The sequence below is a fragment of the Williamsia sp. 1135 genome, from assembly GCF_002095395.1.
Lineage (GTDB): Bacteria > Actinomycetota > Actinomycetes > Mycobacteriales > Mycobacteriaceae > Williamsia.
Map to the genome: position 1 here is coordinate 1 of NZ_MJEI01000064.1, position 43,384 is coordinate 43,384.

Here is a 43,384-nt window from a genome sequence, read left to right on the forward strand (position 1 = left end):
CCTCGTCTGTCCAGACGACGCGGGCCGCCTGCCGGGCGGTGCGAGTTCGCCTTGCTCACCGCCTCCAGGCGGGTTCCGTCGACCGGGCCGATATCGCCGCCGAGCGTGCCAAAGATGCCGTCGACCGTGCCGCTATCGCCGTCTTTGCTGCACGTTCGCCGACAAGAAGGGCACGTTCGGCGTGGTGGGGGTCTTGATCACACGGCGTGTGGATAGACCGTCAGCATGTGGGCGCCGAACCACGAGCTGAACGTGATCACGACGAGAGATGCGATCACCTGTGTAGACATCGAACGCTTGGCCAACCCGATCGCGATCGGGATGAGCAGGACGAAGGCGGGTAGCAGCAGGCGCGGCCGGCTCATCATCAGGCCACTCGATGCCACGATCGACACCACTACCAGTGCGCCGTACACCGACACCGGCCACGGGACGCGTTCGACGAAACTGAACAGCGCCAACCCGATGGTCAGCACGATGATCCATGCCGTCGCAACGGGCGCGATCTCGGACGAGTTGACCAGCGCGTAGTTGACGAACTCCCAAGCGGCTTTGCCGTAGTCGACTCCGGTGTTCCAGCCCTCGGTCTGGATCCGGAACCAGCCCAGGGGCTCGCCGGTCTTGTGCCACACAACTGCCAGATATCCCAGATAGCCGAGCGGGCTGAGGACGATCGCTGTCCACGCCCGCCATCCGTCGCGACGATGCAGCAGCGCCGCGAGTATCACCACGGCGATCAGCACGCCGGCCGTCGGGCGAGACAGTCCGGACAGCAACGCGCACACGCCCGCCAGTAGCCATCGGTGCTCGAGCACTCCGACCAGTGCCCATGCCGCCAGCGCGCAGAACAGGGCCTCGGTGTACGCCATGGACAGCACGATGCCCATGGGCGCCGCAGCGAACAGCACCGCCAGCAACAGGCCGGCCCGTCGTGGGTCGGCACGCCCGGTCGGCGGTTTCGGTTCGGAGGCATCCGATTCTTCAGCGAACCAGCCGCTGATACGGGCAGGCATCCACCGCGGCCGTGTGGCGCGGTCCTGCATCTGCGTACAGCAGAGCGCACCGATGCGGGCCACGCCCACGGCCGCCAGTGACCCGAGCACCACGTTGACGGTCAGCGCCGCTCCGAACGGGCTGAAACCGGGGATCTTGTCGACGGCACCGGCGAGCAATGGGTAGCCGGGGAAGAATGCGTACGGGGTGTCGGAGTCGCGCATGCCCTGGGCGTCGGTCTGGGTCAGCGGAACCCCGCCGTACCCGTGTTCGGCGATGGCCAGCATCCACTTGCCGTCCCACGCCGACAGGGCGGACCCGAGACTGCCGCCGCGCAATTGGGTGAACCGCTCCAGAGCGAGCATTCCGATCAATCGGATCACGAGGAACACTGCGATCGGTTCGATCCAATCGCGCCGTTGGTACAGCCGATCGCTGATGGTGTCGATCGTCGCTCGGCGCAGCACGTGAGCGATCCTAGTGCCACCTCGTACCGGACCGCGGACACCTCGGTGCACGAGAAAATGCAGGTCGCTATCCTTGCACGGGGCGGACGACGGTACGTACCGTTGCCCGCTCGCTGATTTCAAAGAAGCTCGACACAAGCGAGAGAAGGGAAACTGCGTGGCTCTGGTCGTGCAGAAGTACGGCGGTTCGTCCGTAGGCGACGCCGAACGCATCCGCAGGGTGGCCGAGCGCATTGTCGCGACGCGCAAGGCGGGCAACGACGTGGTCGTTGTCGTCTCCGCGATGGGCGACACCACCGATGAACTCCTCGATTTGGCAGAGCAGGTGTGCCCCTCACCACCTCCGCGCGAGATGGACATGCTCCTCACCTCCGGTGAGCGCATCTCCAATGCGCTGGTCGCGATGGCCATCAGTTCCCTCGGGGCGCAGGCCCAGTCCTTCACCGGGTCGCAGGCGGGGGTGATCACCACCAGCAGCCACGGCAAGGCGAAGATCATCGACGTCACGCCCGGGCGCGTGCGGTCGGCTCTCGACGAGGGCAAGATCGTGCTGGTCGCCGGGTTCCAGGGCGTCTCGCAGGACACGAAGGACGTCACGACCCTGGGTCGCGGTGGTTCCGACACCACCGCCGTCGCCCTGGCCGCCGCGCTCAAGGCCGACGTCTGCGAGATCTACACCGACGTCGACGGCATCTACACCGCTGATCCGCGCATCGTGCCGAACGCCAAGCATCTTGCGACGGTGTCGTTCGAGGAGATGCTCGAGATGGCCGCGTGTGGCGCCAAGGTGCTGATGCTGCGCTGCGTCGAGTACGCCCGCCGCTACAACGTTCCTGTTCATGTGCGCTCGTCGTACTCAAACAAGCCGGGCACCATGGTGTCCGGATCGATGGAGGACATTCCCGTGGAAGAAGCAATCCTCACCGGAGTTGCCCACGACCGCAGCGAGGCAAAGGTCACCGTTGTCGGCCTCGACGACAAGCCAGGCTTCGCCGGCCGGGTGTTCCGTGCCGTCGCCGACGCCGAGATCAACATCGACATGGTGTTGCAGAACGTCTCCAAGGTCGAGACCGGTAAGACCGACATCACCTTCACGTGCCCGAAGGAGGTCGGCCCGCTGGCGGTCGAGAAGCTGACCTCCATCAAGGATGAGCTCGGTTTCAGCTCGATCCTCTATGACGATCACATCGGCAAGGTCTCGCTGGTGGGTGCCGGGATGAAGTCGCACCCGGGCGTCACCGCGACCTTTTGTGAGGCACTCTCGAATGCCGGGGTCAACATCGAACTGATCTCCACCTCCGAGATCCGGATTTCGGTGCTGTGCCGCGACACCGAACTGGATGACGCCGTGCGCGCGCTGCACGAGGCCTTCGATCTCGGTAGCGATGAAGAAGCCACTGTCTACGGCGGAACGGGGCGATAGCGATGGGTGTCAAAGTAGGTGTTGTCGGCGCGACCGGTCAGGTCGGCGCCGTCATGCGACAACTGTTGGAGGAGCGGAACTTTCCCGCCGACGAGATCAGGTTCTTCGCGTCGTCGCGCTCGGCGGGCAAGAAGTTGCCGTGGTGTGGTGGAGAGATCGTCGTCGAGGATGCCTCGACCGCGGATCCCACCGGTCTCGACATCGCATTGTTCTCCGCCGGTGCGACCATGTCCCGCGAGCAGGCCCCGCGTTTCGCGGCGGCCGGTGTCACGGTGATCGACAACTCGTCGGCGTGGCGCAAGGATCCCGATGTGCCGCTGGTGGTTTCGGAGGTCAACGGCGAGGAGGCGAAGAGCCCCAAGAAGGGCATCATCGCGAACCCCAACTGCACCACCATGGCTGCGATGCCGGTCCTCAAGCCGCTGCATGATGCTGCCGGTCTGCAGCGTCTGATCATCTCGTCGTACCAGGCGGTGTCGGGCAGTGGCCTGGCCGGTGTCGAGGAGCTGGTGACTCAACTGCGAGCCGGTATCGACGACGCAGAGAAGCTGGTGCACGACGGTTCGGCCGTGACCCTGCCCGAGCCCGTGAAATACGTTGCGCCTATTGCGTTCAACGTGCTTCCGCTGGCCGGTTCGATCGTCGACGACGGCTCGGGTGAGACCGATGAGGATCAGAAGTTGCGCAACGAGTCGCGCAAGATCCTCGGACTGCCCGATCTCCTGGTGAGCGGGACCTGCGTGCGGGTGCCGGTGTTCACCGGTCACTCGCTCTCGATCAACGCCGAGTTCGAGCGGCCGTTGTCGGTCGAGGAGGCCACGAAGATCCTGGGCGACGCCCCGGGCGTCACCGTGACCGAGGTCCCCACGCCGCTCGAAGCGGCAGGCAAGGACAACTCCCTGGTCGGGCGCATCCGGCAGGACCCGGGCGCACCTGAGGGCCGCGGTCTGGCGCTGTTCGTCTCCGGGGACAACCTCCGAAAGGGCGCAGCGCTCAACACCATTCAGATTGCCGAGCTGCTGGTTTAGCTCGGCAGCGAGTTGTCTCCCATCTCGGTCGACGAGATCGTCGCCGCGCGGGTTCGGATCAGTTCGCTGATCCGGCCCACGCCGGTCTTGCACGCCGACATCCCGACACCGTCCGGACCGGTCACCGTCGCCCTCAAGCTCGAGTATCTCCAGCGCGGCGGATCGTTCAAGATCCGCGGCAGTCTGAACGCGATCCTGCACGCCCAGGAAGGTGGCAGGCTCACCGACTCCGGCGTCGTCATCGCGTCAGGCGGTAACGCCGCCATCGGTGCCGCGACGGCCTGCAGGATGCTCGGCCTGAGGTGCAGCGTCGTGGTGCCGACCACTGCCCCGGGGGTGAAGGTTGCGCGCCTGAACGTCCTCGGCGCCGACGTCCACCAAGTCGGCGACCGGTTCGCGCTCAGTGCCGAAGCGGCCGCGGTGATGGCGGAACAGACCGGGGCACTGCAGCTTCACGCCTACGACCTCCCCGACATCGTCGCAGGGGCCGGCACCATCGGACTCGAACTCCGCGAACAGCTCGACTCCCCGCTGGATGTCTTCGTGGCCGTCGGGGGCGGAGGTCTCGTCGGCGGTCTGGTCGCTGCGCTGGCACCGGAACACGAAGTCACCGGAGTCGAGCCCGTCGGCGCCTCCGCGCTGCACCAGGCCCTTGCCGCGGGCAGTCCGGTTCCCGTGGACCTCGACAGCATCGCCTCGGACTCTCTCGGGGCCACCCAGCTGGGTGAAATCTGCTGGGACACCATCTCTGCCTTGCCCATTGGCAGTATCACCGTCACCGATGACGAATTGATCGCGGCACGGAACCTGCTGTGGGACGAATTCCGCATCGTCGTCGAACACGGGACAGCAGCGGCATTGGCGCCACTCCTGTCCGGTGCGGTGGAGCCCGATCCGGGCCGGCTGCCCTGCGTGATTCTCTGCGGCGCCAACACGTCTGTTACTCCCTGAAAACCGGCAAATAGCAGTCCGCCGAGGGTGAATAGCCCTCGGAGGCTCGTTATTTGTCAGTTTTCAGGGCGCATCGTGTTTGTATGTCTGGATGAAATGGGTCCGGGGGATTGCGGCAGGTCTGGCACTGGTGGCGTTGATGGCGACGGTGAATCCGGCTTCGGCCGCACCCGTCGGCCCCGATGTGGGCCCGCCCGGGACCTCGCTGATCCACGGTGACCTGGCGTCCACCGACTCGACGCCGCACCCCGGACCGGGTCCGGCGGGAAAGCTCACCGCTTCGTCGTTTCCCGCAGGCGCCTGCGCGGCGACGTTCATAGGCAGCGACTCGCTGCCGGTCGCGTTGTGCACCGGCTACGTCGGCGCCAACCCGGTCAATGTCGCGGTCCCCACCGTTCAACTCTTCGACCCCGCCACCGCACAGCCGGTTGCGTCCCTCCAGCTGACCAAAGGCGGGCTGCTCGGTGGGGTGTACGGCTACCTCGACAATCGCAACCGCGTCGTGGTCGCCGACGGGTCGGGCTCGATCCTGAAGGTTGCTCACCGCAAGAACCCCGACGGCCGCTGGCAGCTCTACATCGACCAGCGCATCGACGTCCGTGGGCACATCCCGACCGGTGATGCGATCACCGGTCTTGCGCCGGATTACCAGGGCCGCATCTGGTTCGCGACGACGAACGGCGTGATCGGGACCGTCGACCCGGCCGGTGTCATCGGGTCGGCGCAGCTACCCGCAGGTGAGAAACTGACCAACGGCCTGAGCATCAGGCCGGGTGGCGCATCGATTCTGACCAGCCGCGCACTGTACGAGATGACAGCCGACGCGACCGGTACCCCCACGACCGTCTGGCGGCAGGCGTACGACGCGGGCGATGCCCGACGCCCGGGCCAGCTCGCGCCCGGATCCGGGACGACCCCTACTTATTTCGGCCCCGGCGGCGACGAGTGGGTGGCCATCGTGGACAACGCGGACCGCCCGAACCTGGTCGTCTACCGCAGCAGCGACGGCACGCAGGTCTGCTCGACCCCAGCGTTCGGCACGTCCGGGCAGGGCACTGAGAACTCCCCGATGGCGTGGGGCAACTCGATCGTCATCCCGAGCACGTACGGGTTCGGGTACCCACCGTTCGCGACGTCGGGCCCGAGCGATCCACCGGCCGCGGCCTTCACCGGCGGAATGACCCGCATCGACGTCTCGCCGGCCGGATGCCACCGGGTCTGGGAGAGCAACGATCGGGTGGCGACCCTGCCCAAGCTGTCCCGCGCCGACGGCTTGATCTACGCACTCGCGTACGGCCCGCTGCCCGCCGGCGGAGGTATTCAGCAGGTCGGACCGGTCTACTTCACGGCCGTCGACTTCGAGACCGGTCACCGCAAGGCGTTCAAGCAGGTCGGTACTGCGCCGCTGGACGAGCCACTGCAGCTCACCGGCACCATTGGTGCCAGTGGAGCTCTCTGGCAGGCCACCGTCGGGCGCATGCTGAAGATAACGCCGTAAGGCATGCCGCTACCGTGCAGTCATGGCCATGGAACCGAGAAGAATGCAGGTATCGGACAGCATCGACATCGCCGCCACCGCCCAGGCGTTGTACTCGATGGTCAGTGACCCGACCCGGATGGGAGAGTGGAGTCCCGAGAACCTCGGCGCGACCGTCGTCAATCCAAGGCCTGACGGTGAGGCCTTCGTCGGAATGGTGTTCGAGGGCACCAACCGCCGAGGGCGGGCACGGTGGATCACCCGATGCACGGTGACCGCCGCCGACGTCGCGGAGAGATTTGCCTTCCGCGTCCACGCGATCGGACGTAAGGCGCCGAAGATCAACGGTGCCAACGCATCGTGGGAATACCGGTTCGAGGCGAATGATTCCGGCGGCACCACGGTGACGGAAACCTGGATCGAAGACCGCCGCCGGTGGCCTCGCGCGGTCGTAGAGATCTTCGATCGCGTCGTCACATCTGGGAAGACCTTTCCCGAGTTCCAGGAGAAGAACATCGCGCGGACCTTGCAGGCTCTGAAGTCGGCGGCCGAAGCGTCCTGACAGCGCCCACGCACCGGCTGGGTGGGGTCCGAACGGACCGAGTGCAACAATCGGGGGTGTGACGCAGGACCCAGAAGAGCAGCCGACCGATCCGCAGCCCGACCGCCCGAACCTCGAGAAGTCGAGCGCCGGGCCCTCGGACTCGTTTTACGTGCCGCCAGATCTGTCTGGAATGCCGACACTCGCTGAGCTCGACGCCCTCGACATGGCCGAATTGGCCGCCGGGCGGAAGTCGAAGGACAAAGACCACGCCAACTTCGACGAGCCGGCCCCGCCACCTGCGTCTCTGCATCATGCGAGGCTGCTATGGATCGGCGCCGCCGTCGCCGCGCTGGTCAGCGTCGTCTACGGGTTCGCCAATCTCGGCGCGATCAGCGATCTGCTGAACGAGCGTCTGCAGCTCGGTGTCGCCCAGGATCCCAACAACGCGGCTCCCGCCGATCGCATCGATTCCCTGTCCGGACTCTTCCCGCCGGCCTTGCTGATCACCACGCTAGTGATGCTCGCGATCCAGTACCCGCTACTCGTCGCGACGTCGCGGCGCCGTAGCCGCGGCGCCCGCAACCTCTACGTCACGATGGTCGTGGTGACGCTGCTCTGCATCCCGATGGGGATGGACCTGCTCTTCGACTACCCATCGGTCCCTGGTGCCCTGCGGATCGTCGGTTGGGTCCAGTTCGCGTTGCTCTTGTTGTCGGCACTGTTCACGCTGCGCCGCAGTGTCGACCGTTGGTTGCCGCCGTCCGAGCGGATGAAACCCAGTCACCTGATCAGGCCGGGTAATCGCCTCAAGTAAGGGGTTCTTCAGCCGGATCGGGTCGGATCTTGTACCGCGGCAGCGGCTTCGACGATGATTTCCCGCATCGCGAGTTCAGCCGCTTCGGGATCTCGGAGTCTGATCGCCCGTGCCACATCGTCGTGCAGCGCGATCGCCGCCGGGTTGGGGCGGGTCGGCATCATGCCGTGATGGGTCCGTCCGGCGAGCACCTCGCCCACCACATCGCTGAGAGCGCGGAACATCTCATTGCCGCTCGCCTCGAGCAGGGTGCGGTGAAAGATTTTGTCGGCCAAGAGGTACTGCGTGAGATCGCCGGACCGTCCGTGCACAACCATGTCCGAGACCGCCGCCGCGAGAATGCGGCATTGGTGTTCATCGGCACGATCGGCCGCCAAGGCGGCTGCGACGGGTTCGAATCCGCGACGTAGTTCCGAGAGGGTCAGTAAGAAGTCGGTACGTTCGCCGGCGTCCAGTCGCCAGCGGATGAGCCGTGGATCGAAGACGTTCCAGCGGTCTCGTGGTTGAACGGTGATGCCGACGCGTCGACGTGAGGCGACCAGTCCCATGGATTCGAGGACGCGGATGGCCTCTCGGGCGACCGTGCGCGAGACCCCGTACTCGACGCCGACGCTGTCGAGGGTCAACACCGCACCGGCCGCGTGCTCACCGGACACGATCCTGGTCCCGATTCCGGTCAGAACACTGCCATGGAGTTCGCCGACAGCTGCATCCGAAGCCACAATAATTATCTTCTCATTCGGAGGCGCTGCGAGTAAACAACTGCCTTAAAGAGGGCGGGGGTTGCAAAAGTATGATCTTTGAAGCAATATGTGTGACCGGTAGCACAGATGGGCAAGGAGAAGCTATGGGATCGCCACTGGTCGTGATGGGTGTGTCCGGTTCGGGTAAGTCAACGGTCGGGGCCGCAATCGCCCAGCGCCTTCGGGTCCCGTTCGCGGATGCGGACGACTTTCATCCAGCGGAGAACATCGCCAAGATGTCCTCTGGTCAGGCGCTCGACGACACCGATCGATATCCCTGGTTGGACACGATCGGTGAATGGCTCGCCGATCACTCCCAGGGCGGCGTCATGAGTTGCTCGGCCCTCAAGCGCAAATATCGAGATCAACTGCGGGCGCATTGCCCCGACGTCCGCTTCGTGCACCTGGACGGCACCCACGACGTCATCACCAGGCGGCAGGCCAGCAGGCCGGGGCACTTCATGCCACCGTCGCTGCTCGCGTCGCAGTTCGAGACCCTCGAGGCGCTCGGCGACGACGAACGCGGCGTGGTCATCGACATCGATCAATCCATCGACGACATCGTCGAGAACTTCGTCGCCACAACCACAACCGAGGAGAACTGATGTCCGCACAATCGGTGGTCTTGCTGGCCGCCGACACCGAACTACCGGAGCCTGTCGCGGCCGGTTGGCAACTGATCGTGGCAGCGCTGGCCGGTATCGCGGTCATCGTCGTCCTCATCACGATCGCAAAAGTTCACCCCTTCCTGGCGCTGGTCTTCGGCGGTCTGACGGTGGGTGTGGTTGCCGGGGAGGCGATCCCGACTGTCCTCGAATCCTTCACCGACGGCTTCGGATCCACGGCAGCGGGTGTCGGCATCCTGATCGCGCTGGGCGCGATGTTCGCCAAATTGCTCGCCGATTCCGGCGGCGCCGACGAGATCGTCGACACCATCGTCGGCCACGCCTCGCCGCGTATGTTGCCCTGGGCGATGGCCCTGGTCGGCGCCATCATCGGTTTGCCGATGTTCTTCGAGATCGGCCTCGTTCTGCTCATGCCGGTCATCTACCTGGTGGCCCGACGCTCGGGTCTGTCGCTGATCACGGTCGGCATCCCTGCCCTTGCCGGCCTTTCTGCCATGCATGGCTTCGTGCCACCACATCCGGGGCCGCTGGTGGCGATCGACGCGCTCGGTGCTGACCTGGGCACCACGCTCGCACTCGGTGTCGTGGTGGCGGTACCGACGATCATCGTCGCCGGCCCCCTGTTCGGGAAGCTCGCAGGCAAATGGGTCGTACTTCCGGTGCCGACCACTTTCGACGCCGACCCCGCCGATGGTGAGACCACCAAACGGCCGTCCTTCGCGATCACGCTCTTCAGCGTTCTGCTCCCGGTTGTGTTGATGCTGGGCAAGGCCATTGCCGAGATCTTCATCGAGAACGATGACCAGATCGTGCGCCAGATCCTCGACGTCTTGGGTACGCCTGTCATCGCCCTCCTGATCGCGGTGGTGGTCGCGATGTTCACGCTTGGCCGTGGGTCAGGGATGGACCGCGACACCATCGCGAAGTGCACCGGTGCAGCCCTCCCGGCCATAGCCGGGATCCTGCTCATCGTTGCTGCGGGTGGTGGCTTCAAACAGGTGCTGGTCGACAGCGGGATCGGCACGCTCCTGGCCGACTGGGCGAGCGACGCGAACGTGTCGGTGCTCCTGCTCGGCTGGGTTCTCGCGGCACTCATCCGGCTCGCGACAGGCTCGGCGACGATTGCGACGATCACCGCGTCCTCGCTGATGCTCGGACTGATCGACGGTCTCAGCAGCGGTGAGATCTCCCTGCTGGTGCTGGCGATCGGAGCCGGCTCGGTGTTCTTCTCCCACGTCAACGACGCCGGCTTCTGGCTGGTGAAGGAGTACTTCGGTATGAGCGTCGGGCAGACGATCAAGACCTGGTCGATCATGGAGACGGTGTTGTCCGTGAGCGGTCTGATCGTGGTGCTGCTGCTCGGGTTGGTGATCTAACGACCGTCGATCGTGCCGTTATGAACGTCGATCGTGCCCTACTGAACGTCGATCGTGCCGTCGACGGGCAGTAGGGCACGTTCGGTCGTGCCACTCTCGTCAGGAGTGCGTTCAGTTTGAACACCCTCAGTGCACCCTTCGCCGTCGCGTGCTCAGGCGCCGGCACTACGTCGTGGCTACCGTTGGTTCGTCTGTCTCGTCGATCGCATTGAGGTAGTGGGTGGCCAGTTCGCCGAGGCCGGCTATGCCTTCGGCGATTTGGCGGGTCAGGAGGTTGGGGTCCTCGCCGATTCTGCCGCGCAAGTTGCCGGTACGCCACAGTGTGGCCATGCCATGGGACATCGACCAGCCGGCCACTACGACGCCGGTGATGTCGTCGGTAGGCGACGCTGCCAGGCTGGTTCGAGCGCTGTCGTAGAGGACCGCGAAGGCGGCGTCGCGGGCCTCGACAAGTGCTGGGTCTGCATCGCTGTACAAGTCTGGTCGGAACATCACCTCGTAGTACCCGGGGTGTGTGAGGGCGAACATGACGTAGGCCATGCCGCCGGTGACGAAGCCCTCAGGCCCGACCGCCACCGGCTCGATCGCGTCAACGGCCAGCCGAAAGCCCGCTGCGGCAATCGCGGTGAACAATCCAGACTTATCGCCGAACTGGTATGCCAAGGCCGCATGCGTCACGCCTGCGCGCCGCGCGACCTCCCGCACGCTGACCGCGGCAGCGCCAACCCGCTCGACCTCTGCGACGGCTGCTGCGATCGCTGCCTCTCGCAGGTTGCCGTGGTGATAGGACCGGGGACCGACCGTCATGGCGTGAGCGTAACGCAGGAACTAACCATTGATAAGTTTGGCCGCTTGCGGCAAACTATCCACTGGTAAGTTTTCGAGGACCGGGACGGATCACATGGCACAGGACTTTGATGTCGTGGTCGTAGGAGCGCGCTGCGCCGGCTCGCCGCTGGCGGTGATGCTCGCCCGTCGCGGGCTGAGTGTCTGTGTCGTGGACAAGGCGGAATTTCCGTCAGAGACGCCCCCTACCCACGTCATTCAGCCATGCGGGGTGTCCATCCTCGACCGCATCGGGGTCCTCGACGCTGCGCTCGCCGCCGGTGGCGTGTTGATCGACCAGATCTCGCTGGTGAACGACGACGTTCGTGTCAACGGAACACTCGATCCCGGGGTGTTTCCGCAGCCGGGTTTGTGCGTGCGAAGGCTGACGCTCGACGCGTTGCTCGTTTCTGCGGCCGTCGCGGCTGGTGTGGACGTGCGAACTGGCGTGAAGGTGACGAGTCTGATCACCGTCGGGGGTCGTGTGGTCGGCGTCGAGACCGCGCATGGGCCGATCCGGGGCCATGTGGTGGTTGGTGCCGACGGTCGGCAGTCCAAAGTTGCTGCCACCGTTGGGGCGCAGGAATATCTGAGCACTCCGGGTCTCCGGACTCCGGCGTGGGCCTATTTTGAGGGGGTGCCAGACCGGTCGGGTCGGTTGCGGCTGGGCCGCATTGGTGAATGTGCATTCCTTGCCAGTCCGACGGACTCAGATCTTTACATGGTGTGCATTGCCACCGGCAGTGGGTTCGGCAAGGATCGTGCATCGGCGTTCTCTGCCGCACTCGACCACTGGCCCGAGCTCGCCGGCCTCCTGGTTGGGGCGAATCGGGTTGGACCCATTCGGGTGATGACCAACTGGCACGGCTACTTTCGTCAAGCGGCAGGACCCGGATGGGTCCTGCTCGGTGATGCCGGACACTTCAAGGACTTCTCGCTGGCGCAGGGCATCTCCGACGCTCTGCGGCAAGCCGTGCGCCTCGCAGACATGATGCCCGACGACCTGTCCGATCACGAGGCACTCGACGCGGCAACGCGCAAGTGGTGGAATTGGCGCGACGGCGACGCGCACGCGATGTACTGGTTCGCAACAGACTCAGGCGCTCCCGGACCGCCTACGCCGTTGGGCCACCGAGGTGCTTCGGCACATCTCCGCGGATCCGTTGTCTACGATTACGTTGTTGCAGACTCTCAACCACGAGGTCCACCCGAGAACGCTCCTGACTCCACAGCGCATTGCCCTCGCCATGATCCGCGGGCTCCGGAAACATCCTGTTCTGACCACCAAGGAAGTTGGCACCACGCTCCGGAATGAAATCCTTCGTGCCCGGGGACAGCAAGGGCACGCTCGACGGCAACAAGGGCACGCTCGACGGTTATGAATGCCCGGTCGGCGCAGGCCTAGGGTGCGGCGGTACGGGCGTTCGGGTCGAAACCGCCCGGGATCTCGTAGATGTCGCCATCGAACCCGGCGCGGAACAACCGGCCGTCCGAGAACCCTGCGCCGCCGCGGCCGTAGGTGACCACACTCGAGCCCGGGAGCCCGGAGGCCAACGCGCAGAACTGGTTCGGTCCGGTGACCCGAAGGATCTCACCACTGATGTCGGTCGGCACGATAGGACGGTTGCGGGAATCGAGCGTCAAACCGTCGGCGGCAGCGATGACGTCGCCGCCCCCGAAGGTCACCAGCGACTGGGGGGCTCCGGGGTTTCGCAACGGGATGCGACTCACGCCGGGATTGACGAAGGTGCGGGACACGTAGAGGTAGGAGTCGTCGTTGCCCAGGACAGCACCGTTGGCACTGGGTAGGCTCGCCCAATCCGCCTGCACCGCGCCGTTCGGGAACACTCGGCCTATCAGCGATCCGAAATCGTTGGTGGCGTAGGTGACCCCGTTCGCGGCCACCGCCAGACCGTTCGCGGCGCTGAGCCCGCCGACGAACGGAGTCAGACGCCTGGTCGCCGGATTGAACTTCGCGATCGACGCCGCGCGTATCGCGTCGCCGACCAGGACCCGAGGATCCGCGCCGTAACCGACCAGCAGCGTGCCGTCTGGAGTCCAGGCCAGGGCGCCGCCTCCGTTACCGCCGGGGACGGTCGCGACCGGTATCGCCCTGGCTCCCGGGCGGTCGACCCGGTAGAGACGGCCGGTGACGATGTCGGTCGTGTAGAGCCTGCCGGCCGGATCGACGGTCACGCCTTCGAGGGCCGCCCCGGGGATGCGCGCGACGAGTACGGGGGCCTGCCCGGCTCCGGGGCAGATGCCCGCGGCATTCGCCGCCGGGATGCTGACCAAGGACACGGTGACCGCGACCAGCGCACTGACCATCGCGAGACGGAGAACCGATCGCACGGATGACTTCGACATGGTTGCCTCCAGGCTGAGCTGAGAGTCCAAGACTATGTGAGGGCGGTCACCGACGACCTGCCTGTCGGTTTTGTCGCGATTCACGCGTCTCTTTTCTGGACTGATTCCAGAAAAGAGCGTACGTTTGTGTCATGACTCCGGAACACGATCACCACGACGTGCGGCAACAGCTGCGCGCGGTGGGGCTCCGGGTCACTGTGCCGAGGCTGGCCGTGCTCGGTGTCCTGGAACTGCACCCGCACTCGACGGCTGACTTCGTGGCTGCCAGGATCCGTGGGCAGCTGGGCGGCGTGTCGACCCAGACCGTCTACGACGTCCTGCGGGTGTGTTCGGAGCACGGCCTGCTGCGCCGGATCGAACCCGCCGGTTCGCCGGTCCGATACGAGAACCGAACAGGCGACAATCACCACCACCTGGTCTGCCGAAACTGTGGTGACATCAGGGATGTCGACTGCGCGAAGGGGGCGGCTCCCTGCCTGACGCCGGACGTCGACCACGGTTTCGTCATCGACGAGGCGGAAGTCACCTACTGGGGACTGTGCTCGGTCTGCCACGCGGCTGCCCAGCACTGACAGCACTCTTCAAGCAATTCCGGTCGCAACATTTCACTCGTCCGACGAACACCCTTCGTCGGACTCGAACAGGAGGCAGGCAATGACCCCGAAAACCACGACGAACTCCGGGATCCCCGTTGTGAGTGACAACGAGTCGCTGACCGCCGGTACCCAGGGGCCGATTCTGCTGCACGATCACTACCTGATCGAGAAGCTCGCGCAATTCAACCGCGAGCGGGTGCCGGAGCGGGTCGTCCACGCCAAAGGTGGTGGCGCATACGGCGAACTGGCGATCACCGGCGACGTGTCGAAGTACACGAAGGCCAAGTTCCTGCAGCCGGGAAAGACCACGGAGTCGCTGGTGCGGTTCTCGACGGTCGCCGGCGAGCAGGGGAGCCCCGACACCTGGCGCGATCCTCGCGGGTTCTCGATGAAGTTCTACACAGAGGACGGCAACTACGACCTCGTCGGCAACAACACGCCGATCTTCTTCATCAAGGACCCGATCAAGTTCCCCGACTTCATCCGGAGCCAAAAGCGGCTTCCCGGTTCAGGTTTGCGCGACCACAACATGCAGTGGGACTTCTGGACGCTGCGTCCGGAGACGGCGCATCAAGTGACCTGGCTGATGGGGGATCGCGGTATCCCCAGGAGCTGGCGGCACATGGACGGGTTCGGCTCGCACACCTACCAGTGGGTGAACGAAGCGGGAGAACGGTTCTGGGTGAAGTACCACTTCAAGACAGACCAGGGCATCGAGTTCCTCACCCAGGCGAAGGCCGACGAACTCGCGGGCACCGACCCGGACTACCACCGGCAAGATCTCTACGAGGCGATCGAGCGGGGCGAGTTCCCCACCTGGACCCTGAAAATTCAGGTCATGCCCGTCGACGAGGCGGAAGGGTACCGGTTCAATCCCTTTGATCTGACCAAGGTCTGGTCGCAGCAGGACTATCCGCTGATCGAGGTCGGCAAGTGGACGCTGAACCGCAACCCGGCCAACTTCTTCTCCGACATCGAGCTCGCCGCCTTCGAACCATCGAACGTGGTACCCGGCATCGGGTTCTCCCCGGACAAGATGCTGCTCGGACGTGTCTTCAGCTACGCGGATGCGCATCGTTACCGGATCGGCGCCAACTATTCGCACCTACCGGTGAATTCGGCCAAAGCGGCCGTCGTCAACACCTATTCCAAGGAAGGTGCGATGGCGTACAACTTCAGCGCACCCGACGTGCCGGTGTATGCGCCGAACTCCTTCGGTGGACCGCATGCGGACCCGAACGCCGCGGGCGACGAAGGTCTCTGGGAGTTCGACGGGCAGGCGGTGCGGGCCGGTTACATCGACCATCCCGAAGACGGCGATTTCACTCAGGCCGGCACCCTGTATCGCGAGGTGCTCGACGACGATGCGCGAGAACGACTGGTGGGCAACATAGTCGGACACGTACTGGGTGGTGTCACCGAGCCGGTCCTGTCCAGGGTGTTCCAGTACTGGAGCAATGTCGACCCGGAACTGGGCAAGAAGGTCGAAGAAGGTGTGCGCGCCGGGGCATGAATCGTGCCGCCGCAGCGTTGAAACACACAGCAACAGAGCAAGGAGAGGATCCCTATGACAAACCCCATCACCAGCACCTTGAACAAGGACCAGCAGGGCGTCGCCGGAAAGGCGTTGCAGGACACCGTTGTCGATCTGATCGACCTGTCCCTCATCGCCAAGCAGGCGCATTGGAACGTGGTCGGCCAGCAGTTCCGGTCGGTCCACCTGGAGCTCGATGAGCTCGTCACCGCGGCGCGTGACTTCACCGACGCCGCAGCCGAGCGGGCCACGGCGATCGGTGTGAGCCCCGACGGTCGCTCCGAGACGGTTGCAAAGACCGCAGGCACCAAGGGTTTCGGTGCAGGCTGGACGAAAGACGTCGACGTGGTGACGGCAATCGTCGCCAACATCAAGACCGTGGTCGACGGACTGCGCCAGCGCATCGAGGCGACCGAGAAGGCCGACCCTGTCACACAGGATCTGTTGATCTCGATCGCAGCACGTCTGGAGCAGCTGCACTGGATGTGGCAGGCGCAGGTCGCATGACCTGACCTCGAAGACCGACAGGTGTCATCCCCCCCGGTGATGCCTGTTGTCGAGAGCCCCTTGCGGCCCAGCCCGATGGCCGCAGGGGGCTTTCGTGTATCCGTGTGCGGTTCGTGGACTCGCATGCACGGTGAGGCTCGTCGACGTACATTCTTGTCGTGGTAAATCCGCAGGACTCACATCCCGAGTTGCCCTCGGACCCCGACGTCGGGTCCACCCGGCCTCTGCACCTACGCCCGGGTGCACTGGCGTGGATCTTCGCCGGAGGCGTCATCGGTACCAGCGCTCGGTACCTGCTCGAGAAGGCCTACCCCTTCCACGCTCCCGAGTGGCCGTGGGCGACTTTCGTGATCAATCTGATCGGCGCATTCATGCTGGGAGTCGCGCTGGAAGGTCTGGCCCGCCTCGGTGACGACACCGGATGGCGCCGGCGAACCCGCCTGCTGTTCGGAACCGGATTCTGCGGCACGTTCACCACCTACAGTGCGTTTGCGCTGGAGACGTCGTTGATCCTTCGTGAAGGAGATGTCGCGACTGCGGCGGGCTATACGGTCGCAACAGTGGTCGCGGGCGCGCTGCTGGCCTGGGCGGGCATCTCGGTGGCCGCGGCCATCCATACGCGAGCGGCGGCAGACCGGTGATCGTCTGGGTGGCGCTGGCAGGCGCGTTCGGTGCGGTTGTGCGTTTCGTGATCGATTCCGAGTGCAAGCGGCGCCTGCCGTCGCCGTTCCCCTGGGGCACCGCGATCATCAACGTCACCGGATCCCTGATCATCGGTCTCATCGCGGGGATCGTCGTCTTCCACGCCGGCGCGTCAGAGTTACAGGCCATCGTCGGTACCGGATTCTGCGGCGGCTACACCACTTTCAGCACGGCCAGTTTCGAGACGGTACGTCTGATCCAGCAGGGTCGCTCAGGCCTGGCCGTGGGCTATGCCGCCGGATCCCTGGTGATCTCTGTGGCCGCCTGCGCCGCCGGCCTGGCGCTCGTCTACGCCGTGTGAGCGACGACTGCGTCAATAAGCCTGCTGCTGACCGAGCTGTTGCTGAATACGTTGATTGAGACGCTGCAGGCCCATGGACGACAGTCCCGGGATCTGGCTCTCCAACGTGCGCACCAGGTTGTGGTCGTTGATGACCTTCTCACTCGACTGGATCAAGACCGTGCCCGAGCCGGTGAAGTCGAATTGCTGTTCCTCACCACTCGCGGCCCCCATCATCGCAGCGCCGGCCGCCATGAAGCCGGTGATCCAGCTCTGGTCGTAGTGGTGGCTGGGTGACGGGCAATCTGCCCATCCGACAAGGGCTTCGGGATCCACGCGCAGCGGGGGTTCGGCGAACATGACCGGTCCGTTCGACGAGGCGAGGAACTTGCCGGTGCCGATGAGCGTCAGGTAACCGGGCACGATCGACTGATTCAGCTGCAGCCCTGGTTCGAAGGCGAGGAGATTGGCCGCCCGCACCGTGAGGTTGCCGTCCTCGAGGTCGTAGGAGTTGATGTCGTAGCCACGGTCGCCGATGATCAGAGTGCCTTGACCCTGGGCGATGATGTAGTCGCCCATGTACAGCGGGGCGCTGATCGTGCCGGCGAGCTGCTGCATCATCGCTGTCTGCATACCCTGGATCAGCGCTTGGAACTGCATCTGCCCGTAGTACGCGATCATCGCGCCCTTGGACATGATCCACGGCTTGGTCAGCTGCATGTAGTAGGCGTAGGTGTTGCCGGGGATGTTGTCGTCGCCCTGCAACATGGACGGATTCAAGATGTCGCTCATGGCTTTCCCCTACAGCTTCTCTTCGGAGGCTTGCACGAATACGGTTCCCTGACCTTGGCATTGCAGCTGCATCGCCTCGCCGGCGCCGCGGCCGACAGCATCGCGCCAGCCCGCCGTCGACTTCAACTGGGTTTGCACATTGCCGAACGTGCCGACGAATGCCTGCGGATCGACGATCACCGGGTATTGGCCGCCGACCTGGATCTCCAGTACTTCTCCGTGCGCGAGGAGCACCACCGACCCCGTGCCCTGCAGTTGGGTGGTGAACATGCCGTCCCCGGTCAGAGCGCCGGTGGCCGCGCCCCGCAAGGCTCCCATCAGACCGCCGCCGCGTCCTCCGCCGCCTCCGCCCCCGCCCTGAGACGTCATCGAGACGATCGATGCCTGTAGCCCTGCGGTGTACCCAAGTGTGCGTGAGGCGTCTGCGGTCACCGTGCCTCCCTGTGGCATGTCGATGACATGTACTGCGAGACCGGCGAATCCGTAATGGACCTCTCCGTTGCCCTGCGCCATCATGGTGGCCTCGTGTTCGCCGCGCATCATGCGCCCGGCCATGCCGGCGATCGCGCCCATGCCACCCATCCCCGGCATACCGCCGCCCCCGGCGCCTGGGATCTGATGGGGTGAGAAATGGACCTGTCCGGTGTAGAAGAGCATCGCGCCCTTGCGCGCCACCACACCACCGGCATGTCCGACGTTGACCTTCACGACCTTCGAGTTGATCTTCTGGAATACCATGCCACTCACCGTTCCGCGGGTTGGATCGACACGACGCCCTGGCCCTGCCAGCGCAGGGAAAATGCCTCGCCACCGTCTTGGCCGATCATCGAACGCCAGCTGACGTCGGTCACAAACGATTGCTGCAGTTGGCCTTTGGCGGAAACGAAAGCGTCCGGATCCACGACGAGGGGCAGATTGGGATTGACCTCGAGGTGAATCAGCGGCCCGCCCGCCGACAGGAGGGCGACCTGTCCGGTTCCGGTCACGGTGGTGGTGAAGAGCCCTTGTCCGCTGGACATCCCGCCCAGTCCGGAGAACTGGACATTCGTTTGGAGATTGCCTGCCATCGCGAGCAGCTGCCGCGATTCCACCTGGATGGTCTCGTTGTTGAGCTGCAGCACGGTTGTGTACTGAGCCTGGATGGCGAGGTGCACGATCCCGTTTCCGGTGCACTCCATCAGTTTCAGTGACTCGCCGGTGGCCTTCTGTTTCAGGCCGGCAACCAGGCCTGATCCGCCACCGAATCCGGCCGACTTGAACTCGACCTGACCCTGGTAGGAAACCATCGATCCGCTGACCGCCTTGATCGAGGAGTTGTTGAGCCGCGCCTCCACGATGCGCTTGGTCAATCCTAGTAACTCGGCCATCTCACCGATTTCCTTCCAGAGGTCATCCCTGCATCTGCGATACCGGAGTTATCGTAGGCACCCCGGCCCCAGCTGAACAGCGCAATAGACAGTTCAAATGACCGTGCGAGACGCAGGTCGGAGCCGAGCTCGACCATTTCGCGGAGACGAAGCGGAGCGGAGCTCGACCATCGCTGTGAAGACGTAGCGGAGCGGAGCTCGACCATTTCTGTAACGTGTGTCAGGTGGATGACGTTGCGTGGGGTGCGGTTGGTGCGGGGATCTTCGTCGTGGCGTTGGTGATCAGCGTCGGGCTGTACGTCTGGTACCGCCAGCAGGAGACGGTCCGACTGGACCGTGACGTCGATCTGGCAAAGAAGTTGCGGGCGGTCGCGGCTGAGGATCCGGTGCGCGGTGCGGCTGTCGACGAGTTCGAGACCGCCATCTACGAGCGCCTGTTCTACGTCTCCACGGTGGGCCCGCGGGCCAGGGGTGCGGCGTGGGCCCTGCTGGGCGCCGTTCTCGGGGCCTCCGGATCGCTCTGGGTGGCCGACGGTTCCGCGATTGTCCAGAAGTCCGTCCATTACGGTTTCGCCGCGCTGGCAATCGGTTTCACCCTGACGTTCCTGGTGTTCCTGGCGCTGACGATCTACGCGGCCACCAGCTTGCCGAGGATCTCGTTCGAGGATTCCTATCAGGCCGAAGCTGACGCCGACTGATCTGGCCTCAACTGGCCGCGGTACCGAACCGGGTGCGGAAGGCGGTCGGTGTGATGCCGACGATCGCCGCGAAGTGATGGCGCAGTAGCATCGCCGAACTGAAACCGACCTGGCGGGCGACCTCTTCGATTCCGAGATCGGTGGTCTCGAGCAGACTTTGGGCGGCGAGCACACGTTGCTCGGTCAGCCAGCGCAGGGGACTGGTGCCCACCTCGTCGGCGAACCGGCGGGCAAACGTTCGGGAGGACATGTGAGCCCGGGTCGCCAGGTCGGCGATGGCGATGTCTGCGCTCAGGTTCTGCAGCATCCAGCCGAGGACCTCGCCGAAACCATCTGTGTCACACACGGGGACGGGCGCTTTGACGAATTGTCGTTGGCCGCCCTCGCGCTGCGGGGGTACCACCATCCGGCGCGCGATCTTGTTCGCGATGGTGGGTCCGTGTTCTTTCCGGACCAGGTGCAGGCTGGCATCGATCCCGGCGGCGGTGCCTGCGCTGGTGATGATGTTGCCCTCTTCCACATAGAGGACGTCGGTGTTGACCTGCACGTGCGGGAACAGCTCGGACATCTCCTTGCCGTATCGCCAGTGGGTGCTGGCCGATAGGCCGTCGAGCAGGCCGGCCGCGGCGACCACGAAGGACCCGGTGCACACCGACAGGATGTACGCGCCTCGCGCGTCGGCGGCCCGCAGGACGTCGAGGACCTCTTCGTTGAAGTCGGCGCGCACCTGGCCGGCGGGGATGGCGATGAGGTCGGCGTCGGCGCACGCGTCGAGTCCGTACTGGGGGATCACCTGGGCCCCGGTGGTGAAGTTCAGCGGTGTGCCCGGATTGACGGCGCAGACCCGGAGATCGAAGCGCGGTACTCCTTCGTCGGTCCTATCGACGCCGAACACCTCGCAAATGACGCCGTACTCGAAGGCGGCGACCGGTTCTTGCAGGATGACGGCGACGGAGCGAAGCATGCCAGCCATTATGGCAGAAAATTTGTGAAGACTGTCAAAATGGCCAGTGGTGGCGAAAATTGTTCGGGCGCATAGTTTCAGGCATAAAATTTTTGTACATCTTGGTCCCGGCATTCATCGGCATTTTCATGGTCTTCAAGGAGAACGCAAAGAAAACCGCCCACCTGCCGCGAGCTCCCTTCGGCGCCGACGCGGAGGACGGGCTCGAGGAATGGCGGAGGTGGGCGGAAATCGAGGAACTGGACCGTCAGCGGAAGGCCTGAGTGCAGGTCAGGCGACCCGGAACTCCGTGACGCCGTGCCGCTTCATGTCGTCGAGGATCGGCTTGATGTTCGTTCCGGTCTCCGGCCCGATGCAGCCGATGAAGTAGTAGGCGTTGACCATCCCGATGAGCTTGTCTCCGACAACGACCGGACTGCCCGAGTCGCCTTCGACGACGCAGATCTGGCTGTAGTGGGCGAAACCGTCAGAGAACCAGGTGATACCGCAGGTGTTGGCGGTAGTGCGTCCCTCTTTGCAGCTGATCTCGGGGAACTGCGGTGCCTGCGTACGGAGGCTGCGAATCGTGACGCCGCCGATCTTCTGGACCGGGTTCACCTTGTTCGCGTCGAATCGGATGATCGCGTAGTCGAGATCGGCGTTCTTGTAGGTGACCTCACCGACGGGGCCGGCACTCTGGGCCGCCTCCGCGAAGACCTGGGTGCCGGCGGGGCCGCAGTGACCGGCGGTCAGACCGACGAGTGCGTTGTTCTGGTCGCGACCGATCGTCGTGAGGGTGCACGCCGAGGCTTCTCCGTTGCGTTCCGGCAAGAGAATTCCGGATCCACCGCCGAGGTTGACCTTCGCGGGCGCGGCGGATGCGGTGGACACCCCCAGGGCTGTCAGTGCCAGTACAGCGCACAGAGCTGCAAAGAAGGTGCCGGTCTTCTTGATCATCAATTCCTCACGGTGGAACTCGGGTGGTGACATGAGGAACCTACCAGGGAGAGTGCGCGCATCAGTCATCGTCGGAGCCGCACGCAGCAGCTCCGACGATGACCTCCCAGCCTAGTGATGAGTCGGGATTTTGCGCGCTGAGAACACTTTTCGGCTCAGGCCGGTGGGCGGCTCACGCATTGGGCGAGATACAGATTTTCACCCAAGGTCGTCATCAGCTGGAGCTGCGTTTGCAGGTAGTCGACGTGCTCTTCCTCGTCTGCCAGGATCTTCTCGAGCAAGTTGGCGCTCGTGGTGTCCTGTTTCTCACGACACATGACGATGCCCGGCTTGAGGCGGGCGACGACGTCGATCTCGATCTGCAGATCACTCTCGAACTGCTCGCGGAGAGTTTGCCCGACCTTCAGCGAGAACAACCGCTGATAGTTGGGCAAGCCGTCGAGGAGCAGTATGCCATCGGTGATCGCCTCCGCGTGGTTCATCTCCTCGAAAGACTCTGCGCGGGTGTGCGCCGCGACTTCGGTGAAGCCCCAGCTGTCCTGCATCTTGGAGTGCAGAAAATACTGGTTGATCGCCGTCAATTCGCTGGTCAACTGCTCGTTGAGCAGCTTGAGAACTTCCGGATCGCCTTGCATGGTTTCTCCTCACGTCAATGACACCTGACGTCACTCATCGGGAGGGCTGTTCCTGATGGGGCTGTGGACATCACGTGTGAAATCAATTTATCTCGGTACGATGCAGTTCGGGTGACATCCACCGGCACCGACGAGCAGGGATTGAATATTGTCCGAGCATTCGCGCATCCTGGCCTCTGATTTCTCGCTGCCCAGCGGGGAGGGAATCGTCGAGCGACTGTCCGAGAACAACGACTCTCTGGCCCGGCTCGGCGCCCGCCACCTGGTGGTCTACCGCGGCCTGGACGATCCTCGTCGGGTGTTCGCGACCCTCGGGCTGCACGATCGCGGCTCGATAGAGAAGCTGGTTCGCAATCCGGCGGTGTTCGATTGGTTCGACGCGGCGAACGTGGACGAGATTCCCCCGCTGTTTGTCGGCGAGGTGGTGGAGAAAATCGATCTGGCGTCGGCGGAGTCCGATCACTCGGGCATCCTGGTCGCCGCGATCGCTCCGGTGGAGAGCGTGCCCGCTCTACTCGGCGCGGTACGGAAGAGTCTGCGGAGGTTCATCTCCGCCGGCGTTCGCAGGGTCTGGATCTACCAGGCTCTCGACGACCGCCAAGAAGTGATGATCTTGCAAGAACTCGACACCGAGGAAAATGCGGTTGCGTGGGTGGAGCATCCCGACGCGGCCGCCGAGTGGATGTCGGGGGCCGGTGTCGGGGTGTATCCGCCGTTGTTCGTAGGGAAGCTACAGCGGATCATGGACCTGCAGCCGCAGACCTAGTCCGGGACCCCTCATGTACGTCTGCCTGTGTCAAGGAGTCACCAGCCACGTCGTCGAACAGTCGGTGGCCGATGGCGCCCGGACCTCGAAGGAGGTGGCCATCGCGTGTGGTGCGGGCGCGGATTGCGGTCGATGCCGCAAGACGGTCCGGGCCATCATCGAGGCCCACTTCGCGAACAGTCCCGCCGGATGACGGCGGCCAGGAATGACGTGGCGGCCGCGCCACACTAGTGTCAGCGGGTATGGCGTATTTTGTGACGGGGGCCACAGGTTTCATCGGTCGAAATCTGCTCGGCGAACTACTGAACAATCGCGACGGCGAAATCTTCGTGCTGGTGCGCAGAGGTTCGCGACGCAAGATCGAACGACTCATCCGACAGTGGGATACCGACCGGGTCACCCCGGTCGTCGGGGACCTGCAGGCGGACAGCCTCGGAGTCGACCCGGCGTGGATCGCCGACCATCGCGGCGACATCGACCACTTCTTCCACCTCGCGGCGATCTACGACATGACCGCATCCGGCGAGGCCAACGAGATGCCGAACGTCGGGGGCACCCGGGCGGCACTCTCTCTCGCCGAGGCCCTCGACGCGGGGTGCTTCCATCAGGTCTCCTCCGTCGCGGCGGCAGGTGAATTCCGTGGCCGGTTCGACGAGTCGATGTTCGACGAGGGCCAGGAACTGCTCTCGGCGTACCACCGCACCAAGTTCGAATCCGAACGCATCGTCCGTGACGAGGCCACCGTTCCCTGGCGCGTCTACCGGCCGGCGATCGTCCTCGGACACTCGGAAACCGGCGCGATGGACAAGATCGACGGGCCGTACTACTTCTTCCCGTTGTTCAAGCGGATGCGTGACGCGCTGCCGGGGGCCCTACCGCTACTCGGTGTCGACCTGGGGGACACCAATGTGGTCCCGGTCGACTATGTCGCACGGGCGATGGATCACCTGGCGCATCTGCCCGGCCGAGACGGTGAAGCCTTCCACCTGGTGAATCCGAAGCCGCAGAACACCATCGGGATGGTCAACACGTTTGCCGCAGCCGCGGGCGCACCCAAGTTCGCGGTACCCGTCGACCGGTCCGTGACCGACCTGGTGCCGACGTATCTCCTGCCCCGCGCGCTGCAACCGAGCTCCCTACTCGGCACCGTCGTGCGGTCGGGCCCGGCGCAGTTCGCGCTCCGGCAGACCATCGGGAGGCTAGGAATACCACCCGAAGTCCTTGCGCACGTGTCATTCCCGGGAACCTTCTCCTCGTATGCGACGGAGGAGGCGTTGGCCGGATCCGGCATCTCTGTACCCGAACTGGACACGTACGCGGCCAACCTGTGGACCTACTGGGAACAGTTCCTCGACGACTCGATCAAATCCGATCGCAATGTCGTGAAGGAGCTGTCGGGCAAAACGGTGGTGATCACCGGTGCCTCGTCCGGTATCGGCCTGGTGACGGCCGTCAAGGTCGCGAAAGCCGGCGGCATCCCGATCCTGGTGGCGCGCGGACTCGACAAACTCGAGGCGACCAAGAATCTGATCGAGGGGCAGGGCGGCACCGCCTACGCATACGGCTGCGACCTGTCTGACCTCGACGCCATCGACGCGCTGACCAAGCAACTCGGCGACGACTTCGACCACATCGACTTCATCGTCAACAATGCCGGCCGGTCGATTCGCCGGTCGTTGAAGCTGTCGGAAGACCGGTTCCACGATTTCGAACGGACCATGCAGCTCAACTACTTCGGTGCGATCCGGCTCGTGATCGGTCTGTTGCCGACGATGCGTGCACAGGGCGGTGGCCACATCGTCAACGTCTCATCCATCGGGGTGCAGACCAATCCGCCACGGTTCAGTGCCTACGTGGCGTCGAAGGCGGCGCTGGACTCGTGGTCGAACGTGGTGTCGTCGGAGTTGGTCGGCGACGGGATCTCCTTCACCGGGATCCACATGCCACTGGTGCGGACACCGATGATCGCCCCCACCAAGCTCTACGACAGATTCCCGACCATCAGTCCGGGCCAGGCCGCCGACAAGGTGATCACGGCACTGGTCGACCGACCGCACGAGATCAACACTGCCCTGGGCAATCTCGGGTCCGTCGCGCACACCGTGACGCCCAAGCTGGCGTTTCGGATCCTGCATTTGGCCTATCAGGTGTTCCCGGACTCCGCCGCTGCGCGCGGCGATCAGGGCCGCAGCGAGTCCGAGCAGATCCTGCTCGCTCGCGTCCTCAAGGGCGTGCACTGGTAGGCCGGAGCTGGTCGCGGGCCACTCAGCGATCGGCGGGACGGTAGGCGGTCACCACCACGGCGCCGCCGAGCCCGATGTTTTGTTGTAGCGCGATCTTCGCCCCGTCGACCTGACGTTTGTCGGCGGTGCCGCGGAGTTGCCAGGTCAACTCGCTCGCCTGCGCCAGGCCGGTGGCTCCGAGGGGATGGCCTTTCGAGATCAGACCACCGGACGGGTTCACGACCCAGCTGCCCCCGTAGGTCGTCTCCCCGCCGTCGATCAGCTTTCCACCGTCGCCCTCACCGCACAGGCCCAGCGCCTCGTAGGTGAGCAGCTCGTTCACGGAGAAGCAGTCGTGCAGCTCGATGACGTCGACGTCGGTCGGCTCGATCTCCGCCTGCTCGTACACCTTTCGGGCTGCGTGACGGGTCATGTCGGCGCCGACGATGGTGATCGCACTCTTGTCGGTGAAGGTGGTCTCGAGGTCGGTGACCATGGCCTGTCCGACGATCTCGACGGACTGCGCAGCCAGACCGTGCTCGTCGACAAAACGCTCGCTCGCGAGGACCACCGCGCCGGAGCCGTCGGAGGTCGGTGAGCACTGGAGCCTGGTCAGCTCGATCGGCTCGTAGATCATCTTCGCGGCCTTGATCTCGTCGAGCGAGTACTCGTCCTGGAACTGGGCGTACGGGTTGTTGATCGAGTGCCGGTGGTTCTTCTCGCCGATCTTGGCGAAGTGCTCCGCGGTGGTCCCGTAACGCTGCATGTGTTCGAGGCCTGCGGCACCGAACATCCACGGCGCAGCCGGGAATGCGAACTCGAACAATTCCGACTCCGCGGCGATGTGGCGCATCAGCGGCTGTTCGCGATCTTGGGCGCCGCCGGCCAACGAGCCCGGCTGCATCTTCTCGAATCCCAACGCCAGCACACAATCTGCCAGTCCGCCGCGAATCGATCGAGCTGCCAGATAGAGCGCCGTCGAGCCAGTGGAACAGTTGTTGTTCACGTTCGTGATCGGGATACCCGTCATGCCGAGCTCGTAGATGGCACGTTGACCACAGGTCGAATCGCCGTAGACGTACCCGACGTGCGCCTCTTCGATCTGGTCGAAGGTGATCCCGGCATCCTCGAGCGCTCGGGTGCCCGATTCCTTGGCCATGGCCGGATAGTCCCAGCCCTCCTTGCGACCAGGCTTCTCGAACTTGGTCATCCCGACACCGATCACAAAGACACGATTTCCGCTCATCGTGTCAGCGTCCCACATACGGATCGACGGGATGTGCGGATCAGCGGTAGGGGCGAAAGAACTCCCGGAGTTCCTGTGCGTACAGCTCGGGCTCCTCGAACGGCGCGAAATGCTCGCCTTCACCAAAGACGAAACGATCCACGCGGCGAGGCCCGCCGGTGAGTCGTTCAGTCCGATTGCAGCGGTCTGTGGTTTGGTGCGGTGTATCGCAGCGTAGGCGCCCTCGGACTGTCCCCAGGCCACGCGCCGTCGACCCTGTTCTGTTCGGATGGGGTGAGCCGTTGGCAGGCGGTCGGCGTGAGCGTTTTCAAGGTCGGATTCGAGGTCTGGATCTCCGGCGGCTGCACCGACGACTTCGACGTGTGCGTCCGACGCATGCTCGCTGAGCTGCGCGAGATCTCCTCCGGCGATTGATTTTTCGCTTCACAGATGCACCCGTTTCGGTCAAATGCTCCAGCTGCATGCAACCGGAGCGTTTGACTGAACGGGTGGATTTGCAGTTACTTTCGGCCAGGGCGGCTGAATTGTCAGAGGCCCGTGGCATAGTCGACAGTATGTTCGAAGAGCGGGTGGAAGCAGCGTTCCGGGGCCTGGGGGTGTCGACCCCAAGTCTGCTGCGTCCGCGCGAACTCACCACATCGATGCAGCAACTCGCTCACGTGAAAGGTCTTGCCGCCTGGTCTGAATATGCGACCGCGGCCGAGATTCATCGGCAGTTGGCCCAGCCCACGGCCGAGGTCGACGTGCGCCAACTAGACGGATGGGCACATTGCTCGGCGCGTGTCGGAGCTGCGCTGGGAGTCACGCCGGGTTGGGCCGACAACGTGATCCGCCGGGGCCTGGCCTTGCGCGACCGACTGCCGCAGGTGAACGAGGCACTGCGAGCAGGCCGGGTCGCACCCCATCACGTCGGCGATATCGTCTCGCGCACCGAACTGGTCGACGGCATGCCGTGGTCGGCGTCGGTGGACGCGGAGATCGCAGAGATGTTGTGGCGCGACGGTGCCTGGTCCGCAGACCGGATGCGCAACATGGTCGACCAGATCGTGTTCCGCCACGACCCCGAGGGGGTCCGGGAACGCCGGTCCCGGGCCAGAGACGGCCGGAACTTCAAGCGGTACGCGACCGCCGACGGGATGGCTGATGTGGTGGCGTCGATGACCGCCGAGAACGCCCTGCTCTTGGAGAAGCGGGTGCAGCAGTTGGCCACTCAGGTCTGCGCGAACGACCCCCGCACCACACCCCAGCGTCTGTCGGATGCGATGTTCTGCGCCACCATGGACGTCGACTTCCTCTGCCAGTGCGGAGATTCCGAAGGTTGTGAGTTCGCGCGTCCGCACGACGGTGACAGTGACGGTGACAGTGACGGTGACAGCGATGGCGGCACACAGTTCGTGGTTCACGTCGTGATGGACCAAGCGACCGTCGAAGGGCGCGCCAACAACGCCGCACTGATGGACGGTCATGGAGTGATCTCCGGTGACCACGCCCGCGAGATCGCCCGCAGACCCGACGCCCGCCTGGCTCCGCTCGGTGGCGAACTGGCGAAGGACGTCCTCGATCAGCCGTCATCGGTGCCCGACTCCGCCGCCGATGACCTGCATACGCCTCGGGCGAAAGAACTGAGCCCCGAGGAGCTGCTCGAGGAGATCAAGCGCCTGGTCAAAGCCAAAGAAGACGCCAAACGTCCACCGGCGAAAGAATCAGACGTCCGCGCAGACGAAAATGGCGCTCGGGCAGAGGAATCCTCGTCTGCTGACGTTGACGATTCGATTGATGACGAGGGTCGCGCCGAACACGAAGAGGACCACGACCACGATCGTGCGGACAACGATCGTCTTCCGCAGCCCGAGGGAGAGGCCGACTCGACCCATCCGGCGCACGGTGCCCAAGCTCCGGAGGATGTGCCGCCCGACAACAGTTCCGAAGCAGCGGAATCTGGGCACACCGACACGGCCAAGGCCAGTAATACTGCCGAACCCGAGGATCCCGTCGACGCACACACCGAGCATCCGAGAACTGAATCGACAGAGCCGGAAGACAAAAACTCACCGCCGAACACACCGGAGCCGGAGCCTACCGCGCCAGAAGCAGAACCCGGATCTGAGCGCCCGAACCGGGCCGAACGTCGCCGGCGGCGCAAACGGAAAACCCAGACAGCGCTGCCGACGTCTCAACCGGGCAACGCCTACCGGTTGTCCGCTGCCCTCAACAGGTTTGTCCGGATCCGTGATGCCTACTGCACCTTCCCCGGCTGCCGAAGGCCCGCTTGGAAATCGGAAGTCGACCACACCGACGAATACGACCACGACAACCCCGACGCGGGGGGACAAACCAGCGCCGAAGGCACCAAGTGCCTGTGCAAGTTTCATCACCTGCTCAAGACATTCGGCAACTGGATCGACTTCCAGGTCACCGACGAAAACGGACGCACCCGCATCGTCTTCATCAGCCCCGAAGGAGTTCGATTCCACGGACCGGCATGGTCAGGAGAAGACCTCTTTCCTGCGCTGTTGGACATGACGTGGCGCGACCCTGGACCTCCCCGGGGAGCGCCGCCCGACATGCCAACGCGCGGGCGAACCCGACTGGCGGATAAATACGCCCGCCGCCGCGCAGAACGGAACCGCAACCGTCGACGGATCGAAACGCCGACACCGCCGCCGCCTCCGGAACAGTTCGTCGAACACGACGGCCCGCCGCCACCGTTCTAGGTCGTCGGCCAATGGACGAGCACGTCGTCGCGAAAACGTTTGAGGTCGAGAATCTTCTGCTCAGTGGAAACATCGCCGCCGCTGTAGAGGAGCCACGGCATCGTCAGGATGTGGGTGATCCCGGCGGCCTCGGCGTACCGGTAGTGGTCGGTGGTGAAGGCGTCGGTGAGGGGCGCGATGATGGAGAAGTCGGTGCTCGTCCTTCCGTATTGCTCTCGGAGTTCGCGCAGGCGGACCGTTGTGGTGATCGCCTCGTCCGTGGTCATGAGGTCGCCGATCCAGCCATCGTGCTGGGCGGCCCGGTGGAACGCGCGGTCGGACAGTCCACCGATCAGAATAGGGATTCGTGGTGGTCTAGGAGACATCTCCACTCGCGGGACGCTGTAGCTCTCGCCGTTGAACTCGGTCCAGCCCGGAGTCCACAGGGACTTCATCAGTTCGACCATCTCGTCGGTCCGCCGGCCGCGGCCCTCGAAACGCGCGCCCATCAGCTCGAACTCATCTCGACTCCAGCCCACCCCGAGGCCGAGTTCCACCCGGCCACCGCTGAGTACCGACGCCGTCCCAATGGCCTTCGCTGCGGTGAAGGGATCGCGCAACGCGGCGACGTACACCGTGTTCACGAATCGGAGCCGCCGGGTGCACTGGGCGAGGCTGCCGATCAAGACCCACGGATCAGGCCAGTCGGTGAACCGATCCCAGCGTCGCGCTCCGTCCTCGGTGTAGGGGTACGGCGTTGCCATCTCTTCGAAGTCGACGACGTGGTCGGGAATGCCCAACCCGTGATAGCCGAGTTCATCTGCTGCGCGGGCGATTTCGATGACCTCTGCGGTGGGAAGAAACGCAGTGCTGATGTAGAACTTCACAAAGTGGACAGTAGTCCATTTTTCGGCCCGAGCAGATGTCCCCACTGACCCACTGTCGAGGCGTCAGAATCCGAGGTCTCGCCCGATCAGATCTTTCATGATCTCCGTGGTTCCACCGAAGATCGTCTGGATACGTACGTCGACGTAGGCCCTGGCCACTGCGTATTCATTCATGTAGCCGTAGCCGCCGTGTAGTTGCAGGCAGTTGTCGATGACCTTCTTGCCCAGCTCGGTACACCACCACTTCGCCTTGGCTGCGTCGACCGCGGTCAGCTCGCCGGCCACCACCCCCGCGAGGCAGCGGTCCACGAACTGCTCGGCGATGTCGAGTTCGGTGGACATCTCGGCGATGGTGAAACGGTTGGCCTGAAAAGAACCGATGGGCTGACCGAATGCCTTGCGGTCCTTGGCGTACTGAAGTGTCTCCTCGTAGATGGCCCGGGCGCCGGCAATGGCCCCGATGGCGATCGAGAGGCGTTCCGACGGAAGGTTCTGCATCAGGTGGTAGAAACCCCGGTTCTCGGTTCCCAGCAGATTTGTTGCAGGAACGCGGACGTCGGTGAAGTGCAGTTCGGCGGTGTCCTGGGCCTTCTGTCCCATCTTGTCGAGCTTGCGGCCACGCTCGAAGCCGGGCATGTCGCGTTCGACCACCAGCAACGAGAATGCTTTGTGCTTGGCGGCCGGGTCGGGGTCGGTGCGACAGACCACGATGACGAGGTCGGAGTTGATGCCGGCGGAGATGAAGGTCTTGGAACCGTTGAGAATCCAGTCGTCGCCGTCACGCTTCGCTGAGGTCTTGATCCCGGAGAGGTCGCTGCCCGCCCCGGGCTCACTCATCGCGATCGCCCCGATGATCTCGCCGGAGGCGAATCCGGGGAGCCATCGTTGCTTCTGTTCATCGGTGCCCAGTGATACGAGGTATGGGGCGACGATGTCGTTCTGGAGGCTGAAAGACGGTGATGCGGAACCGAACTTGGTCAACTCCTCGACGATGACGGCGTTGAAGCGGAAGTCGTCTACTCCGCCGCCGCCGTATTCCTCGGGGATGTTGAAACCGATCAGCCCGACCTCCCCGCCCTTCTTGTACACCTCGCGATCAACCTGTCCCTCGCGTTCCCAGGCGTCGGCGTAGGGCTTGATCTCGCGTTCGATGAAGTCTCGCGCCGTGGCGCGGAGTTGTTCGTGCTCGGTCTCGAAAACAAGTCTCTTCATCGAAGCTCTCCCGTGCCGGTGCGGTTGCGGCCGCGGTCCGGCCAAAACCTGAGATCAGATTCACTTTACAGGTAGACTTCCGTCTTGGAATGAAAAATTAAGTTTGTTCCATTGTGGGTAGAGTCCTGATGTGGCCGCTCGATTGGTCGGCCCGAAGCGATGGGGATGGTCACGCAGTGCAGACAGAAACGAAGATGAAGCTGCAGGCAGCCGCGGCAGCAGTCGTGGAGAAATACCCGAGCTCGCCACATGCGTTGGCGCAGCCACCGGCCGGTTCTGACCTCAAGCCGGTGATGGGCGACTTCGGTGCTCCCGGGATCGGCCACACGCTGGCCGGTCTCGCCGACCCACTTCGGGTCGCGAGGGACCGATACTCCGAGTTCGGGCCGGTGTCCTGGTCCGGGTCGCTCGGGATGAGGATAGTGAATCTGGTGGGCCCCGAGGCCCTGCAGCAGGTCTGGTCCAATCGCGACAAGGCCTTCTCCAGTGAAGAGGGCTGGGAACCGATGATCGGCCCGTTCTTCCGTCGCGGAGTGATGCTCATGGATTTCGAAGAGCACCTGCACCACCGCCGGATCCTGCAGCAGGCCTTCACCCGGCCGCGGCTCGTCGCGTATCTCGACATGATGACGTCGCGGATCGTGACGACCATGGATACCTGGGAGCCGGCGCCGGACTTCCCGGTCTACACGCGGAGCAAAGAAATGCTCCTGGCGATCGCGACCGAGGTCTTCGTCGGCGCCCAACTGGGGCCGGAGGCGTCCAAGCTGGAGCATGCCTTCGAAGATGCCGTCAAAGGTGGACAGGCGATCGTCCGGGCCAACATGCCCGGTGGCACCTGGTCGAAGGGTTTGAAAGGGCGGCGGATTCTGCAGGAGTACTTCCGTTCCGAGCTGCCGGCCCGTCGTGCAGGGAACGGTGACGACCTCTTCAGCGTGCTGTGTCACAGCGAAAGCGAGGACGGGCACACCTTTTCCGACGAGGACATCGTCAACCACATGATCTTCGCGATGATGGCGGCGCACGACACCAGCACGCTCGCCGTGTCGATGCTCACCTACTACCTGGGAATGAATCCGGAGTGGCAGGACCGGCTCCGCGCCGAGTCGTTGGCGCTGGGCAAACCGACGCTCGAGTACGGCGACCTCGATTCGCTGCCGAGTCTCGATCTGGCCTTCAAAGAAGCCCTGCGATTGAATGCCCCGGTCGGCATGCTGTTCCGAAAGACGGTGAAAGACACCGATGTGATGGGTCACTTCATCCCTGCAGGGACATTGGTCTCGATCAATCCCTACGCCACCATGAGGATCGCCGACTTCTGGCATGACCCCGACGTGTTCGATCCCGAGCGATTCACCCCCGATCGGGCTGAGGACAAATCTCATCGGTTCGCTTGGGCGCCGTTCGGCGGTGGCGCGCACAAGTGCATCGGGCTGTACTTCGGTGGCATGACGGTGAAAGCCACCATGCACCAGCTCCTTCAGCGTTTCGAGTGGAGTGTGCCCGAAGACTATGTGATGCCGCTGGTCTGGGGCACCGGGCCGACGCCTGCGGACGGCCTGCCGATCACCCTGCGCCGGAGGACCACCGATCGGGTGACGTCATGAGGAGCCACCGATGAGGGCGATCGCGAACCGGGAAGTCTGTGAGGGCCACGGGATCTGCGAGTCCATCGCGCCTGATGTGTTCCAGGTCGACGACGACGGAGAGGTGTCGGTGTTGGCCGACAACCCTCCCGAATCCGAAGCCAACGCGGTGCGTCTCGCCGTCGAGAGTTGCCCCGTTGCGGCGTTGCTCGTCGAGGACTGACACCACAAACGCTCAGCCCAGGTGCTGCAACAACGCCCGGGCTGCCGCGACCACCGTCAGGCGATCATGGGTGATCGCATACGTGAACTCGCGGTCCGGCCCGTTCTCGGGTCCCGGATCGAAAGCGATCAAAGCGGCGAAGAAGTGTCTGCCCAAGACGATCACCGTCCACTCGCGGGTGAGTGGATGGTCATTCGGTATCGCTGTGCCCCGCACGCCGGGCGCGGGTTCGGTCGGCATGTCCACGGCAACCACGGCGACAAGGGAGTTCGACGCGGCCAGCTCGCCGTATCGTCGCTGATCGGCGCCGGTGAAGTGAACTGCCTGTTGAAAACTCGCCAAAATCGTCAGGGGCTCCCCTGACGCGAGTGCCTGCTCCTCGAAATAACGCGAATAGCGCACAAGAACGGGACGGGTCGCCGTACGGGGTGGGTCGGCGTCGAGCAGATCTGATGGTTTCGCCGGAATGTGCAATGGGTTCCCGCTGAGATGCACCCTGCGGCCGGCAGGCACCGGTGGCCAACGCGTCGGTGGTAGTTCGGCGGGCATGCCGAGTAGCCATCCCTGCCCGAGCGTCGCGCCGAGATCGACGGCGCGCTGCAGGTGGGCCTCGGTCTCGATACCTTCGGCAAGGATTACCGCGCCGGTGGCCTCGGCGTAGGCAGACACGGCCATGATGATGTGTAACTGCTCGTGACTGGGTGAACCGGCGATGAGGGTCCCATCCAGTTTGACCACGTCCGGGGCGATGAGAGACAACAGCGTCAGGGAATCGGCATTACGCCCCACATCGTCGAGAGCAATGCCCAGCCCACGCCGTCGGGCATCGGCGACCACGTTCAGCAATTGCGCCGGGTCGGAGAGAAGTGCCCGCTCAGTCAACTCCAGTACCACCCGTAGACCGCTCGTCGAGGTGTCGAAAATGTTCCCCGACTCCGGCGGCCGCTCGATGAGCGCGTCGGGTTCGACGTTGACGAAGATCGTCATCCCGTCGTCGAGGTAGCCCAGAGCGGTCACGGTGTCGAGCGCGGCATTCCGGCATGCCCGATCGACCTCGGAGACGCGACCGAGTTCCCGGGACCGTTCGATGACGAGGGACGGATCGACCCCCGGAGCGTGCGGCCACCGGGCCAGTGCCTCGGCTCCGACCACCGAATCGGTCCGCAGATCGACGATGGGCTGGTACACCGGGCGAACCTGCAGTACCGAGGCCGTTGACCGCAGAACGCGTTCGACCAGGATCTCTTGCGTGAGATCCTGGCGCGGCGAGCCAGAGCGCTGCACGGGGTCGTCCCCACGATTTCCCACGAACACCGGCTTTCCGGTAAGTCGCTCTCGAACGAAATGATTGACAAATCATCGACGCGCTGGTCCACAGGATAGTCCGCGCACGCCGCGAGGGAGCGTAAACGGTGCGCTGGCCGCGGCTGCCACCGGGGCGAGAGGTGCACACTGGAGAGCAACCCATCGACAGGAGACACCCATGAGCAACAACGGACCGTTCGGATTCGACCCCGACGATCTCGACCGTATCGCCCGCGAGGCCAGTGAGGGCTTTCGCGACATGCTGGGTCAGGTGGCCAAGGGAATGGGCCAATCGGGAGGTGGGGGCAACCCGCTCGCGGCGATGTTCGGTGAGACGATGTTCCGGGGCGCGACCCAGCAGACCAGGCAACCGGCGCCGACGCGTGAGACGGCAGGGGAGACCGGTGACGGCGTGTGGGCCATCTACACCGTCGACGATGATGGGACTGCCCGCATCGACCAGGTCTTTTCCACCGAACTCGACGCCCTGCGCGCGCACAAGGACAACGTCGACGTGCGCCGCCGAGTTCGTTTCTTGCCTTACGGTGTCTCGGTCGGAGTGCTCGACGACGGCGAGTCGTGAGCTAGCCGTCAGCTCGACCCGGCGGCCTTCCTGTCTTTCCGGAACGCCGTCACGACGCCCACGGCGCCGACGATCAGCAGGACGATCCCGAGTGGTTGGCCGCGGAACCAGAAGAACTCTGTGTCCCGGAAGAACAGCAATAACACGATGCCGGCGATCATCGCGGCAACATCAGCGGCCAGGCTGATGGTCAGAGTGCGTGTGAACATGTCTTCAGCATGACGGGCATACCCTGCCGTGGCGTCCACCGAAGTGATGATTGGCGAGTCGTCGAAAGGGATGGGTCCGGGGCTTTAGATCCAGCCGTGTTTGCGCGCTTTGAGCGCCGCCTCGTACCGGTTGGACGCGCCCAGCTTCGCCATCGCCGAGGACAGGTAATTGCGGGCTGTTCCGGGGGACAGGTGCGCGCGTTTCGCGATCTCGTCCACCGAGGCACCGTCGATGGCGAACTCCAGGACGTCGGCCTCTCGGGCGGTGAGGATGGTGTCGCCCGCACTGATCGCCTCGGCGGCCAACTGTGGGTCGACGTGGCGGCCACCGCTGTGGACGGTGCGGATCACCTCGGCCAGGGTCGCCGCTGATGCCGTCTTCGGAAGGAAGCCGCGCACTCCGGCGGTCAGTGCTCTCTTCAGATAGCCCGGTCGGCCGTGACTGGTGACGATCAGGATCCCTGCGCCCGGGGTGAGTGACAGGATCTCGATGGCGGTGTCGATGCCGTCCAGACCAGGCATCTGTAGGTCGATGACCGCGACCGCCACCGCCTCGTCGTCGGCGATGCGGGCGCGCCAAGCGGTGAGAAGGTCCTCGCCGGAGTCGACGTGAGTGACGACCTCGAGGTCGTCCTCGAGGTCGAGCAGCGCGGCCATCGCAGAGCGGATGAGGGTTTCGTCATCGGCCAGGAGTACTGGAATCATCTTTCTCCCATAGTATTTCGAGTTTGAAACCGTCGCCGGTGACAGCGGTGTCGAGACGTGCGCCGACCGCGGTGAGTCGCTCGGCGAGCCCGACGAGCCCCGAACGTTCATCGGTGGCCAACGATGCATCGGGGGCGCCGTTGTTGCGCAACGACATTCCGCCGTCGCCGAGGGTGAGTGTCGCGGACGTCGCGGCGGAGTGTTTGACGATATTCGTGGTGCCCTCACGAACCACCCACGCGGCGACCTCGTGGAACGCCGCAGGCACTCTTGCCGGGTCGCCCTCGACGACGAGGTCACAGCCGGCCGCCGCCAACAGCGAACGGGCGCCCGCGACCTCGGACCCGAGGTCTATGCCGCGATAGCCCCGCACGAGCTCCCGCATCTGGTCCATCGATTCCACGGCGAGCGCCTTGACCTCGTCGATCTCCGCGGTCGCGCGCTCGGCTGCCCCCGCTCGGGAAAGCGTTGCCGCCAGTTCGCTTTTCACCGCGATCGCCGAGAAGCTGCGCCCCACCACGTCGTGGAGGTCGCGGGCGAAACGCAGTCGTTCCTCGGCCACTTGCAGCCTGGCCTCGACGGTCTTGGTGCGTTCCAGCTCGTCGACCACCTTCAGTCCCCACAGCGTGAGCAGGGTGGTCAGGACGATGAAGCCTCCGGTGAAGAAGATGACCGCGGTCAGCTGCAGCCCCGCGGTCGCCGTCGATCCGAATCCGCAGCCGGTCGCGATGCTGATGGCCGCCAGCACCCACCATTTGCGGCGCACGAACGACACCACCGACAAGGTCGCCAGCAGAGTGATGTAGGTGCCGGTCGTCCGTGCCGCATCGACCGTGGCGTCGTCGGTTGCGCGATTCGCGACGATCGCACAGATCGTCCACGCGACGATTGGCACCCCGATGCCGATCGGTAATGCCCAGCGCTGCAGTGTTTTCGGTGTCCAGGAGGACAGTTCGGGCTGAGCCTGGATGGCCACGATGGCGGTGATGCCGGCCACGGCGATCGTTGCCGCCGACCACCGAACGTCGATGGCGGCGATCGCCGCAACGACCGCCACCACGGCAATGGCCCCCTGGAGCGTGAGCAGCGTGTACAACCGGAACTTGTCCGGCGCAGACAGCTCGCGCCACCAGGAGGCCACCGAGACCACTGGGTTCACCTGCGGTCGTCCCACCGGAAGCTTGTCGCGATCACGGCGAACGTCAGCACGGTCCATAGACCCAGTGTCGCAAGAGGCTGCCCCATCTCCGTGAAGGTACCCGCGAAGTCCGTCGCAGCGGTGCCCTCGTCGGCCGTGGCGAGCTTGCCTGAGGCGCCGAGGGAGATGAGATCGGACAAGGCGGCGAACGGCGTCCAGTCGACGATTCCTGCCATCCGGTCGGGCAACACGTCGCGAATGGAGGTGAGACCGACGAACGCGAGGATCATGACCGGCATCGACGTGATCTGCGCTGCCTCGGCGTTCTTGGTGACGGCGCTCGTCGCCAGGCCCAGTAGCGAGAAGACGATGATGCCTGCGACCAGCGCGATCACCAGGGCTGCCGCGTTGATCGGTGCCGGCGAACCCGCACCGTAGATCACGCCGGCGACAACGGCGCCGCCGATGACGGTGAGCAGCGCGCTGGGTACCGCCGGGGCAGCCTGGATCTGCCAGTCCGAGGCCTCACCTGTGCGCAGGCGTTTGAGCACCCCTTCACCGCGGCGGGTGGTGATCAGCGACAGGACCGAGTAGTACTGCACGAACAGAAATGCCATCAGCGCGAACATCTCCAGCCCGGTGGTCGCGACCTCGGTGGTGGTCCCAGAGTTGTTGCGTGCCAGGAAGAACGTGATCAGCGGAAGCGCGACCGGGAACACCGTACCCATGATCACGAGCGTCTTGTTTCGACGGAACTGGCGGTACTCGGCCTTGGACAGGGCGGTCAGGGGACGTCGGCCGAAGCCGACACCGGCGGTGGTGGGTGGGCTCATGGTGGTCATCGTGATGCTCCGATCATGTCGGGGGTGGATGCCGATGTGTCGGCAGGGTCGTCGGCGATGTCGAGGAACACCGACTCGAGTGAGGCTGCGCGCGCTTCGAGACCGTTCAGCTGTAGTCGGTGCGCGCCGGCCCAGGCCAGCAGCTCGGACAGATGGGCCTGGAGGTCGTGGGTATAGATCGTCACTCGCGACTGCGCGTCGATGCCCGCGCCCTGAAGCGGTGGCAAGGGCAATCCCGGGTGATCGAACACGATGCGCGCCGGGTGCTGGTCGACGATCTCGCGCAGCGAACCGCGGCGGGCGATCTGCCCCTTGAGCATGATCGCGATGGTGTCGGCGAGGGCCTCGGCCTCGTCGAGGTAATGGGTGGTCAGGACCATCGTGACGCCGGCGGCTTTGAGGCCGGCGAGCAGACGCCACGTGGCGCGGCGACTCTCTGGGTCGAGCCCGGTGGTGGGTTCATCGAGGAAGAGCAGCCGCGGCTGCCCGAGCAGGGCGCAGGCCAAATCGACCCGTCGCCTCTCGCCGCCGGACAACGATCCGACCCGGACGTCCGCCCGGTCTGTGAGATTGACCTGTTCGAGTACTGCTTCGGCGGTCGTGGGGTTGCTGCAGGTGCCGCGCCACATCTCGAGAGTCTCACTGATGGTCAGCTCGGCAGGCAGGCCGCCGGACTGCAGCATGATGCCGACCTGCGGGCGGACCAGCTTGCGGTCCTTACGAGGGTCGAGGCCGAAGACGTCCACGTCACCCTCGGTGGGTGCTTCGAGACCTTCTAGAAGGTCGAACGTCGAGGTCTTGCCTGCGCCGTTGGTGCCGAGCAAGGCGAACACCTCGCCTTCCCCGACGTCGAGATCGATGCCCTTGACCGCTTCGAATGCGGAGTCGCCCTGGCCGTAGACCCGGCGGAGGCCGCGTGCGGTGATCACGTTGCTCATCGCGAACCCCACTTCCGGCTGCCGACGGCCCAGCGGATCGCAAAGTTCACGACGATCGCTGCTGCCGCGATCGCCATGAAGATGACGGGCGGCGTGACGATGGCGAGGACGATGGCGAGTAGGACGAAGGTGCACGCGATGACGGCGAGTTCGCGGCCTCGAGTCGGGGCCGGACCGAAGCGCATCGAATCCGACAGGAGATTGCCTAGTGGTGAGTCGTTCTGTGTTGTGGTCATGGCAATAACCCTGGTCGAGTTCAGCCGCAGGCAGTAGTGCGCGCAATCATCGATAAGGCCTGGTTGTTGCACTACTGAGCCATGACAAAAGTCATCGCGCGTGAAGGTCGCTCCAGGCTTTACTCGAGTGTAAGTATCGTTCTCTATACTGAGAAAGTCGTTCTTTTTTCAGGAACTGGCGAAACCGGTCGCGCAGAATCGCCACACCTCTTCAGAACTGATCGGCTGTGCTGCTCTGGCTTCATCTTGGCCGCTTGACTGGGCGATGAACATGACCGCCTGCATGGTCATCGATGCGGTCCGTGTCGGATCGGCATCAGGACGCAGCTGGCCGGCCACCGCGGCGCTCTCCATGAACTCCGCGAAGAGCAGCAGCAGCGGCGCGTAAGCGATCTTGACCTCGGACGGATGGGTCAACAACAGCTGTGGCGCAATGTTGTTGAACATCGGTCGCTTGGCAGCGGGATCGGGACGGCAGAGCTCGAAAAGCAGCTGGACCGCAACTTTGAGACGGTCGATGGGTTCCGTCTGACCCGATGCTGCGGCCCGGATCTGGTCGGCGGACCGGCTCAGGGCGTCTTCAAAGAGTGCAAGCAACAGCTCGTGCTTGCCGTCGAATTGCAGGTAGAAGCTACGCAACGACTGCTTCGACCGATCGACGACCTCTTGTACTGTGAACTCGGTCGTACCCTTCTCGGTGATTATGGCCTGGGCGGCGTCGAGGAACTTTTGAACGCGCTGCTCGGCCCGAAGCTTCGCGGTTTTGATGGACCGCTCGACGGCCCGCTGCTTCCATGCGGGCTCTTCGTTGGGAATGGTCACGACGCGACCGCATTGTGGCACGTACCGGATGCCGATCCGGGGCCCAGCTCCGATGTCGATCGGCGACCGGAATTGGGGAACATGGCTGGCACCCTACCGGAACTGAGGTTCGACAAACTCGGTTGGGGACGTCGCAGACAGTGCGAGTAGATCGACCACCCACGCATCGGGCTACGCAGCGGTGCCTCACATAAGCTCATCAGAGTTGGTGATGCGGTCGACGAGTAATTCGATGATGTTCCGTCGCTCGGTTTCGTCGGCAGGATGCGTCAGTAGACCTTCGACCACGAACGCAATGATGTGGCTCGCCGGCCCTGCATCGTCGGTTGGCAGATCGGCGCGGGTGAGGGCGTCGGCCATCGTGTGGAAAGTGTTGTGCCACTCGTCGATCACCGGTGAGCTGGCGCGTCGCGAGTGGACGGTGTCGACGAGGTTGCGCATCGCGGACAACTCTTCGACCGCGAACATGATCTTGTCCGCCAGGGGACGCTGTGCCATTGGTTCGTACCGCGCCATCGCCTCGGCAAGTAGTTCTTCCAGGACAGCCACCAACACGTGGTCTTTGTCGGGGAAGTACCAGTAGACGGTGTTCGCGGTGACGCCGGCATCGGCCGCGATCCTACTCAGCGCGGTGTCGTCGTAGCCGTTGTCGACAAAGAGTCGGCGAGCGGCGGTGACGATCTCGTCCCGCTTTTCCGCCCGTGCTCGTGGACGACGATTGGCGGGCATGCGAACACCTTACTTGATCGCCGTTCAAGAAGACGGTACCGTCTTGAACACCAATCAAGAAAGTGGGGGGCATCGTGTCGAGTGGTAACGAGTACACCCAGGCCGAAGAGTTCTTCTCCAGCCACGGAGTCAGGTGCGCCGCGACTGTGTACCGGCCCAGCGCACCTGTGGGCCCGGTGCCCGTGGTCGTCATGGCTCATGGTTTCGCCGCGACGAGGGGGATCCGGCTACCCGCCTACGCGGAACGTTTCGCGACCGCCGGGTACGCCGTGGTCTTGTTCGACTATCGCTAGTTCGGCGACAGTGAGGGTGAGCCCCGCCAACTGCTCGACGTCCGATCGCAACTCGACGATTGGCGCGCAGCGATCACGTTCGCCCGGTCTCTGCAGTGTGTCGATGCCGAGCGTGTCATCGCCTGGGGCACATCATTTGCCGGAGGTCATGTGCTGACGTTGGCCGGCCATGGTGAGCGGCTGGCCGCGGTCATCGCTCAGGTACCCCATGTCAGTGGTCCGGCGGCGGTGCGCGCCACGGGTCTGCGGCAGGCGTTGCGTCTGGCGCCGGTGGGGCTGACCGATCTGGTCGGATCCTACTTCGGGCGACCGCCTCGATACGTCGCGGCGGTCGGATCCGAAAACTCGGTGGCGGCTCTTGCTGCCCCGGGCGCGATGGCCGCGTTCGAGCGACTGATTGTCGAATCGAGTATTCGGCGCGAGGATTACCCGGAGACCGTCGCCGCACGAATCCTGGTCAAGATCGGGCTCTACTCGCCGGCGCGAACGGCCCGGAAGATCACCTGCCCGGTGTTGATCCAGGTGGCGACGTCAGACAACATCGCGCCGGCTCCCGCTGCGATGAAATTCGCCCGCGCCACCCCGGATTCGACGTTGCTGCGCTACGAGTGCGGTCACTTCGAGCCCTACGTCGAGCCTCTCTTTCCCGGCGTGGTCGCCGACCAACTCGCATTCCTGAATGAGATGGTGCCCGTCAGCTCCCGAAAGAATTAGGTCTGACTGACAGTGATCGTCAGCACTCTCGTCGGGCGGAACTTCGCGATTGCTGAGCACTCGCCTAACGTGAGGTGAATCGTGGACCATGTTGCTCGGGCGATTCGGCGGCGGTTCCACCAGGCGAAGTAGGATGGAGGAGGTGACGGTTGTGGCGTCGCCACGCAGGCTCGGCGCACCGGATGCGAAGAATCGAACCGTGCTCTTGGACGCCACCGAACGATTGATGGTCGAGCAGGGGTACGCCGCGGTCAGTTCAAGACGAGTTGCCGAGGCGGCGGGCCTCAAGCCGCAACTCGTCCACTACTACTTCCGTACCATGGATGAGCTTTTCTCGGCGGTGTTCGCGCGCAGCGCCGAGCGGGGAATCGAAATCCACACGCTCGCTTTGCGGGCTCCTCAGCCGCTGTGGGCATTGTGGCGATTCAGCATCGATCCCGCAGTGACTGCGCTGACCATGGAGTTCATCGCACTGGCGAACCACCGAAAACGATTGCGGACAGCGATCGGGCACTACGCCGAGCGACTCCGGGTCGACGCAGCGCGCGTGATCGAAGAATTGTTGACGCGCTATGGAGTCGACCCCGAGGAGATATCGGCGGTTGTGGCCATCACGCTGATGACGAGTGTCTCACGGGTGCTGATCGTGGAGAAGTCGCTCGACATGAACGCGGGACAGACGGAGACCTTCGAGTTCGTCGAGTCGTACCTCCGCAAGCTGGAGGGCGAGCCTTGTATCGACGAACTTGAAGCGCTGATGAGCATGCCCTTCCCGAATCACCCTGCGTAGAGCCGGTTTAGGCGGCCGTCCGGTAGGGCCCTCTACCCCGCGCTACCCGTGGTCACGGCGTCGACGATGACCCCAAAGGTGTTGGCGATGACGTCGAAGAGATAGAAGATTGTGGAGAGCATGTTGTTTCGTCCTTTGCTTCTTTTGGATAGGCGTCGAGCATGATCACGGTCACCGCGGTGAGCGCTTCGTTCCAGGCAGCCGACATGTCGTCAGTCCATTTGTCGCCGCCGACGGCGGCCATGGTGGTCACCAATGTTGTTGCGACCCAGCCATACATCTGAGGGGTGACCCCCAGCGAGGCGTGGACTCGCCCCAGCGACCCCACCGACTCTTGCAGCCAGCCAGGGTCATCGAGATGGTCCAGTACGGCGACGATGGCCTGCTGCAACATGGCAGCCTGCGGGCGTATGTTCGTTCCGAAAAGATCTCGCACCGAGGGATGTTCGTCGAACAACCTCTCGTAGAAGCGAACGGTGAAATCCGGATCGCCTGCCCCGACCAGTGTCAGGCTGTGTTCCAGGAGATCTTTGTCCATCAGGGGTGGTTGGGGTTGTTGATGACGGGGATGCTGATGTTGATGGGCATGCGTAGTTCTGA

The 43,384-nt window shown here is 64.3% G+C and carries 52 protein-coding genes and 1 pseudogene; 30 read left to right on the plus strand and 23 right to left on the minus strand.

The genetic code is table 11. The annotated features are described in order from the left end of the window. The coding region (locus tag BFL43_RS29120; protein WP_206186608.1) for a hypothetical protein at positions 1–197 on the plus strand (197 nt) is incomplete at its 5' end. On the opposite strand, the gene BFL43_RS04015 is transcribed toward BFL43_RS29120, so the two are convergent. After that, positions 198–1,460: a hypothetical protein gene (locus BFL43_RS04015; RefSeq protein ID WP_084891010.1), complete on the minus strand. Its 1,263-nt coding sequence runs from the start codon at positions 1,458–1,460 to the stop codon at positions 198–200. It lies immediately after the preceding gene. Between the two features lie 157 nt (positions 1,461–1,617). Here BFL43_RS04015 and BFL43_RS04020 point away from each other — a divergent pair, with 157 nt between their 5' ends. The 6 genes from BFL43_RS04020 to BFL43_RS04045 all read left to right on the plus strand — a co-directional run bounded on the left by BFL43_RS04020 (position 1,618) and on the right by BFL43_RS04045 (position 7,697). Beyond that, positions 1,618–2,883 carry an aspartate kinase gene (locus BFL43_RS04020; RefSeq protein ID WP_084891012.1) on the plus strand — a complete coding sequence of 422 codons (1,266 nt, stop codon included), beginning with the start codon at positions 1,618–1,620 and terminating at the stop codon, positions 2,881–2,883. Positions 2,884–2,885: 2 nt separating this feature from the next. Beyond that, positions 2,886–3,911: an aspartate-semialdehyde dehydrogenase gene (locus BFL43_RS04025; RefSeq protein ID WP_084891014.1), complete on the plus strand. Its 1,026-nt coding sequence runs from the start codon at positions 2,886–2,888 to the stop codon at positions 3,909–3,911. Positions 3,912–3,923: 12 nt separating this feature from the next. Beyond that, positions 3,924–4,862, plus strand: a complete 939-nt coding sequence (locus BFL43_RS04030) for a serine/threonine dehydratase (protein WP_084891015.1) — start codon at positions 3,924–3,926, stop codon at positions 4,860–4,862. Between the two features lie 91 nt (positions 4,863–4,953). Beyond that, entirely contained in the window at positions 4,954–6,360 is a 1,407-nt protein-coding gene (locus BFL43_RS04035) for a hypothetical protein (RefSeq protein WP_084891017.1), read from the plus strand. 22 nt (positions 6,361–6,382) lie between these two features. Then, complete coding sequence (locus tag BFL43_RS04040) at positions 6,383–6,901, plus strand: SRPBCC family protein (RefSeq protein ID WP_240498049.1); 519 nt, start codon at positions 6,383–6,385, stop codon at positions 6,899–6,901. 58 nt (positions 6,902–6,959) lie between these two features. Beyond that, complete coding sequence (locus tag BFL43_RS04045; protein ID WP_084891021.1) at positions 6,960–7,697, plus strand: hypothetical protein; 738 nt, start codon at positions 6,960–6,962, stop codon at positions 7,695–7,697. An 8-nt stretch (positions 7,698–7,705) separates the two neighbouring features. Here the strand turns inward: BFL43_RS04045 and BFL43_RS04050 are convergent, their stop codons facing one another. After that, positions 7,706–8,419, minus strand: coding sequence for an FCD domain-containing protein (locus BFL43_RS04050; RefSeq protein WP_084891023.1), 714 nt, complete (start codon positions 8,417–8,419; stop codon positions 7,706–7,708). A gap of 125 nt (positions 8,420–8,544) precedes the next feature. Here BFL43_RS04050 and BFL43_RS04055 point away from each other — a divergent pair, with 125 nt between their 5' ends. Together BFL43_RS04055 and BFL43_RS04060 are read left to right on the plus strand one after the other, a co-directional pair. Continuing rightward, positions 8,545–9,045, plus strand: coding sequence for a gluconokinase (locus BFL43_RS04055; RefSeq protein ID WP_084891025.1), 501 nt, complete (start codon positions 8,545–8,547; stop codon positions 9,043–9,045). Continuing rightward, positions 9,045–10,442, plus strand: a complete 1,398-nt coding sequence (locus BFL43_RS04060) for a gluconate:H+ symporter (RefSeq protein ID WP_084891026.1) — start codon at positions 9,045–9,047, stop codon at positions 10,440–10,442. The genes BFL43_RS04055 and BFL43_RS04060 overlap by 1 nt, the downstream gene beginning before the upstream one ends. Before the next feature lie 165 nt (positions 10,443–10,607). On the opposite strand, the gene BFL43_RS04065 is transcribed toward BFL43_RS04060, so the two are convergent. Next, entirely contained in the window at positions 10,608–11,249 is a 642-nt protein-coding gene (locus BFL43_RS04065; RefSeq protein ID WP_084891028.1) for a TetR/AcrR family transcriptional regulator, read from the minus strand. Positions 11,250–11,343: 94 nt separating this feature from the next. Between BFL43_RS04065 and BFL43_RS04070 the strand changes: the two genes are divergently transcribed. Beyond that, positions 11,344–12,582, plus strand: coding sequence for an FAD-dependent monooxygenase (locus BFL43_RS04070; RefSeq protein ID WP_084891030.1), 1,239 nt, complete (start codon positions 11,344–11,346; stop codon positions 12,580–12,582). A gap of 86 nt (positions 12,583–12,668) precedes the next feature. Here BFL43_RS04070 and BFL43_RS04075 read toward each other — a convergent pair whose 3' ends face one another. After that, positions 12,669–13,634, minus strand: coding sequence for a hypothetical protein (locus BFL43_RS04075; RefSeq protein WP_084891085.1), 966 nt, complete (start codon positions 13,632–13,634; stop codon positions 12,669–12,671). Between the two features lie 131 nt (positions 13,635–13,765). Between BFL43_RS04075 and BFL43_RS04080 the strand changes: the two genes are divergently transcribed. The 5 genes from BFL43_RS04080 to crcB (BFL43_RS04100) all read left to right on the plus strand — a co-directional run bounded on the left by BFL43_RS04080 (position 13,766) and on the right by crcB (BFL43_RS04100) (position 17,274). After that, complete coding sequence (locus BFL43_RS04080; protein WP_084891033.1) at positions 13,766–14,206, plus strand: Fur family transcriptional regulator; 441 nt, start codon at positions 13,766–13,768, stop codon at positions 14,204–14,206. 82 nt (positions 14,207–14,288) lie between these two features. Next, on the plus strand, positions 14,289–15,743 hold the full coding sequence (locus BFL43_RS04085) for a catalase (protein WP_084891035.1): 1,455 nt from the start codon (positions 14,289–14,291) through the stop codon (positions 15,741–15,743). A gap of 54 nt (positions 15,744–15,797) precedes the next feature. After that, positions 15,798–16,271 carry a DNA starvation/stationary phase protection protein gene (locus tag BFL43_RS04090; protein WP_084891037.1) on the plus strand — a complete coding sequence of 158 codons (474 nt, stop codon included), beginning with the start codon at positions 15,798–15,800 and terminating at the stop codon, positions 16,269–16,271. 158 nt (positions 16,272–16,429) lie between these two features. After that, on the plus strand, positions 16,430–16,912 hold the full coding sequence (gene crcB, locus BFL43_RS04095) for a fluoride efflux transporter CrcB (RefSeq protein WP_143695083.1): 483 nt from the start codon (positions 16,430–16,432) through the stop codon (positions 16,910–16,912). Continuing rightward, a complete protein-coding gene (crcB, locus tag BFL43_RS04100) occupies positions 16,909–17,274 on the plus strand; it encodes a fluoride efflux transporter CrcB (RefSeq protein WP_084891041.1) in 366 nt (121 codons plus the stop codon). Before crcB (BFL43_RS04095) ends, crcB (BFL43_RS04100) begins: the two co-directional genes overlap by 4 nt. Before the next feature lie 12 nt (positions 17,275–17,286). Here crcB (BFL43_RS04100) and BFL43_RS04105 read toward each other — a convergent pair whose 3' ends face one another. The 3 genes from BFL43_RS04105 to BFL43_RS04115 are packed head-to-tail and all read right to left on the minus strand — an operon-like array spanning position 17,287 to position 19,412. Further along, positions 17,287–18,045: an AIM24 family protein gene (locus BFL43_RS04105; RefSeq protein ID WP_084891043.1), complete on the minus strand. Its 759-nt coding sequence runs from the start codon at positions 18,043–18,045 to the stop codon at positions 17,287–17,289. Positions 18,046–18,054: 9 nt separating this feature from the next. Beyond that, the gene (locus BFL43_RS04110; RefSeq protein WP_084891045.1) at positions 18,055–18,783 is read right to left on the minus strand and encodes an AIM24 family protein; all 729 of its coding nucleotides are present in this window, start codon (positions 18,781–18,783) and stop codon (positions 18,055–18,057) included. Between the two features lie 5 nt (positions 18,784–18,788). Beyond that, positions 18,789–19,412 carry an AIM24 family protein gene (locus BFL43_RS04115; RefSeq protein WP_084835947.1) on the minus strand — a complete coding sequence of 208 codons (624 nt, stop codon included), beginning with the start codon at positions 19,410–19,412 and terminating at the stop codon, positions 18,789–18,791. A gap of 224 nt (positions 19,413–19,636) precedes the next feature. Here BFL43_RS04115 and BFL43_RS04120 point away from each other — a divergent pair, with 224 nt between their 5' ends. Continuing rightward, positions 19,637–20,110 (plus strand): hypothetical protein, encoded by a 474-nt coding sequence (locus BFL43_RS04120; RefSeq protein WP_240498050.1) that lies wholly within the window; start codon positions 19,637–19,639, stop codon positions 20,108–20,110. A gap of 7 nt (positions 20,111–20,117) precedes the next feature. Here BFL43_RS04120 and BFL43_RS04125 read toward each other — a convergent pair whose 3' ends face one another. Continuing rightward, entirely contained in the window at positions 20,118–21,074 is a 957-nt protein-coding gene (locus BFL43_RS04125) for a helix-turn-helix domain-containing protein (RefSeq protein ID WP_084891089.1), read from the minus strand. Between the two features lie 101 nt (positions 21,075–21,175). Between BFL43_RS04125 and BFL43_RS28810 the strand changes: the two genes are divergently transcribed. After that, positions 21,176–21,337, plus strand: coding sequence for a hypothetical protein (locus BFL43_RS28810; protein ID WP_168176524.1), 162 nt, complete (start codon positions 21,176–21,178; stop codon positions 21,335–21,337). Positions 21,338–21,344: 7 nt separating this feature from the next. Here BFL43_RS28810 and BFL43_RS04135 read toward each other — a convergent pair whose 3' ends face one another. Continuing rightward, positions 21,345–22,010, minus strand: a complete 666-nt coding sequence (locus tag BFL43_RS04135; RefSeq protein ID WP_084891091.1) for a peptidase S1 family protein — start codon at positions 22,008–22,010, stop codon at positions 21,345–21,347. Positions 22,011–22,165: 155 nt separating this feature from the next. Continuing rightward, positions 22,166–22,645, minus strand: a complete 480-nt coding sequence (gene bfr, locus BFL43_RS04140) for a bacterioferritin (RefSeq protein ID WP_084891049.1) — start codon at positions 22,643–22,645, stop codon at positions 22,166–22,168. A gap of 148 nt (positions 22,646–22,793) precedes the next feature. On the opposite strand from bfr, the gene BFL43_RS04145 reads away from it, so the two are divergent. The 3 genes from BFL43_RS04145 to BFL43_RS04155 are packed head-to-tail and all read left to right on the plus strand — an operon-like array spanning position 22,794 to position 25,654. Then, the gene (locus BFL43_RS04145) at positions 22,794–23,411 is read left to right on the plus strand and encodes a fatty-acid--CoA ligase (RefSeq protein WP_084891051.1); all 618 of its coding nucleotides are present in this window, start codon (positions 22,794–22,796) and stop codon (positions 23,409–23,411) included. 13 nt (positions 23,412–23,424) lie between these two features. After that, positions 23,425–23,604 (plus strand): (2Fe-2S)-binding protein, encoded by a 180-nt coding sequence (locus tag BFL43_RS04150; RefSeq protein ID WP_084891053.1) that lies wholly within the window; start codon positions 23,425–23,427, stop codon positions 23,602–23,604. 49 nt (positions 23,605–23,653) lie between these two features. Next, complete coding sequence (locus BFL43_RS04155; protein WP_084891056.1) at positions 23,654–25,654, plus strand: SDR family oxidoreductase; 2,001 nt, start codon at positions 23,654–23,656, stop codon at positions 25,652–25,654. A 22-nt stretch (positions 25,655–25,676) separates the two neighbouring features. Here BFL43_RS04155 and BFL43_RS04160 read toward each other — a convergent pair whose 3' ends face one another. After that, entirely contained in the window at positions 25,677–26,879 is a 1,203-nt protein-coding gene (locus BFL43_RS04160; RefSeq protein WP_084891092.1) for a lipid-transfer protein, read from the minus strand. Positions 26,880–26,910: 31 nt separating this feature from the next. On the opposite strand from BFL43_RS04160, the gene BFL43_RS29125 reads away from it, so the two are divergent. Next, on the plus strand, positions 26,911–27,096 hold the full coding sequence (locus tag BFL43_RS29125; protein WP_206186609.1) for a hypothetical protein: 186 nt from the start codon (positions 26,911–26,913) through the stop codon (positions 27,094–27,096). Between the two features lie 337 nt (positions 27,097–27,433). Continuing rightward, complete coding sequence (locus BFL43_RS29335) at positions 27,434–29,593, plus strand: HNH endonuclease signature motif containing protein (RefSeq protein WP_240498051.1); 2,160 nt, start codon at positions 27,434–27,436, stop codon at positions 29,591–29,593. On the opposite strand, the gene BFL43_RS04175 is transcribed toward BFL43_RS29335, so the two are convergent. Continuing rightward, positions 29,590–30,459 (minus strand): TIGR03619 family F420-dependent LLM class oxidoreductase, encoded by an 870-nt coding sequence (locus BFL43_RS04175; protein ID WP_084891058.1) that lies wholly within the window; start codon positions 30,457–30,459, stop codon positions 29,590–29,592. The genes BFL43_RS29335 and BFL43_RS04175 overlap by 4 nt on opposite strands. A 63-nt stretch (positions 30,460–30,522) precedes the next feature. Beyond that, positions 30,523–31,671, minus strand: coding sequence for an acyl-CoA dehydrogenase family protein (locus tag BFL43_RS04180; RefSeq protein WP_084891060.1), 1,149 nt, complete (start codon positions 31,669–31,671; stop codon positions 30,523–30,525). 194 nt (positions 31,672–31,865) lie between these two features. Here BFL43_RS04180 and BFL43_RS04185 point away from each other — a divergent pair, with 194 nt between their 5' ends. Then, the gene (locus BFL43_RS04185; RefSeq protein ID WP_084891094.1) at positions 31,866–33,278 is read left to right on the plus strand and encodes a cytochrome P450; all 1,413 of its coding nucleotides are present in this window, start codon (positions 31,866–31,868) and stop codon (positions 33,276–33,278) included. A gap of 10 nt (positions 33,279–33,288) precedes the next feature. Continuing rightward, positions 33,289–33,480, plus strand: a complete 192-nt coding sequence (locus BFL43_RS04190) for a ferredoxin (RefSeq protein WP_084891062.1) — start codon at positions 33,289–33,291, stop codon at positions 33,478–33,480. Positions 33,481–33,492: 12 nt separating this feature from the next. Here BFL43_RS04190 and BFL43_RS04195 read toward each other — a convergent pair whose 3' ends face one another. Next, positions 33,493–34,764 (minus strand): EAL domain-containing protein, encoded by a 1,272-nt coding sequence (locus tag BFL43_RS04195; protein WP_168176525.1) that lies wholly within the window; start codon positions 34,762–34,764, stop codon positions 33,493–33,495. A 199-nt stretch (positions 34,765–34,963) separates the two neighbouring features. Here BFL43_RS04195 and BFL43_RS04200 point away from each other — a divergent pair, with 199 nt between their 5' ends. Next, positions 34,964–35,368 carry a hypothetical protein gene (locus tag BFL43_RS04200; RefSeq protein ID WP_084891066.1) on the plus strand — a complete coding sequence of 135 codons (405 nt, stop codon included), beginning with the start codon at positions 34,964–34,966 and terminating at the stop codon, positions 35,366–35,368. Between the two features lie 8 nt (positions 35,369–35,376). On the opposite strand, the gene BFL43_RS04205 is transcribed toward BFL43_RS04200, so the two are convergent. The 8 genes from BFL43_RS04205 to BFL43_RS04240 form a co-directional block, all read right to left on the minus strand. Beyond that, positions 35,377–35,577 carry a hypothetical protein gene (locus tag BFL43_RS04205; protein ID WP_143695084.1) on the minus strand — a complete coding sequence of 67 codons (201 nt, stop codon included), beginning with the start codon at positions 35,575–35,577 and terminating at the stop codon, positions 35,377–35,379. 84 nt (positions 35,578–35,661) lie between these two features. Continuing rightward, positions 35,662–36,282: a response regulator transcription factor gene (locus BFL43_RS04210; protein WP_084891071.1), complete on the minus strand. Its 621-nt coding sequence runs from the start codon at positions 36,280–36,282 to the stop codon at positions 35,662–35,664. Continuing rightward, positions 36,257–37,498, minus strand: coding sequence for a histidine kinase (locus BFL43_RS04215; RefSeq protein ID WP_084891073.1), 1,242 nt, complete (start codon positions 37,496–37,498; stop codon positions 36,257–36,259). Before BFL43_RS04215 ends, BFL43_RS04210 begins: the two co-directional genes overlap by 26 nt. Next, on the minus strand, positions 37,438–38,253 hold the full coding sequence (locus BFL43_RS04220) for an ABC transporter permease (RefSeq protein ID WP_346425937.1): 816 nt from the start codon (positions 38,251–38,253) through the stop codon (positions 37,438–37,440). The genes BFL43_RS04215 and BFL43_RS04220 overlap by 61 nt, the downstream gene beginning before the upstream one ends. Positions 38,254–38,258: 5 nt before the next feature. Next, positions 38,259–39,200 carry an ABC transporter ATP-binding protein gene (locus BFL43_RS04225; protein WP_084891096.1) on the minus strand — a complete coding sequence of 314 codons (942 nt, stop codon included), beginning with the start codon at positions 39,198–39,200 and terminating at the stop codon, positions 38,259–38,261. Then, entirely contained in the window at positions 39,197–39,436 is a 240-nt protein-coding gene (locus BFL43_RS04230; RefSeq protein ID WP_084891077.1) for a hypothetical protein, read from the minus strand. Before BFL43_RS04230 ends, BFL43_RS04225 begins: the two co-directional genes overlap by 4 nt. A gap of 168 nt (positions 39,437–39,604) precedes the next feature. Beyond that, positions 39,605–40,258, minus strand: a complete 654-nt coding sequence (locus BFL43_RS04235; protein WP_084891079.1) for a TetR/AcrR family transcriptional regulator — start codon at positions 40,256–40,258, stop codon at positions 39,605–39,607. A 186-nt stretch (positions 40,259–40,444) separates the two neighbouring features. Continuing rightward, on the minus strand, positions 40,445–40,987 hold the full coding sequence (locus tag BFL43_RS04240) for a TetR/AcrR family transcriptional regulator (RefSeq protein ID WP_084891081.1): 543 nt from the start codon (positions 40,985–40,987) through the stop codon (positions 40,445–40,447). Between the two features lie 74 nt (positions 40,988–41,061). Here BFL43_RS04240 and BFL43_RS29825 point away from each other — a divergent pair, with 74 nt between their 5' ends. The 4 genes from BFL43_RS29825 to BFL43_RS29835 all read left to right on the plus strand — a co-directional run bounded on the left by BFL43_RS29825 (position 41,062) and on the right by BFL43_RS29835 (position 43,068). After that, positions 41,062–41,280, plus strand: coding sequence for a CocE/NonD family hydrolase (locus BFL43_RS29825; protein ID WP_346425938.1), 219 nt, complete (start codon positions 41,062–41,064; stop codon positions 41,278–41,280). Between the two features lie 150 nt (positions 41,281–41,430). Continuing rightward, positions 41,431–41,994 carry a hypothetical protein gene (locus BFL43_RS29830; protein WP_346425939.1) on the plus strand — a complete coding sequence of 188 codons (564 nt, stop codon included), beginning with the start codon at positions 41,431–41,433 and terminating at the stop codon, positions 41,992–41,994. A gap of 151 nt (positions 41,995–42,145) precedes the next feature. Next, positions 42,146–42,784 carry a TetR/AcrR family transcriptional regulator gene (locus tag BFL43_RS04250; protein ID WP_084891098.1) on the plus strand — a complete coding sequence of 213 codons (639 nt, stop codon included), beginning with the start codon at positions 42,146–42,148 and terminating at the stop codon, positions 42,782–42,784. Between the two features lie 161 nt (positions 42,785–42,945). Then, entirely contained in the window at positions 42,946–43,068 is a 123-nt protein-coding gene (locus tag BFL43_RS29835) for a hypothetical protein (protein ID WP_346425940.1), read from the plus strand. On the opposite strand, the pseudogene BFL43_RS29840 reads toward BFL43_RS29835, so the two are convergent. Then, positions 43,014–43,220, minus strand: a pseudogene (locus BFL43_RS29840) (globin domain-containing protein); the annotation flags it as partial. The gene BFL43_RS29835 and the pseudogene BFL43_RS29840 overlap by 55 nt on opposite strands. Between BFL43_RS29840 and BFL43_RS29845 the strand changes: the two are divergent. Beyond that, positions 43,143–43,384: hypothetical protein (locus tag BFL43_RS29845; protein ID WP_346425941.1), on the plus strand; the 242-nt coding region annotated here is incomplete at its 3' end. The pseudogene BFL43_RS29840 and the gene BFL43_RS29845 sit on opposite strands and share 78 nt — an antisense overlap.

What these genes read in the sequence shown, in the direction of transcription:
- BFL43_RS04210 (WP_084891071.1), bottom strand. Translation starts at nt 36,282, where the DNA reads ATGATTCCAGTACTCCTGGCCGATGACGAAACCCTCATCCGCTCTGCG.
- BFL43_RS29125 (WP_206186609.1), top strand. Translation starts at nt 26,911, where the DNA reads ATGTGCGGATCAGCGGTAGGGGCGAAAGAACTCCCGGAGTTCCTGTGC.
- BFL43_RS04190 (WP_084891062.1), top strand. Translation starts at nt 33,289, where the DNA reads ATGAGGGCGATCGCGAACCGGGAAGTCTGTGAGGGCCACGGGATCTGC.
- BFL43_RS04065 (WP_084891028.1), bottom strand. Translation starts at nt 11,249, where the DNA reads ATGACGGTCGGTCCCCGGTCCTATCACCACGGCAACCTGCGAGAGGCA.
- BFL43_RS04220 (WP_346425937.1), bottom strand. Translation starts at nt 38,253, where the DNA reads ATGAGCCCACCCACCACCGCCGGTGTCGGCTTCGGCCGACGTCCCCTG.
- BFL43_RS04075 (WP_084891085.1), bottom strand. Translation starts at nt 13,634, where the DNA reads ATGTCGAAGTCATCCGTGCGATCGGTTCTCCGTCTCGCGATGGTCAGT.
- BFL43_RS04230 (WP_084891077.1), bottom strand. Translation starts at nt 39,436, where the DNA reads ATGACCACAACACAGAACGACTCACCACTAGGCAATCTCCTGTCGGAT.
- BFL43_RS04090 (WP_084891037.1), top strand. Translation starts at nt 15,798, where the DNA reads ATGACAAACCCCATCACCAGCACCTTGAACAAGGACCAGCAGGGCGTC.
- BFL43_RS29335 (WP_240498051.1), top strand. Translation starts at nt 27,434, where the DNA reads ATGTTCGAAGAGCGGGTGGAAGCAGCGTTCCGGGGCCTGGGGGTGTCG.
- BFL43_RS04115 (WP_084835947.1), bottom strand. Translation starts at nt 19,412, where the DNA reads ATGGCCGAGTTACTAGGATTGACCAAGCGCATCGTGGAGGCGCGGCTC.
- BFL43_RS29835 (WP_346425940.1), top strand. Translation starts at nt 42,946, where the DNA reads ATGATCACGGTCACCGCGGTGAGCGCTTCGTTCCAGGCAGCCGACATG.
- BFL43_RS04040 (WP_240498049.1), top strand. Translation starts at nt 6,383, where the DNA reads ATGGCCATGGAACCGAGAAGAATGCAGGTATCGGACAGCATCGACATC.
- BFL43_RS04215 (WP_084891073.1), bottom strand. Translation starts at nt 37,498, where the DNA reads ATGGACCGTGCTGACGTTCGCCGTGATCGCGACAAGCTTCCGGTGGGA.
- BFL43_RS04055 (WP_084891025.1), top strand. Translation starts at nt 8,545, where the DNA reads ATGGGATCGCCACTGGTCGTGATGGGTGTGTCCGGTTCGGGTAAGTCA.
- BFL43_RS04080 (WP_084891033.1), top strand. Translation starts at nt 13,766, where the DNA reads ATGACTCCGGAACACGATCACCACGACGTGCGGCAACAGCTGCGCGCG.
- BFL43_RS04155 (WP_084891056.1), top strand. Translation starts at nt 23,654, where the DNA reads ATGGCGTATTTTGTGACGGGGGCCACAGGTTTCATCGGTCGAAATCTG.
- BFL43_RS04070 (WP_084891030.1), top strand. Translation starts at nt 11,344, where the DNA reads ATGGCACAGGACTTTGATGTCGTGGTCGTAGGAGCGCGCTGCGCCGGC.
- BFL43_RS04025 (WP_084891014.1), top strand. Translation starts at nt 2,886, where the DNA reads ATGGGTGTCAAAGTAGGTGTTGTCGGCGCGACCGGTCAGGTCGGCGCC.
- BFL43_RS04035 (WP_084891017.1), top strand. Translation starts at nt 4,954, where the DNA reads ATGAAATGGGTCCGGGGGATTGCGGCAGGTCTGGCACTGGTGGCGTTG.
- bfr (WP_084891049.1), bottom strand. Translation starts at nt 22,645, where the DNA reads ATGCAAGGCGATCCGGAAGTTCTCAAGCTGCTCAACGAGCAGTTGACC.
- BFL43_RS04060 (WP_084891026.1), top strand. Translation starts at nt 9,045, where the DNA reads ATGTCCGCACAATCGGTGGTCTTGCTGGCCGCCGACACCGAACTACCG.
- BFL43_RS04180 (WP_084891060.1), bottom strand. Translation starts at nt 31,671, where the DNA reads ATGAAGAGACTTGTTTTCGAGACCGAGCACGAACAACTCCGCGCCACG.
- BFL43_RS04200 (WP_084891066.1), top strand. Translation starts at nt 34,964, where the DNA reads ATGAGCAACAACGGACCGTTCGGATTCGACCCCGACGATCTCGACCGT.
- BFL43_RS04150 (WP_084891053.1), top strand. Translation starts at nt 23,425, where the DNA reads ATGTACGTCTGCCTGTGTCAAGGAGTCACCAGCCACGTCGTCGAACAG.
- BFL43_RS04185 (WP_084891094.1), top strand. Translation starts at nt 31,866, where the DNA reads ATGAAGCTGCAGGCAGCCGCGGCAGCAGTCGTGGAGAAATACCCGAGC.
- BFL43_RS04225 (WP_084891096.1), bottom strand. Translation starts at nt 39,200, where the DNA reads ATGAGCAACGTGATCACCGCACGCGGCCTCCGCCGGGTCTACGGCCAG.
- BFL43_RS04205 (WP_143695084.1), bottom strand. Translation starts at nt 35,577, where the DNA reads ATGTTCACACGCACTCTGACCATCAGCCTGGCCGCTGATGTTGCCGCG.
- BFL43_RS04105 (WP_084891043.1), bottom strand. Translation starts at nt 18,045, where the DNA reads ATGAGCGACATCTTGAATCCGTCCATGTTGCAGGGCGACGACAACATC.
- BFL43_RS04110 (WP_084891045.1), bottom strand. Translation starts at nt 18,783, where the DNA reads ATGGTATTCCAGAAGATCAACTCGAAGGTCGTGAAGGTCAACGTCGGA.
- BFL43_RS04085 (WP_084891035.1), top strand. Translation starts at nt 14,289, where the DNA reads ATGACCCCGAAAACCACGACGAACTCCGGGATCCCCGTTGTGAGTGAC.
- BFL43_RS04160 (WP_084891092.1), bottom strand. Translation starts at nt 26,879, where the DNA reads ATGAGCGGAAATCGTGTCTTTGTGATCGGTGTCGGGATGACCAAGTTC.
- BFL43_RS04240 (WP_084891081.1), bottom strand. Translation starts at nt 40,987, where the DNA reads ATGCCCGCCAATCGTCGTCCACGAGCACGGGCGGAAAAGCGGGACGAG.
- BFL43_RS04135 (WP_084891091.1), bottom strand. Translation starts at nt 22,010, where the DNA reads ATGATCAAGAAGACCGGCACCTTCTTTGCAGCTCTGTGCGCTGTACTG.
- BFL43_RS04125 (WP_084891089.1), bottom strand. Translation starts at nt 21,074, where the DNA reads ATGCTTCGCTCCGTCGCCGTCATCCTGCAAGAACCGGTCGCCGCCTTC.